General features: G+C 56.1%; 52 protein-coding genes. 28 read left to right on the top strand and 24 right to left on the bottom strand.

Going from position 1 to position 56,997, the window contains the following annotated elements; all coding sequences use genetic code 11:
* Positions 1-216: 216 nt before the first annotated feature.
* Positions 217-1,473: an enterobactin transporter EntS gene (gene entS / locus ABU190_RS24830; RefSeq protein WP_354692642.1), complete on the bottom strand. Its 1,257-nt coding sequence runs from the start codon at positions 1,471-1,473 to the stop codon at positions 217-219.
* A gap of 110 nt (positions 1,474-1,583) precedes the next feature.
* On the opposite strand from entS, the gene fepD reads away from it, so the two are divergent.
* Genes fepD through fepC form a run of 3 tightly spaced genes read left to right on the top strand, consistent with a single transcriptional unit; the run spans position 1,584 to position 4,374 of the window.
* On the top strand, positions 1,584-2,588 hold the full coding sequence (gene fepD / locus ABU190_RS24825) for a Fe(3+)-siderophore ABC transporter permease (protein ID WP_354692641.1): 1,005 nt from the start codon (positions 1,584-1,586) through the stop codon (positions 2,586-2,588).
* 38 nt (positions 2,589-2,626) lie between these two features.
* Positions 2,627-3,577 carry an iron-enterobactin ABC transporter permease gene (gene fepG / locus ABU190_RS24820; protein ID WP_232034437.1) on the top strand — a complete coding sequence of 317 codons (951 nt, stop codon included), beginning with the start codon at positions 2,627-2,629 and terminating at the stop codon, positions 3,575-3,577.
* The gene (gene fepC, locus ABU190_RS24815) at positions 3,574-4,374 is read left to right on the top strand and encodes an iron-enterobactin ABC transporter ATP-binding protein (protein ID WP_354035367.1); all 801 of its coding nucleotides are present in this window, start codon (positions 3,574-3,576) and stop codon (positions 4,372-4,374) included. Before fepG ends, fepC begins: the two co-directional genes overlap by 4 nt.
* Positions 4,375-4,458: 84 nt before the next feature.
* Here the strand turns inward: fepC and entF are convergent, their stop codons facing one another.
* Genes entF through fes form a run of 3 tightly spaced genes read right to left on the bottom strand, consistent with a single transcriptional unit; the run spans position 4,459 to position 9,868 of the window.
* Positions 4,459-8,334, bottom strand: a complete 3,876-nt coding sequence (gene entF, locus ABU190_RS24810) for an enterobactin non-ribosomal peptide synthetase EntF (RefSeq protein WP_354692640.1) — start codon at positions 8,332-8,334, stop codon at positions 4,459-4,461.
* Between the two features lie 10 nt (positions 8,335-8,344).
* The gene (locus ABU190_RS24805) at positions 8,345-8,548 is read right to left on the bottom strand and encodes an MbtH family NRPS accessory protein (protein ID WP_354692639.1); all 204 of its coding nucleotides are present in this window, start codon (positions 8,546-8,548) and stop codon (positions 8,345-8,347) included.
* Between the two features lie 24 nt (positions 8,549-8,572).
* Positions 8,573-9,868, bottom strand: coding sequence for an enterochelin esterase (gene fes / locus ABU190_RS24800; RefSeq protein WP_354692638.1), 1,296 nt, complete (start codon positions 9,866-9,868; stop codon positions 8,573-8,575).
* Positions 9,869-10,044: 176 nt separating this feature from the next.
* Between fes and ABU190_RS24795 the strand changes: the two genes are divergently transcribed.
* The 6 genes from ABU190_RS24795 (at position 10,045) to ABU190_RS24770 (ending at position 17,310) form a co-directional block, all read left to right on the top strand.
* Positions 10,045-12,300: a TonB-dependent siderophore receptor gene (locus tag ABU190_RS24795; RefSeq protein ID WP_165159006.1), complete on the top strand. Its 2,256-nt coding sequence runs from the start codon at positions 10,045-10,047 to the stop codon at positions 12,298-12,300.
* A gap of 50 nt (positions 12,301-12,350) precedes the next feature.
* Positions 12,351-13,013: an enterobactin synthase subunit EntD gene (gene entD / locus ABU190_RS24790; protein ID WP_354692637.1), complete on the top strand. Its 663-nt coding sequence runs from the start codon at positions 12,351-12,353 to the stop codon at positions 13,011-13,013.
* Positions 13,014-13,130: 117 nt separating this feature from the next.
* Positions 13,131-14,072, top strand: a complete 942-nt coding sequence (locus ABU190_RS24785; RefSeq protein ID WP_110295786.1) for a D-ribose ABC transporter substrate-binding protein — start codon at positions 13,131-13,133, stop codon at positions 14,070-14,072.
* 13 nt (positions 14,073-14,085) lie between these two features.
* Complete coding sequence (locus tag ABU190_RS24780; protein ID WP_079497978.1) at positions 14,086-14,694, top strand: DUF2291 family protein; 609 nt, start codon at positions 14,086-14,088, stop codon at positions 14,692-14,694.
* Positions 14,694-16,220 (top strand): sugar ABC transporter ATP-binding protein, encoded by a 1,527-nt coding sequence (locus ABU190_RS24775; protein WP_354692636.1) that lies wholly within the window; start codon positions 14,694-14,696, stop codon positions 16,218-16,220. Before ABU190_RS24780 ends, ABU190_RS24775 begins: the two co-directional genes overlap by 1 nt.
* A 1-nt stretch (position 16,221) precedes the next feature.
* Positions 16,222-17,310 carry an ABC transporter permease gene (locus tag ABU190_RS24770; protein WP_193795440.1) on the top strand — a complete coding sequence of 363 codons (1,089 nt, stop codon included), beginning with the start codon at positions 16,222-16,224 and terminating at the stop codon, positions 17,308-17,310.
* Between the two features lie 105 nt (positions 17,311-17,415).
* Here ABU190_RS24770 and ABU190_RS24765 read toward each other — a convergent pair whose 3' ends face one another.
* A complete protein-coding gene (locus tag ABU190_RS24765; RefSeq protein ID WP_041852201.1) occupies positions 17,416-18,369 on the bottom strand; it encodes a sugar-binding transcriptional regulator in 954 nt (317 codons plus the stop codon).
* 316 nt (positions 18,370-18,685) lie between these two features.
* Between ABU190_RS24765 and ABU190_RS24760 the strand changes: the two genes are divergently transcribed.
* The 4 genes from ABU190_RS24760 to ABU190_RS24745 are packed head-to-tail and all read left to right on the top strand — an operon-like array spanning position 18,686 to position 23,450.
* Complete coding sequence (locus tag ABU190_RS24760; RefSeq protein WP_354692635.1) at positions 18,686-19,516, top strand: transketolase; 831 nt, start codon at positions 18,686-18,688, stop codon at positions 19,514-19,516.
* Positions 19,509-20,453, top strand: coding sequence for a transketolase C-terminal domain-containing protein (locus ABU190_RS24755; RefSeq protein ID WP_354692634.1), 945 nt, complete (start codon positions 19,509-19,511; stop codon positions 20,451-20,453). Before ABU190_RS24760 ends, ABU190_RS24755 begins: the two co-directional genes overlap by 8 nt.
* Before the next feature lie 34 nt (positions 20,454-20,487).
* Positions 20,488-21,906 (top strand): L-fucose/L-arabinose isomerase family protein, encoded by a 1,419-nt coding sequence (locus ABU190_RS24750; protein ID WP_354692633.1) that lies wholly within the window; start codon positions 20,488-20,490, stop codon positions 21,904-21,906.
* Positions 21,907-21,938: 32 nt separating this feature from the next.
* A complete protein-coding gene (locus ABU190_RS24745) occupies positions 21,939-23,450 on the top strand; it encodes an FGGY-family carbohydrate kinase (protein ID WP_354692632.1) in 1,512 nt (503 codons plus the stop codon).
* Positions 23,451-23,521: 71 nt separating this feature from the next.
* On the opposite strand, the gene ABU190_RS24740 is transcribed toward ABU190_RS24745, so the two are convergent.
* Entirely contained in the window at positions 23,522-23,674 is a 153-nt protein-coding gene (locus ABU190_RS24740; RefSeq protein ID WP_071193916.1) for a Hok/Gef family protein, read from the bottom strand.
* Between the two features lie 407 nt (positions 23,675-24,081).
* Here ABU190_RS24740 and ABU190_RS24735 point away from each other — a divergent pair, with 407 nt between their 5' ends.
* The 5 genes from ABU190_RS24735 (at position 24,082) to ABU190_RS24715 (ending at position 29,104) form a co-directional block, all read left to right on the top strand.
* A complete protein-coding gene (locus ABU190_RS24735; protein WP_354692631.1) occupies positions 24,082-25,650 on the top strand; it encodes an ABC transporter substrate-binding protein in 1,569 nt (522 codons plus the stop codon).
* Between the two features lie 78 nt (positions 25,651-25,728).
* The gene (locus tag ABU190_RS24730; RefSeq protein WP_354692630.1) at positions 25,729-26,751 is read left to right on the top strand and encodes an ABC transporter permease; all 1,023 of its coding nucleotides are present in this window, start codon (positions 25,729-25,731) and stop codon (positions 26,749-26,751) included.
* Entirely contained in the window at positions 26,751-27,584 is an 834-nt protein-coding gene (locus tag ABU190_RS24725; RefSeq protein ID WP_354692629.1) for an ABC transporter permease, read from the top strand. The genes ABU190_RS24730 and ABU190_RS24725 overlap by 1 nt, the downstream gene beginning before the upstream one ends.
* Positions 27,577-28,413 (top strand): ABC transporter ATP-binding protein, encoded by an 837-nt coding sequence (locus ABU190_RS24720; RefSeq protein ID WP_079497970.1) that lies wholly within the window; start codon positions 27,577-27,579, stop codon positions 28,411-28,413. The genes ABU190_RS24725 and ABU190_RS24720 overlap by 8 nt, the downstream gene beginning before the upstream one ends.
* Positions 28,400-29,104, top strand: coding sequence for an ABC transporter ATP-binding protein (locus ABU190_RS24715; protein ID WP_354692628.1), 705 nt, complete (start codon positions 28,400-28,402; stop codon positions 29,102-29,104). The genes ABU190_RS24720 and ABU190_RS24715 overlap by 14 nt, the downstream gene beginning before the upstream one ends.
* Positions 29,105-29,675: 571 nt before the next feature.
* Here the strand turns inward: ABU190_RS24715 and ABU190_RS24710 are convergent.
* On the bottom strand, positions 29,676-31,013 hold the full coding sequence (locus tag ABU190_RS24710) for an aspartate aminotransferase family protein (RefSeq protein ID WP_354692627.1): 1,338 nt from the start codon (positions 31,011-31,013) through the stop codon (positions 29,676-29,678).
* Between the two features lie 183 nt (positions 31,014-31,196).
* Between ABU190_RS24710 and ABU190_RS24705 the strand changes: the two genes are divergently transcribed.
* Positions 31,197-31,964, top strand: coding sequence for an SDR family NAD(P)-dependent oxidoreductase (locus tag ABU190_RS24705; protein ID WP_041852213.1), 768 nt, complete (start codon positions 31,197-31,199; stop codon positions 31,962-31,964).
* Positions 31,965-32,058: 94 nt separating this feature from the next.
* Here the strand turns inward: ABU190_RS24705 and ABU190_RS24700 are convergent, their stop codons facing one another.
* From ABU190_RS24700 to ABU190_RS24685, 4 genes are read right to left on the bottom strand one after another with little or no spacing between them, the layout of a single operon-like run.
* On the bottom strand, positions 32,059-32,820 hold the full coding sequence (locus ABU190_RS24700) for an amino acid ABC transporter ATP-binding protein (protein ID WP_071193918.1): 762 nt from the start codon (positions 32,818-32,820) through the stop codon (positions 32,059-32,061).
* On the bottom strand, positions 32,813-33,478 hold the full coding sequence (locus ABU190_RS24695) for an ABC transporter permease subunit (protein ID WP_354692626.1): 666 nt from the start codon (positions 33,476-33,478) through the stop codon (positions 32,813-32,815). The genes ABU190_RS24700 and ABU190_RS24695 overlap by 8 nt, the downstream gene beginning before the upstream one ends.
* 14 nt (positions 33,479-33,492) lie before the next feature.
* Positions 33,493-34,134: an amino acid ABC transporter permease gene (locus tag ABU190_RS24690; RefSeq protein ID WP_041852216.1), complete on the bottom strand. Its 642-nt coding sequence runs from the start codon at positions 34,132-34,134 to the stop codon at positions 33,493-33,495.
* A 45-nt stretch (positions 34,135-34,179) separates the two neighbouring features.
* The gene (locus ABU190_RS24685) at positions 34,180-35,028 is read right to left on the bottom strand and encodes a transporter substrate-binding domain-containing protein (protein WP_041852217.1); all 849 of its coding nucleotides are present in this window, start codon (positions 35,026-35,028) and stop codon (positions 34,180-34,182) included.
* 233 nt (positions 35,029-35,261) lie between these two features.
* Here ABU190_RS24685 and ABU190_RS24680 point away from each other — a divergent pair, with 233 nt between their 5' ends.
* From ABU190_RS24680 to ABU190_RS24670, 3 genes are all read left to right on the top strand, one after another.
* Positions 35,262-36,725 (top strand): PLP-dependent aminotransferase family protein, encoded by a 1,464-nt coding sequence (locus tag ABU190_RS24680; RefSeq protein WP_125125137.1) that lies wholly within the window; start codon positions 35,262-35,264, stop codon positions 36,723-36,725.
* A 71-nt stretch (positions 36,726-36,796) separates the two neighbouring features.
* Entirely contained in the window at positions 36,797-37,915 is a 1,119-nt protein-coding gene (locus tag ABU190_RS24675; RefSeq protein WP_132439448.1) for a YbdK family carboxylate-amine ligase, read from the top strand.
* A 71-nt stretch (positions 37,916-37,986) separates the two neighbouring features.
* On the top strand, positions 37,987-38,232 hold the full coding sequence (locus ABU190_RS24670; RefSeq protein ID WP_041852220.1) for a DUF1158 domain-containing protein: 246 nt from the start codon (positions 37,987-37,989) through the stop codon (positions 38,230-38,232).
* Positions 38,233-38,372: 140 nt separating this feature from the next.
* Here the strand turns inward: ABU190_RS24670 and ABU190_RS24665 are convergent, their stop codons facing one another.
* Both ABU190_RS24665 and ABU190_RS24660 read right to left on the bottom strand, forming a co-directional pair.
* Positions 38,373-38,714, bottom strand: a complete 342-nt coding sequence (locus ABU190_RS24665; protein ID WP_041852221.1) for a RamA family antibiotic efflux transcriptional regulator — start codon at positions 38,712-38,714, stop codon at positions 38,373-38,375.
* Between the two features lie 36 nt (positions 38,715-38,750).
* Positions 38,751-39,851: an MBL fold metallo-hydrolase gene (locus tag ABU190_RS24660; RefSeq protein WP_354692625.1), complete on the bottom strand. Its 1,101-nt coding sequence runs from the start codon at positions 39,849-39,851 to the stop codon at positions 38,751-38,753.
* A gap of 194 nt (positions 39,852-40,045) precedes the next feature.
* Between ABU190_RS24660 and ABU190_RS24655 the strand changes: the two genes are divergently transcribed.
* The 3 genes from ABU190_RS24655 to ABU190_RS24645 all read left to right on the top strand — a co-directional run bounded on the left by ABU190_RS24655 (position 40,046) and on the right by ABU190_RS24645 (position 41,853).
* Positions 40,046-40,636, top strand: coding sequence for a TetR/AcrR family transcriptional regulator (locus ABU190_RS24655; RefSeq protein WP_041852223.1), 591 nt, complete (start codon positions 40,046-40,048; stop codon positions 40,634-40,636).
* Positions 40,626-40,994 (top strand): MmcQ/YjbR family DNA-binding protein, encoded by a 369-nt coding sequence (locus ABU190_RS24650; RefSeq protein ID WP_354692624.1) that lies wholly within the window; start codon positions 40,626-40,628, stop codon positions 40,992-40,994. The genes ABU190_RS24655 and ABU190_RS24650 overlap by 11 nt, the downstream gene beginning before the upstream one ends.
* Positions 40,995-41,055: 61 nt before the next feature.
* Positions 41,056-41,853 carry a PhzF family phenazine biosynthesis protein gene (locus tag ABU190_RS24645; protein WP_071193924.1) on the top strand — a complete coding sequence of 266 codons (798 nt, stop codon included), beginning with the start codon at positions 41,056-41,058 and terminating at the stop codon, positions 41,851-41,853.
* Between the two features lie 7 nt (positions 41,854-41,860).
* Here ABU190_RS24645 and ABU190_RS24640 read toward each other — a convergent pair whose 3' ends face one another.
* Complete coding sequence (locus ABU190_RS24640) at positions 41,861-42,733, bottom strand: helix-turn-helix transcriptional regulator (RefSeq protein WP_041852226.1); 873 nt, start codon at positions 42,731-42,733, stop codon at positions 41,861-41,863.
* A gap of 107 nt (positions 42,734-42,840) precedes the next feature.
* On the opposite strand from ABU190_RS24640, the gene ABU190_RS24635 reads away from it, so the two are divergent.
* Complete coding sequence (locus ABU190_RS24635) at positions 42,841-44,262, top strand: MFS transporter (protein WP_354692623.1); 1,422 nt, start codon at positions 42,841-42,843, stop codon at positions 44,260-44,262.
* Positions 44,263-44,267: 5 nt separating this feature from the next.
* Here the strand turns inward: ABU190_RS24635 and ABU190_RS24630 are convergent, their stop codons facing one another.
* The 6 genes from ABU190_RS24630 to pheP form a co-directional block, all read right to left on the bottom strand.
* Positions 44,268-45,137 (bottom strand): DMT family transporter, encoded by an 870-nt coding sequence (locus tag ABU190_RS24630; RefSeq protein ID WP_354692622.1) that lies wholly within the window; start codon positions 45,135-45,137, stop codon positions 44,268-44,270.
* Between the two features lie 65 nt (positions 45,138-45,202).
* Positions 45,203-46,183: a LacI family DNA-binding transcriptional regulator gene (locus ABU190_RS24625; protein WP_354692621.1), complete on the bottom strand. Its 981-nt coding sequence runs from the start codon at positions 46,181-46,183 to the stop codon at positions 45,203-45,205.
* Positions 46,184-46,356: 173 nt separating this feature from the next.
* A complete protein-coding gene (locus ABU190_RS24620; protein WP_354692620.1) occupies positions 46,357-47,505 on the bottom strand; it encodes a Gfo/Idh/MocA family oxidoreductase in 1,149 nt (382 codons plus the stop codon).
* Positions 47,502-48,566 (bottom strand): sugar phosphate isomerase/epimerase, encoded by a 1,065-nt coding sequence (locus ABU190_RS24615; RefSeq protein WP_354692619.1) that lies wholly within the window; start codon positions 48,564-48,566, stop codon positions 47,502-47,504. Before ABU190_RS24615 ends, ABU190_RS24620 begins: the two co-directional genes overlap by 4 nt.
* 15 nt (positions 48,567-48,581) lie before the next feature.
* Entirely contained in the window at positions 48,582-49,820 is a 1,239-nt protein-coding gene (locus ABU190_RS24610; RefSeq protein WP_041852232.1) for an MFS transporter, read from the bottom strand.
* Positions 49,821-49,985: 165 nt separating this feature from the next.
* Positions 49,986-51,383, bottom strand: a complete 1,398-nt coding sequence (pheP, locus tag ABU190_RS24605) for a phenylalanine transporter (protein WP_041852233.1) — start codon at positions 51,381-51,383, stop codon at positions 49,986-49,988.
* Between the two features lie 372 nt (positions 51,384-51,755).
* On the opposite strand from pheP, the gene ABU190_RS24600 reads away from it, so the two are divergent.
* Entirely contained in the window at positions 51,756-52,223 is a 468-nt protein-coding gene (locus tag ABU190_RS24600; RefSeq protein WP_354692618.1) for a helix-turn-helix domain-containing protein, read from the top strand.
* 45 nt (positions 52,224-52,268) lie between these two features.
* Here the strand turns inward: ABU190_RS24600 and ABU190_RS24595 are convergent, their stop codons facing one another.
* The 4 genes from ABU190_RS24595 to ABU190_RS24580 all read right to left on the bottom strand — a co-directional run bounded on the left by ABU190_RS24595 (position 52,269) and on the right by ABU190_RS24580 (position 55,477).
* Positions 52,269-52,718, bottom strand: a complete 450-nt coding sequence (locus ABU190_RS24595; RefSeq protein ID WP_354692617.1) for a GNAT family N-acetyltransferase — start codon at positions 52,716-52,718, stop codon at positions 52,269-52,271.
* 68 nt (positions 52,719-52,786) lie between these two features.
* Positions 52,787-53,653: an ABC transporter permease subunit gene (locus ABU190_RS24590; protein WP_041852236.1), complete on the bottom strand. Its 867-nt coding sequence runs from the start codon at positions 53,651-53,653 to the stop codon at positions 52,787-52,789.
* On the bottom strand, positions 53,625-54,467 hold the full coding sequence (locus tag ABU190_RS24585; protein ID WP_041852276.1) for an ABC transporter ATP-binding protein: 843 nt from the start codon (positions 54,465-54,467) through the stop codon (positions 53,625-53,627). The genes ABU190_RS24590 and ABU190_RS24585 overlap by 29 nt, the downstream gene beginning before the upstream one ends.
* Positions 54,468-54,487: 20 nt before the next feature.
* Positions 54,488-55,477 carry an ABC transporter substrate-binding protein gene (locus ABU190_RS24580; RefSeq protein WP_172600714.1) on the bottom strand — a complete coding sequence of 330 codons (990 nt, stop codon included), beginning with the start codon at positions 55,475-55,477 and terminating at the stop codon, positions 54,488-54,490.
* A 257-nt stretch (positions 55,478-55,734) separates the two neighbouring features.
* On the opposite strand from ABU190_RS24580, the gene ABU190_RS24575 reads away from it, so the two are divergent.
* Positions 55,735-56,748 carry a malate/lactate/ureidoglycolate dehydrogenase gene (locus tag ABU190_RS24575; protein ID WP_354692616.1) on the top strand — a complete coding sequence of 338 codons (1,014 nt, stop codon included), beginning with the start codon at positions 55,735-55,737 and terminating at the stop codon, positions 56,746-56,748.
* Positions 56,749-56,997 lie beyond the last annotated feature (249 nt).

The following is a 56,997-nucleotide window of genomic DNA, read 5'->3' as shown; positions in this document are numbered from 1 at the left end:
TGGTGGTACAGCACGAAAGTGGGGATGATCGACCTGAAAAAGAGGTCGATCATCATGCGTAAAGGGTGTTAAAAAGTGTTCACCATGTCTCCGAACACCTGTCTGCCATGTCTCCGGACCGTACACCCCAAAGAGGAGAGGGGACCGATCGTGCTCGCATTTTTGTGGGGATTCCTCAGCCCAGGGGGAGAGGGAGAAAACCGGTCGTAGCCCGGATCAGGCGCCTGCGCCGTCATCCGGGGAAACCAGCGGAATCTGGCGAAACCGACGCAATTCGCGCAACGTCAGCACCAGCATCACGCCCACTATCGCCAGCACAAAACCGCTGCTACTCGCCGAGGCCGCTGGCGTCATCACAACCCCAAGCCCGCCCAGGACTGCCGCGCCAATCGCATCGCCCGTGACGTTTTGCGCCGTCCACAGACCGTTGATACGCCCCAGCATCGCTTCCGGCGTTTGCGTTTGAATCAACGTGTACTGCAACAGTGAACTGATCGCACTCAGCCAGCCAAACAGGGCCAGAAACGCCGCGCCCAGCATCCAGTAAGGCATCAGGCTGAATAACCCAATAGCGACAAACGCCCCCACGCTACTGCCCAACATCAACAGGCCCGGACGCGGATGTTGCGCCAGCCGCCCACTGGTTAACGCGCCTGTCGCCGCGCCAAGCGGGATTGCCGCATACAGCACGCCAATTTGCGCCGCCGGGATGCGCCACTCAACGGCCAGTGCGGGATACAGCACGCGCACGGCGCTGGCCATGGTCAACAAGCCCCCCAGCAGCGCGATGCCGCCAATCAGCGGGCTATTGAACAAAAAACGAATACCCGCCACCAGCGAAGACAGCGGGTGTTCACGCGGCTGTGGCGGAGGCGGCAACACAGGCAAACTCAGTAACGGCAACAGGGTGATAAAAGTCCCTGCCGCCGCCAGCCCGTAATTCCAGGCCACCCCGCCCATTGCCAGCAACAGGCCGCCGCACATCGGGGAAATCACCGAACCCAGGCGCACCGTCAGCATGGTGAGCGCCCCGGCCTGCATTAAATTCTCACGCCCGACCAGCGCCGGGGTTGCCGCCAGCAGTGCGGTCACGCCGAGGGATGCGAAAAAACCGTCCCATAAACCGAGCAAATAAATCGCCAGCAGGGACGGTTCCGGCAACTGCGCGTTAAGCCACAGGCCGATAAAACCCATGCCGCAGGTGCCTCGCGCCAGCAGAATCAATTTTTTGCGTTCATAACGGTCGGCCAGGACGCCGCCCGTCATCAATCCAACGAACATCGCGCCGCCGGTCAGGGTAACGGACAGGCCCACCTGCCAGCTTGAACCGGTCATCGCCTGAATCTGTACCGGGATAGCAACGCCCAGCAAACCCAACGATAAGATTGAGATAAAACGGGCAAGAAACACGGCACGAAAGGCCGGATGCGTCTTCAGAAGGCTTACATTCAGCAGCCGGGATTGTTGGTTCATTACAACGCCTTAAGGCAATCTTTTTTTATCCATTCCAGGGCGTGCATGGTAACATAAGCAAACAAGATCGATAACGATAATTACTATCATTATCAAGCCAGGAATGTTTTATGTCGCTTCCTCGTTCCTCGAGGCGTGTTCTCACGCTTTTCGGGCTATTGATACTGCTTATTGTGGCAATGGCGCTCAGTATGCTGGTCGGTGCTAAAACAGTGCCCGCCAGCGTGATTGTTGATGCGCTGACAGGCACCTGCCAGAGCGCAGACTGCACCATTATTCGCGACGCACGCTTGCCTCGCACCCTGGCCGGATTACTCGCGGGCGGCGCACTGGGTCTGGCGGGCGCGCTGATGCAAACCCTCACCCGCAACCCGCTGGCCGACCCGGGCCTGCTGGGCGTAAATGCCGGGGCCAGTTTCGCCATTGTCCTGGGTGCGGCCTTGTTTGGCACCGCCTCCCCCGTTGAACAACTGGCGCTGGCCTTTGGTGGCGCACTGGTGGCTTCGCTGATCGTGGCCTTTACCGGCAGCCAGGGCGGAGGGCAACTGAGCCCGGTACGTCTGACGCTGGCGGGTGTGGCGCTGGCGGCCGTGCTCGAAGGGCTTTCCAGCGGCATTTCGCTACTCAACGCCGATGTCTACGATCAATTACGCTTCTGGCAGGCCGGATCACTGGATATTCGTACCCTGCAAACAGTGAAAATTGTGCTTCTGCCGGTGCTATTGGCTGCAAGTATTGCGCTCATCTCCAGCCGGGCGCTGAACAGTCTCAATCTGGGCAGCGATACCGCGACTGCGCTCGGCAGCAAAGTGGCGCGCACGCAGCTTTCTGGTCTGCTGGCCATCACCGTACTTTGCGGTAGCGCGACCGCAGTAGTCGGCCCCATCGCCTTTATCGGGCTGATGATGCCGCACCTTTCGCGCTGGCTGGTGGGGGCCGATCACCGCTGGTCGCTGCCGGTGACCTTCATCGCCACCCCTGCCTTGTTGCTGTTTGCCGATATTATTGGCCGTCTGCTGGTGCCGGGTGAGCTGCGCGTGTCAATTGTTAGCGCTTTTATTGGCGCACCGGTTCTGATTATCCTGGTTCGCCGCGCGCGCGGAGGTGGCCTGTGACCGCCCCGTCCCGTCGTCTGATCATCAGTTGTCTGCTGATGCTGCTGGCAAGCCTGGCCTTTGCCCTCTGGGGTCTGCGCAGCGGTGCGGTGATGCTCGATAGCAGCCAGGTCATTAATGCGCTCACCGGGAGTGCGCCGCGCGCCATGCAGCTTGTGGTCATCGAATGGCGGCTGCCCCGCGTTCTGATGGCGCTGCTGATCGGTGCCGCGCTGGGTGTCAGCGGCGCTATCTTCCAGTCGCTGATGCGAAACCCGTTAGGCAGCCCGGATGTAATGGGCTTTAACACCGGGGCATGGAGTGGCGTGCTGGTGGCAATGGTCTTTTTTGGCCAGCATCTGACGGCGATTACGCTCGCCGCTATGGCGGGAGGCATTCTGACCTCGTTCATCGTCTGGTCGCTGGCGTGGCGCAACGGCATTGAAACCTTCCGCCTGATTATTGTCGGCATCGGCGTACGGGCGATGTTGATGGCTTTTAACACCTGGCTGATTTTACAGGCCTCGCTGGAAACCTCGCTTACTGCCGGGCTGTGGAATGCGGGGTCGCTTAATGGTTTGACCTGGGCCAAAACCTTCCCCTCCGCGCCGTTTATTCTGCTGATGTTTATTGGCGCAGCGTTGCTTTCCCGCCGTATGCGACTGCTGGAGATGGGGGATGACAGCGCCTGCGCCCTTGGCGTGAGCGTGGAGCGTTCGCGCCTGCTGCTGATGCTGGTGGCCGTTGTGCTGACCGCCTCCGCCACGGCACTTGCCGGGCCTATCTCATTTATCGCGCTCGTCGCGCCACATATTGCCCGGCGCATCAGTGCCACCACACGCTGGGGCCTTGCACAGTCGGCCCTCTGCGGTGCCCTTCTTCTGCTGGCCGCGGACATTTGCGCACAACGGCTGTTTATCCCTTATCAGTTGCCGGTGGGCGTCGTCACCGTCAGCATTGGCGGTATCTACCTTATCGCCTTGTTAATTCAGGAGTCCCGCAAGAAATGATCGATACTCAGGCCCGTTTGCATGGCGAACAGTTAACCCTGGGCTACGGTAAGAAAGTTGTCGCCAGAGACCTGAGCGTCTCGATTCCCGATGGCCACTTCACGGCGATTATTGGGCCGAACGGCTGCGGGAAATCGACGCTGCTGCGCACCCTGAGCCGCCTGATGACGCCAGAGAAAGGCCATGTTTATCTGGACGGCGAGCAGATCCAGCGTTTCGCCAGCAAAGAGGTGGCGCGACGTGTCGGGCTGCTGGCGCAAAATGCCACTACGCCTGGTGACATCACCGTTCAGGAGCTGGTCGCCCGTGGCCGCTATCCGCACCAGCCGCTGTTTACCCGCTGGCGTCAGGAGGATGAGCAGGCAGTCGTCCGCGCCATGCGCGCCACCGGGGTGGACACGCTGGCGTTGCAGAGTGTGGACACGCTCTCCGGCGGACAGCGGCAGCGCGCGTGGATAGCAATGGTGCTGGCGCAAGAGACCTCGATCATGCTGCTTGATGAGCCGACCACCTGGCTTGATATCAGCTATCAGATTGATCTGCTGGAGTTGCTCAGTGAGTTAAACCGCGAGCAGGGGTATACGCTGGCGGCGGTGCTGCATGATTTGAATCAGGCCTGTCGCTACGCTACCCATTTGATTGCCCTGCGAGACGGCAAGATTGTGGCGCAAGGCGCGCCGAAAGAGATTGTGACCGCGGAACTTATCGAAGCGGTATACGGTTTGCGCTGTATGATTATTGACGATCCGATCGCCGGTACGCCGCTGGTGGTACCGCTGGGACGACGTTCGCTCTGATGCTGTCCCGGATGGCGGCTTCGCCTTAGCCGGGCAACCACCGTAGCCCCGGTAAGCGACAGCGCCACCGGGGACATTTTCCCCCTACCCCAACAGCTCCCGCACAACCGGGCCAATCGCTTCAAACGCCTGCGGGGAAATGATATCCACATGGGCGCAATCCTGACGATAAACCTCCAGTTCACTCACCCACGGCGACCAGGCCTTTTGCGGATCCATCCCCGGCGTCAGCGTGCGTTCGGCGATAAAGAGCGTCGCTTTACCGTCAAATTTCGCGCTGTGGGCCGTGGTCAACAGACGTACCGCATCGCCATAGTTACCTTCAATCGCGGCAAACAGTTCCGTCGAGGCCTGTCCTTTTTGCGCCGCCAGAAACGCCTGTCGCTCGCGCTCGATTTCCGCCAGCACGGCAGGATCCAGCCCGTTGGCCTCTTTCTCCGCCCAGTTCTGCGTCTCCGGCGGCCAGGTATCCAGCAGCCCTAAAAATGCGACCGTTTCCCCGCGCGCCCGCAGCCGGGCGGCAATCCCCTGCGCCAGGGTACCGCCCAGCGAATAACCAAACAGGTGATAAGGCCCGTGTGGCTGCTGTGCAAGCAGTGTCGCAAGATGATGTTCGCACACCTCATCCAGTGTGGCGGCCTGCTGCATCGGCCCATCAGGACGCGGAGACTGGATACCCATAATCGCCCAGCGCGGCGAGAGATAGCGCGCCAGCACGCTGAACTGCCAGGCAAAACCAGAAGCCGGATGGAAACAGAACAGCACCGGCCCGTCGCCATCGCGCAAGGGCAGAAGGGTTTGCAGACCAAGCTGGCTATCGGCCTGCGTCTGCGTCAGCAAGACCGCCAGTTTCTCGACCGTTGAGGCCACCATAACCTGCCCCGGCGTCACCGGGCGCGCAAACGTCTGGCTCAGTTGTGCAGCCAGGCGCATCGCCAGCAAAGAGTGGCCGCCGAGGGCAAAGAAATCGGCCTGCGCGTGCTGAACCTCGCAGCCGAGCAGCGCGGAAAAAGCCTGTGCAATCTGCGTTTCCACGCCCGGATTCAGCGCCCGACCGACCTGCTCACGCGCGGGTTCAGGCAGAGGCAGCGCTTTTCTGTCGAGCTTGCCATTGGCGCTCAGCGGAAGCTCGCTGAGTTGCAGCAGCACCACCGGCACCATATGCGGCGGTAGCTGCGTACTCAGTTGCTCGCGCAGCGCGGTGAGATCCAGCGGCAGACCGCTCTCTGAGACCACATAGCCCACCAACTGGCGCGCATCACCATTGCCTGCCGCCGCCTGATTGAGCACGCAGGCATGGGCGACACCCTGCGCGACATCTGGCAGTGTCTGTAACGCCTTGTCTATTTCGCCAGGCTCAATACGCTGCCCGCGAATTTTTAGCTGATCGTCGCTGCGGCCCAGATATTCCACCGCGCCATTCTCCAGCCATTGCGCCACATCACCGGTGCGATACATACGCTCGCCGGGCGCAAAGGGGTCAGCGATAAAGCGGCTGGCGGTAAGATCCGGCCGCCCCAGATAGCCTTGCGCCAGTTGAATACCGGTCAGGTACAAATCCCCCGCCACACCCGGTGGTACCGGCTGCATCATGCTGTCCAGAATACGCAGCCCCGTATTCCACACCGGGTAGCCAATCGGTACGCTGTTGCCCTTCACCGCCGCCAGCGCATCGCCAAACGCCGGATACCAGCTCACATCAACGGCGGCCTCCGTAGGCCCATAAAGATTATGCAAGGGCACGCCGGTCAGTTGTTGCCACTCGCGGCACAGGGCCGCCGGAAGCGCTTCGCCGCTGCAAAAGACCTTGTTCAATGTGCGGCAGTTTGCCCGCGCCGTTTCTGGCGTCAGCGATGTAACAAACGCAGCCAGCATGGACGGCACGAAGTGCGTGGTGGTCACGCCAAAACGGGCGAAGAAGCGTTGCAACGCCTGCGGATCGCGGTGTGCCTCCGGTTCCGCCATCACCAGTTGCGCACCGGCAATAAACGGCCACCAGAACTCCCACACGGAGACATCAAAACTGCACGGCGTCTTTTGCGCCACGACGTCCTGCGCGTTCAGCGGATAGTGGTTTTGCATCCACAACAGACGGTTGACGATAGCGGTCTGCCCAACCATCACCCCTTTCGGTCGCCCGGTAGACCCCGAGGTAAAGATGATATAGGCGGTGTGTTCCGGGCGGGACAGCGCCAGGGGTTCGCCGCCTGTCACCGCCAGCGGTGCGCTGTAGCAAAGGTGATTCAGGCCAGGCAGACCACTAAACCGTGAAAGCTGGTCATCAGAGGTGATAAGCAGACGCGGCCTGGCATCTTCCAGCATCATGTGCAGTCGCTCATCCGGATAACCCGTATCGAGCGGCAGCCAGGCAGCCCCGGCTTCAACAATGCCGTGTAGCGCCAGCGTCAAAAACACAGAGCGCGGTAACGCGACGGCAACGCTGTCGCCGGGTTTAACGCCGCGCTCACGCAGAAGTTGCGCCAGCGCCACCACCTGCTCACGCATCTCCCGATAGGTTAATTGCCAGCACGCATCGGCCAGCGCCGGAGCATCCGGCGTTCTTGCCGCCTGCTCGGCCACCAGTTGGCTCAGCGTTGTGGCTGGCAACATCATGCCGGTATCGTTAATTTTTTCGATGCTCTGCCACTCATCAATGGAAATCAACTGCGCCTCACCGCAGCGCAGCGTCGGGTCCGCGGCAAACTGGCTCAACAGGCTGTGCAAGCGGGACACGTGGTTATTGAGCACGCGTTCATCGTAGCGGCTGCGGTTAGCCAGCACGTCCAGCATCAGGCCGCCCTCTTCGTCCGGAAAGAGCGCAATCTCCAGATCGTTGACCGGGCCTGTCGCCAGTGTATGGGTTTGCCCGGCAATCCCGTCAATATCCAGCAGGTAATCGAACATTTTGACGTTAAACACCGGGCCAAAGAGCGGCTCATCCCCGGCAGCGCGTCCGGCATCACGCTGGATTTGCTCGGCATCGTAACGCTGATGGCGGCGCATCTTTTTCAGTTGCCCGTCAAGGGCACTGGCCAGTTCCGCCAGGGTTTGCGTCTCCTCGATATGCACGCCCAGCGGCAGCACATTGAGCACCGGCCCGGTTGCGGTCAGCGCCGCTGAGCCCATCCGGCGCATAAAAATAAACCCGGCGGCATAATCCAGTCGCCCACAGAGTCGGCCTAACCACAACGCCACCAGCGCCAGTGCCAGATCGGCTGACTGACACTGGTTCGCCGCCTGGGTCAGGCGACGGAATGCGTCGGTATCCAGGCGACATGTCAAACGCAGAATATCGGTCGTCGCCGCACGGCCCGGCAGTGGCGCAGGTGACAGGGAAACCGGTGCGGGTAAGGTGCGTTTTTGTTCCGCCCAGAAGACTTTGTCACGCTGCCAGGCGTCACTTTCCCGGTAGCGTTGATATTCGTCCACCACCCCGGCAAAGGGGGTAAAGGGTGTCGGGGGAATGGCGTTACCCGCACGCAAGGCACGGTAAATGGCGGTAATCTGGCGGGTAATGGCGGGGAAACTAAAGCCATCTACCAGCAGATGGTGATAACGCTGATACCAGAACCAGCGATGGTTATCGACCTGAATAAGCACATGGCAGAACAGCGGTTTGCCGCTGTCCACGCGAAGCTCCTGCGCGAGATCGGTCTGCATTAATGCCAGCGCGGCCGCATGCGGGTCGGTATGATGGCGAACATCAATAATCTGCGGCAGGGCAAACACGCTATCATCGTCCAGTTGCTGCCAGACCTCGCCGTTGTCTTCTGTAAAGCGCATCCGCAAAGTATCAGCCTGGGCCAGGCCTTCTTTGATGGCCTTCGCCAGCAGCGGTGCGTCCAGTTCGCCGTCCAGCTCCACATAGTGGGCCACGCTCCAGGCATTGGGCAGCGTGGAGAGTTTTTCTGCCATCCAGATCCCAGGCTGCGCGGCCACGAGGGGTAAACGTGTGGTCATTCGCGTCTCCTTAGCAGGCGTGATGCGCCGGGGTTAAACTCTGCCAGTTGGCGTGGAGCCAGGCGTTACACACCTCCTGCGAGGCGGGCTGGCATACCACGCGCCATCCTTGCGGAAGCGCGCACTGCTGTGGCCACAGGCTGAACTGCTGCTGCGCGTTTTGCAGAATAAAAAATTGCCCCTGCTGATTATCAAAGTGGTTACTGAATGCCATACCAGGCTCCTGTCGTAATTGCACTTATTGCGCCGCGCGTGTCAGAGGTTGCCAGAGGGTTATCAGCCCTGCGGTCAGCCCGCCGCGCCAGCAAAGCGCATCATGTCCGCCGTCAACCTGACGCCAGAAAACCGTCTGTTGTGTGTGTTGTAATTGGGCATAAAGGGCCTGATTGGCCCGGAAAATAATCGGCTCGCGCACCCCGGCTTCCAGCACAATACGCAGCCCCTGCGCGGATACCTCGCCGCGTTTGAGTTGTTCGGTAAGCAGGCCATCCTGCTGGCCGTCGCGCGTTGGCCACCAACAGGAACCCGACTGACTCAGCACGCAGCCAAAACGCTGCGGCCAGTGCAAGGCGGCATAGAGCGCTGACAAACCGCCAAAACTCTGCCCGGCCACCACCGTGCGGCCAGCGTCATCGCTAAAGGGAGTTACCGCCTGCACTTGCGGTAATAATTCCTGCTGAATCGCCAGCCAGAAATCGGGATTACAGGGCAACTCCTGGCTGCGGTGGGTGGTATCAATTACATCGATGAGCAGATAGACGGCAGGCGGCAATAAACCCTGTTCGGTAAGGGCTGCCAGCGCGGGCCAGACAGGCATGCTTTCGGCCCAGAACTGACCGTCGAGCAGTATCGCCAGCGGGCGCTCAGCGCCTGGGTCATCACCGGTGGCGTAGACCCACACGCGGCGATGATTATTCAGGCGTTGGCTATGCCAGCTCATCATCGTCGCCGGGGTGTATGCGGCATCGGGCCGATCCCAGCCTGGCTGATGCGGGGCACCGGGCATCGCCAATGGCGATACGGGATGGCCTCGCCCGCCACGCCAGCTATGCGGGTTAAGCGGATCGGCAATCGCGCGTGGCAGCAGTTTGCGCCAGCCTTCGCGCAGTGCCATACGATCCGGCGGCAATTGGGCAAACACCTGCGGCGAGAAGTCGTCAGCGCGATCGGAGGGGATCAGGCAATAGCTTCCGCGCCACCCGGCTTCCAGTTGCGTTTGCCAGCACCAGACATCCGTTCCGGGAATGCGCGCCAGCGACTGCGGCGTCGCCTGCTGATGGTGGTCAGTGACGCCAGTGATATAGATCCAGACATGGGTAGTGCTGGAGGTGGTTTCGGTACCCGCCGGGTCACGCCACCAGAAGGTAACCTGATAATTTCCATCACTTTCCAGACACCATTCTGGCCCCGTTTTTGCCTTCCACCAGGCCTCGCTTCCCGCTATCAATGCCAACGTCATAACCTCACATTCACTGTGGAAATTTTTGCTTGCAGAGTAACAATTATTGATAATATTATTGATAACTATTTTCATTTGCAATAGCGTATTGTCGCGCTTTGGCGAGCGCGTCTTTCATAATCACAATGCCGTCTTTTGCGGATTTTCTCAGGATGAGCCCCCTTCGCAATTGAATGGCAATGGCGTGCCGTGTTTCTTACCCGTCTGGGGATGGATCGCGCGGGAATACGGCAAGAAAAGCAGGAAAAACAATGAAAAACAAAATGCGTTCCCTGACCTTGTTGGTCAATCTGGGAATTTACGGCGTGGCTTTACCCGCATTCGCGGCAGAGACGACGACCAACGACACAGCCAGTAATGATGACACCATTGTGGTTACCGCCGCGCAGCAAAATCTGCAGGCGCCAGGGGTATCAACCATCACCGCTGATGAGATCCGTAAAAACCCACCCGCACGTGACGTTTCCGAAATCATCCGCACCATGCCCGGCGTTAACCTGACGGGTAACTCTACCAGCGGTCAACGTGGTAACAACCGCCAGATTGATATCCGTGGGATGGGGCCGGAAAACACCCTGATCCTGGTCGACGGAAAACCGGTCACCAGCCGTAACTCTGTTCGTCAGGGTTGGCGCGGTGAGCGTGATACCCGTGGCGATACCAGTTGGGTACCGGCCGACATGATTGAACGTATTGAGGTTATTCGTGGCCCGGCCGCTGCGCGTTATGGCAACGGTGCTGCGGGGGGTGTGGTGAATATCATCACCAAAAAATCGACCGATCAGGCATGGCACGGTTCATGGAACAGTTATTTCAACGCACCGGAGCACAAAGATGAAGGCGCGACTAAACGTACCGACTTTAGTCTGAGCGGCCCGCTGGGCGGCGATTTCAGCTTCCGTCTGTACGGTAACCTGAATAAAACGCAGGCCGATGCCTGGGACATTAACCAGGATCACCAGTCTGAACGTACCGGTATCTACTCCAACACTATGGCCGCAGGGCGTGAAGGGGTGGAGAACAAAGATATTAACGGCGTCGTGCGTTGGGATTTCGCGCCGCGACAAGCGCTGGAGTTCCAGGCCGGTTACAGCCGCCAGGGGAACCTCTACGCGGGCGACACCCAGAACACCAACAACGACAGCAGCACCAACAACTACGTGAAGGAAAACTACGGCAAGGAGACCAACCGCCTCTATCGCCAGAACTATTCCATCAACTGGACGGGCGGCTGGGATAACGGTGTGACCACCAATAACTGGGCACAGTATGAGCACACCCGCAACTCACGTCTCGGCGAAGGGCTGGCGGGCGGGCTGGAAGGCCTGTTCAACAGCAACCATTTCTCAGATATCGATCTGGCAGACGTGATGCTGCACAGCGAAGTGAGCGTGCCGTTTGACCTGCTGATCAACCAGAACCTGACCGTCGGTACCGAATGGAACCAGCAGCGGATGAAGGATATGGCGTCCAACACCCAGGCGCTGCAGGGCGGCCCGATTTCCGGTTTCGCCAGCACGGGCCGTAGCCCTTACTCCAGCGCGGAAATCTTCTCTGTCTTCGCCGAAGATAATATGGAAGTGACCGACACCACCATGCTAACGCCTGGCCTGCGTTTCGATCACCATACAGTGGTCGGCAACAACTGGAGCCCGTCGCTGAACCTGTCTCAAGGTCTGGGTGATGATTTTACCCTGAAAATGGGGATCGCCCGTGCGTATAAAGCGCCGAGCCTGTACCAGACCAACCCGAACTACATTCTGTACAGTAAGGGTCAGGGCTGTTACGCCAGCGGCACCGGCGTGGGCTGCTACATGATGGGTAACGACGACCTGAAAGCGGAAACCAGCATCAACAAAGAGATTGGTCTGGAGTTCAAACATGAAGGCTGGCTGGCGGGCGTGACCTGGTTCCGTAACGACTACCGCAACAAGATTGAAGCAGGCTATTCGCCGTTAAGCCAGACCAAAGTCGGCAGCACCAAAACCGATATCTATCAGTGGGAAAACGTACCTAAGGCGGTCGTTGAAGGCCTGGAAGGGACGCTGAACATTCCGGTCACCGACGCGGTAACCCTGAGCAACAACGTCACTTACATGCTGCAAAGTAAGAACAAAACCACCGGTGAACGTCTGTCGATCATCCCTGAATATACCCTCAACTCAACGCTGAGCTGGCAGGTTGTGCAGGATGTTTCCGTGCAGTCCACCTTCACCTGGTACGGCAAACAACAGCCGAAGAAATATGACTACCAGGGTAACCCGGTGACCGGTTCTGCTAAGGACGAAGTCAGCCCGTATAGCATCGTTGGTCTGAGCGGTACCTGGGATGTGAACAAATACGTGAGCCTGACCGCCGGTGTCGACAACGTCTTTGATAAACGTCACTGGCGTATGGGTAACGCGCAGAGCACCGGCGGCACTACCGGCTGGATGTACGGCGCAGGTGCCAATACCTATAACGAGTCCGGTCGCACCTGGTATATGGGTATCAATACCCACTTTTAAGCACTAACCTTCCCTCTCCCTGCGGGGAGAGGGCGGGCGTAAGGCGAAATATGGATATCCTTCACTCCACGCTTACCCTTCATTCCCACCCGGTCCATTTCATCACTTTCGACCCCGCAACCTTTGCAGAGCGCGATCTTTTGTGGCTGCCCCACCATGACCGCCTGGCAAACGCCGGACGCAAGCGTAAAAGCGAACATCTGGCCGGGCGGATTGCCGCCGTGCATGCCCTGCGAAATTATGGTCATCAGGCCGTGCCGGGTATCGGTGCTGGCGGCGAACCGCTCTGGCCCGCCGGACTTTACGGTAGCATCAGCCATGCCGGGCAGACCGCTGTCGCCGTTGTCTCATCTGCCTGTGTCGGCGTGGATATTGAGAGCGTATTCTCTCCTCAACTGAGTAAAGAGATCGCCGAAAGCATCGTGAATGCCGAAGAATACGCGTTACTACAGCGTGCCTCGCTTCCCTTTGAACGGGGGTTATCGCTTGCTTTTTCCGCAAAAGAGAGTCTTTTCAAAGCCTTTTCCACCCTTGCTTTTCCCCTTCCCGGCTTCCATAGCGCGCAGCTCATTGCCCTGAATGACGGGTCACTCACCCTGCGCACCAATGCGCAATTCAGTCGCCATCATGCAGATATGTGCGTCGATATTGCATGGATTTCTCATGCAGAACAGATCCTGACTCTGGTGAACGGTATCCCCACAGGATCGTGATCGTTTTCTCCTTTTAAGAAATTTGCTGCACAAACCATAGACAGTTCAGCATTGCCGTTTTATCGTTAACTTGAATAATAAATCATTATTGAATAAATATTCAATGTGGAGAAAAAGATGAAAACGACCCTACTGAAATCTGCTGTACTGGCTTCCCTGATCGCCGCTTCCGGCTCGCTGTTTGCCGCGGATAACGGACTGATCGCCATTATCACCCCCTCACACGACAACCCATTCTTTAAAGCGGAAGCAGACGGCGCGGCGGCAAAAGCCAAAGAACTTGGCTACACCACCCTCGTGGCTTCCCATGATGATGACGTGAACAAACAAAACCAACTGATCGAAACGGCGATTGCCCGTAAAGCGAAAGCGATCATCCTTGATAACGCCGGCGCAGACGCCACCGTCGGCCCGCTGGAAAAAGCCAAAGCTGCTGGCGTACCGGCCTTCCTGATTGACCGTGAAATCAACAAAACCGGCGTTGCTGTCGCGCAAATCGTCTCTAACAACTATCAGGGCGCACAGTTGGGCGCACAAAAATTCGCCAAATTGCTGGACGGTAAAGGCAAGTATGTCGAACTGTTAGGGCGTCAGTCTGATACCAACGCCAGCGTCCGTTCGCAGGGCTACCACGATGTGCTGGATGATTTTCCGGATATGAAAATGGTGGCGCAACAGACCGCGAACTGGAGCCAGACCGAAGCCTTCACCCGTATGGAAGCTATCTTGCAAACCAACCCGGACATCGTGGGTGTTATCTCCGGTAACGACACCATGGCGCTCGGCGCAGAAGCCGCGCTGAAAGCCGCCGGGAAAACCAACGTCATTGTGGTTGGCTTTGACGGCAGCGATTACGTCCGTGACTCCATCATCAACAAAGGCAACATCAAAGCCACCGTTCTGCAACCAGGCTGGCAACAGGCGCAAATGGCAGTCGAACAGGCCGATTACTTCCTGAAAAACGGCAAAGCCCAGAAAGAAGAGAAACAGCTTATGGACTGCATGCTGATCGACGAAAGCAACGCCAGCAAACTGAAAATGTTCAACCTGAGCAAGTAAGAGCGGAGATGTTATGTCGTTAAAACAATGGGGGGCTGCATTCGTAGGGTGCACCACCCTGTTGCTGACGGCCTGCACAGTGGTGGATCTGGATGCAAACGGCAAGCCGATAATGCCTGCCGATCCGAATGCGAAAGCCAGCTTCGATAACATGACCCCACAGCAGATCGCGCAACAAACATGGCAAGAACGCGTCATCGACGCCGCCCACAAGCATGCGTTGGACGCCACCGCACTCACCACACAACTGAAGGCGACAAGCGACAAACCACAAAGCGTGTTTGTTCACCTGACAAGCAAGGTCGAACGCGTCGATGTCAGTAATGAACGTGAACAAAAGCTGATCATTACGTTCAACGGCCAGCCGCTGGAAGTGCAGACCGGGCCGGTTATCCAGGGCAACGCCATTCGCGATGCCACAGGCTTTAAATTTGAAGACTTTACCAACCAGGTTCAATTTGCGCAGTTATCACGGGCTTACAACCGCGAAACCATCAAGCACTTACCCAAAGTGGATGAGAGTTGGGTGGGTAAACAGGCGACTGTGCTGATGGCCATCACGATTAAGAGCGGTAAGGCAACAGATGCCGCGGCACTGGAGTTGAAACAGGAGACACAGTAATGAGCGATGTACCTGTGGATGACATTATTCTGCGCACGCGCGGCATCTCGATGCTCTTTCCCGGCACCATCGCGCTGGACAACGTGGACTACAACGTCTGGCGCGGCAAGGTGAATGTGATCATCGGCGAGAATGGCGCAGGGAAATCCACCCTGATGAAAATCCTCGCGGGTGTACAGCAACCGAGCCTGGGTGAAATCGAACTCAACGGCAAACCGGTGCAGATTTCCAGTACCCGTGCCGCTGCCGCACTGGGTATCGGCATGGTGCACCAGGAGCTGAACCTGTTTGAAAACCTCAACGTCGCCGAGAACATTTTCCTGGGACGCGAGTTGCAAAAAGGAATTGCGCCTATCAACGAAGCGGAACAGGAAAAACGGACCGCCGGGCTGTTAAAACGTCTCGACCAGCCTATTTCACCGAAAGAGCTGGTGGGCAACCTGAAAGTAGGCCAGCAGCAGTTAGTGGAAATCGCCAGGGCGCTGGCGGAAGACGCGGACATCCTGATCCTCGACGAACCCACGTCGGCGCTGAGTAAAACGGAAGTGGAGATCCTCTTTCGCGTGATCCGTGAACTGACCCGCCAGGGGGTGTCGATTATCTATATTTCGCACCGTCTGGAAGAGTTAATGGCCATTGGCGATGTCATCACCATTCTGCGCGACGGCAAGTTTCAGGCCGAAGCGAAAGTGTGCGACATCGACGTCCCGTGGATCGTTCGCGAAATGCTGGGCAGCGATCCGGTGAGCAACTTCCTGGCACCGGGCCGTACCTTTGGCGCGCCGGTGCTGGAAGCGGAGCACATCACCTGCGTTAACAGCGCGGGCAATGCGGTGGTGGACGATGTGACCTTTAAGGTTCACAGCGGGGAAATTGTCGGTATTTACGGCCTGATGGGCGCGGGGCGCACAGAGCTGTTTGAATGCATGCTCGGTACCGAACGCAACTACCTGGGCAAACTGTGGCTCGACAGCAAACCTGTGCCGCAGCGGCTGGCAACGGCGGATCGTATCCGCATGGGGATGAGCCTTGTACCGGAAGATCGCAAACGTACCGGTATCTTCCCGATATCGTCGGTGGCAACCAACCTGACCATCGCCAGCCTGTGGCGGCGGTTGCAGCGCGGGATCACCATTTCGCAAAAAGATGAGCAGGCGGTGGTGGCGAGCACGATTGGCAACCTGTCGATTAAGGTCTCAACGCCGGATGTGGAAATCCAGGCGCTGAGCGGCGGTAATCAGCAAAAAGTGGTCATTGGTCGCTCGCTGTTAACCAACCCGAAAGTCCTGTTTCTGGATGAACCGACACGCGGGATCGACGTGGGGGCGAAAGCCGACGTCTTCCGCATGATGGTGCAGCTCTCCGAACAGGGGATCGCAGTGGTCTTTTCCACCTCCGATCTGAAAGAAATCATGGCGGTATCTGACCGCATTCTGGTGATGTCCGGCGGCAAACTTACTGCCGATATCGTGCGCGATCGGGCCGAAGAATCGGCGCTGGTAACGGCAAGTGCTCAGGGGTTCTGATATGAAAACAACACAATCTGTGGCGGTGGCCCCGCGCGCAAGCGCATCGCTGTCACGCGAAAGCATTCTGCTTCTACTGTTAAAGCTGCGAACCTTTATCGCACTGTTCCTGATTGTTGGTTTCTTTACTGCCACAGTGCCCGGCTTCCTCTCGACGGGCAGCCTGGTGATCATGATTAAACATATCGCCATCAACGCCTTCCTGGCGCTGGGCATTACGTTTGTCATCATCACGGCCGGGATCGATTTGTCGATTGGCGCAACGTTGGGCCTGTGCGGGATGATAGCCGGCTGGATGATCACCAAAGGGATTGTGCTGCCGATGTTTGGTATCGCCATTTTCCCCAGCGTCTGGGTGATTGTGCCGCTGGTGTTGCTGATCGGCGGCTTAATTGGCGCGGTGAATGGCTGGATCATTACCCGCTATAACGTCGCGCCCTTTATCTGCACGCTCGGTACGATGTATGTCCTGCGTGGTGCCGCGATGCTCACCTCAGATGGGCAAACCTTTCCGGGGCTTTCCGGCAATCCGTTGCTGGGCAATACCGGCTTTGATGAGATTGGCGCCGGTACGCTGTTTGGCATTCCGTGGGCTATCTGGCTGATGATTGTACTGGCGGTGGTGATTGCCTATGTCGCCCGTCGCCTGCCCTTTGGCCGCCACGTTTATGCTATCGGCGATAACGAGCGTGCGGCAGAGCTTTCCGGCGTGAAGGTGAAACAGGTCAAAATCTGGGTTTACACCATCTCCGGGTTCTGTGCAGCGCTGGCCGGGATCGTGGTGTCGGCACAGTTACTGGCGAGCCATCCAGCGAACGGTACAGCCTTTGAAATGAACGCCATCGCTGCGGTGGTGCTTGGCGGAACCTCGCTGGCAGGCGGGCGCGGCACCGTGCTCGGGACGCTGATCGGCGCCTTCGTTATCGGCTTCCTCGCCGATGGGCTGGTGATGATGGGCGTGAGTGAATTCTGGCAGATGGTGATTAAAGGTATCGTGATTATCGTTGCAGTCATCATCGATCAGATGCAGAACCGTATGCAGCAAAAAGCGGCGGTGATTGCGCAAAAAGCAGTGATAGAAAGTAAGTAGTTTTATCGGTTTTGGCCTGGGTTTCTCAGGCCTCAGATAACCGATAAAACCACCGGAGTTGATGGAGCAACGCCCCCGGGACTCCCGGAGGCGACGTAACCCAGGTCAGCCGTGGCTTACCAGACTACGCGCGGTGGCGTAATCCGTGATCAGGACATCGATGTAATTCCCCTGCAACGCGCCGCGAATCGCATTGTGCTTTTCCGGCCCGCCCGCAAGCGCGATAACCTGCTGGCAGGCGCGAATTTGCTCCAGCTCCATGCCAATGACCGGATCCTCCTCCTGGGTAAGAACGGGTTTCCCCGACGCATCGTAGTAATGCAGGCAGATATCCCCTACCGCGCCACGTTCGGAGAGCAAATGCAGCATATCTTCGTTGTAGTAGTTGCCGGAGTTTTTCAACAATTGTGACGGCTCCAGCTCGCCAATCCCGACAATCGCCACATCGACCTCGGCAAATTTCGCCACCACCGCCGCCACATCCGGGCTATTAACCAGCCGTGCGCGCTCTTCAACCGAGTGCTCAATACTTTGCGAAGGCAGCAGCCAGGCCGGGCAGCCTAAATGTTCCGCCAGTTGTTGAGTCAGAATGGTCGCCTGCACGTTGCCGTTCGGCCCCACCCCGCCAAGAAGCTGAATAACACCCTGGGCGCGGATATTTTGCGGGTGCATTTCATCGACCATGCAGCGAATGGTACTGCTCCAGGCAGAGATCCCCACCAGGTCTTCCGGGCGGACGCGGGTTTCCACATAGTGCGCCGCCGCGCTGCCAATGGCATGTTTTATCTGCGCATTGCTGGCGTTTTCCCCCACATCCACCACAATTGCCTGACGGATGCCATACTGTTGCTCAATGGCCTTTTCCAGCGACACAAAAATATTGGTGGGCTGCACCACGGTAATTTTCACCAGCCCTTCTTTTTGACAGCGCGTCAGTGCGCGTGAGACAAATGACTGCGACAAGTTCAACAGCGAGGCAATCTCTGACTGCTTTTTGTTCTCGTTGTAATAAAGCGTGGCGATCTTCACCAGCAAACGCTGCTCATCCTGCTTTGACATTGGTTTCCCCTTCAATTCTCTCCTGTCATTTTTATTCATACCCGAATAGATAACAAGCTGCGCAATACCGGGCGGGAGGATCCAAATGTGATCCTATTCTCCTTTCTTCCAAATTTGCTTGCACAAGGCGTAGACAAACCTCCGGACAAGGCATATCTTTACTCATGAATAATAAATCAGTAGTGAATATATATTCAAAGCAATCACAACCTGACGTTTAACCTTGTGGGATCGACCGCAAAAGGGTGCGCAGTTGTTCTTTTTCATCCTGGTTGAATATTTATTCAATGTAGATTATAAATTCAAGAGGTGGACTATGAATCCGTTTTCGCTCTCTGTTGAGGAGCTTGAAAAAAAAGCACGCGCCGTACGCCGTCGCATCATCGTGCTGAATGCCGAAAGCCCGGCTGGTGGGCACACGGGCGCAGACCTATCCCAGGTTGAGCTGCTAACTGCGCTCTACTTCCGCATTCTGAACTGTTCGCCAGAACTGAAAGAGAGCGATGAACGCGACATTTACATCCAGTCAAAAGGTCACGCGGTGGGGGGGTATTACTGCATTCTGGCGGAAGCCGGATTTATCCCTGTGGACTGGCTGGCAACCTATCAGCATCCCGATTCGCATCTGCCGGGCCATCCGGTAAAACATAAAACGCCGGGTATCGAACTCAATACCGGCGCACTGGGCCACGGCCTGCCCGTTGCGGTCGGTATCGCGCTGGCGGCCAAACGCAGCAACAGCAAACGCCGGGTGTTTGTCGTTACCGGTGATGGTGAACTGGCGGAGGGCAGTAACTGGGAAGCCGCGCTGGTCGCCGCCCATTACCAGCTCGATAACCTGATCATTATTAACGATAAAAACAGCCTTCAACTGGCCGGTCCAACCAAAGAGATCATGAACACCGATCCGCTGGATGAAAAATGGCGCGCCTTTGGCATGCAGGTTACCGAGTGTCAAGGTAACGATATGGCTGACGTGGTGGCGACGCTGGAAGGATTGCAGCCTGCGGGGAAACCGCACGTCGTGATTGCTTACACCACCAAAGGCGCTGGCATCTCTTTTATTCAGGGACGCCCGGAATGGCACCACCGGGTGCCGAAAGGTGAAGAAGTTGAACTGGCGCTGGAGGAACTGAAAGATGAGTAATAGCGAACATCTCGCAACGGTGATGGTGAATGCGTTTATCGACGCGGTTGACCGCGGGATAGACCTGGTGCCGGTGGTGGCAGACTCCACCTCCACGGCCAAGATCTCACCGTTTATGAAGAAATTCCCGGGCCGCCTGGTGAATGTCGGTATCGCCGAGCAAACGCTGGTGGGAGCCGCTGCAGGGCTTGCCATTGGCGGCAAAGTTGCGGTGACCTGTAATGCCGCGCCATTTTTGATCTCGCGTGCTAACGAACAGATCAAAGTAGATATTTGCTACAACAACACCAACGTGAAGCTGTTTGGCCTGAATGCCGGTGCCAGCTATGGCCCGCTGGCCAGTACGCACCATAGCATCGACGATATTTCCGTATTGCGTGGTTTTGGCAACATCGAAATTTACGCCCCTTCCTGCCCTGTTGAATGCCGTCAAATAATTGACTATGCGCTGGACCACGTCGGCCCGGTCTATATCCGCCTTGACGGTAAAGCGTTGCCGGAGCTGCACGATGAAGGTTATCAGTTCAAACCGGGTGACATTGATGTGCTGCGCGAAGGGAAAGACATTGCGCTGGTGGCGATGGGATCGACAGTCCATGAAATTGTCGCCGCCGCCACACAACTGGCAGAAGGCGGTATTGAGGCCTGTGTTATCAGTGTACCGTCTATTCGTCCGTGTAATACCTCGCAATTACTGGCCGCACTGAACACCTGTAAAGCGGTCGTCAGCGTTGAAGAGCACAACATCAACGGCGGCGTGGGCAGCCTGGTCGCCGAAGTACTGGCAGAAGCCGGATACGGCATCCCGCTGCGCCGCCTCGGTATCCCTGATGGTCAATATGCGATCGCCGCCGATCGGGCCTCCACCCGCGCACGCCATGAGATTGATGCCGCAGGTGTGGTGAAAAACGCCCGAGAACTGCTGACACGGCAATAACAATAATAAAGAACAACTTACTGGAGAGAGAGCAATGTCCCGAATTCCTCAACAACTGACCATGGCGGTGATTATTGGTAACCGCGGATTTTTCCCAAGCTACCTGGTGGCAGAAGCCCGTGAACAGGCGGTCGCCCTGTTTGGCCGCCTGGGCATTAAAACCATTATGCTCGATGAGACCCAGACCGAGCTCGGCGGTGTTGAAACCCGCCAGGATGCCAAAACCTGTGCCGAACTGTTCCGCGCCCACCGTGATGAAATTCACGGCGTGGTTGTGCTTCTGCCAAACTTCGGCGATGAAAAAGCGGTGGCGGAAACCCTGCGCCTGTCCGGCTTGAACGTCCCGGTGCTGGTCCAGGCGGAAGAGGACAATCTGGATAAGATGGGGCTGGCGACGCGCCGCGATAGCTTCTGCGGCAAGATCTCCCTGTGCAACAACCTGCGCCAGTACGGCATCCCGTTCACCCTGACAACACAGCACGTTTGCGCCCTGAGCGGCGAGATTTTCGAGCAGGATCTGAAACGTTTTGAACAAATTTGTCGCGTGGTGAGCAGCATGCGTGGCGTTCGCGTGGGGGCCATCGGCGCACGTCCGGCCGGTTTCAACACCGTACGTTACAGCGAAAAACTGCTCGAACGCCTGGGCATTGCAGTGGAAACCCTGGATCTGTCCGAAGTCTTCACCCGTATCAAATTGCTGCGTGATGACGATATCCGCGTTGATGAGAAACGCCGTCTGCTCATTGACAACGCCGACGCCAGCGGTATCGCCGCGGACAAACTGGTCACCATGGCGAAGCTGTTTGTGGTAATCAGCGAATGGGTTATCGCCAACGATATCGACACCACGGCCATTCAGTGCTGGACCTCGTTGCAGGAAAACCTGGGCATTAACGTCTGCTCCATCATGAGCGTGATGTCCGGTCAACTGATGCCGTCAGCCTGTGAAGTCGACGTGATGGGCGCGCTTTCTATGTACGCACTGGCAAGCGCCAATATGAGCCCGGCCTCGATTGCTGACTGGAACAACAACTTTGGCGACGATCGCGATAAATGCGTGCTGTTTCACTGCGGTAACTTCGCGGCCGCCAGCCTGGAAACCCCGCATATGGGCACCGCGGACATCATCGGTACGACCGTGGGTAAAGAGAACACCTGTGGCGCGGTGCATGGCCGCCTGAAATCCGGCCCCCTCACCTATTTCCGTCTGAGCACTGACGATTTGACCGGTGAAATCAAAGCCTACGTGGGCGAAGGCAAATCCGTCGACGATCCGCTGGATACTGTCGGTTGTCGCGCAGTCATTCAGGTTCCGCATCTGGAAGCGTTGCTCACCTATATTTGCCGTAACGGTTTTGAGCACCACGTGGCGATGAACCACGCGGCCAGTGGCACCATCCTGCATGAAGCCTTCACTCGCTATCTCGGCGTTGATACTTACCTGCACCAGTAATGCAGTGCGCATGGGCCTGATGGAGAAATACCATGTCGAAAGATATTGTCATCGCGCTTGATGAAGGGACAACGAACGCCAAAGCCGTCGCGCTGGATGCTCAGGGCAATGTGGTGGCGAAAAGCGCGCGCCCGTTGACCATCCAGACACCCCGCGAGGGCTGGGTAGAGCAGTCTGGCGAAGCGCTATTGCAGGCGTCACTGGCGGTAATAAGCGAGGTGATTGCGCAGGTTGGCCCCGAGCGCGTAGCGGCGCTGGCGATCAGCAATCAGCGGGAAACGGCCATTGGTTGGTATCGCGCAAGCGGGTTGCCGTTAGGTCCGGCCATAACCTGGCAATGTTCACGTACGGCAGATTTTTGCCATGCTCTGCGCGAGCAAGGTCAGGACGCTAAAATTAAAGCGGTGACGGGGCTGCCCGTCGCCCCGCTGTTTTCCGCATCCAAAATGCGCTGGCTGTTAAATTCGCTGCCCAATGGTCGGGGGCTGGCGGAACAAGGTGAAATTTGTCTTGGCACAATAGATAGCTGGCTGCTCTGGCACCTGACGGCGGGCGAGTCATTTTGCTGCGACTACTCGAATGCCTCGCGCACACAGTTACTGAATCTTAATACCGCCGACTGGGACGCGGAGATGCTCACACTCTTCCAGATCCCCCGTCAGGCGCTACCGGAAATTCGCCCCTCCAGTGGATTGTTTGGCTACACCAAAGGGCTGAACGCCATCCCGGAGGGTATCCCGGTGCTGGCGATGATCGGCGATTCGCACGCCGCGTTGTTCGCCCACGGACTTGGCGCCGCCGGGTGTGTGAAAGCGACCTACGGCACGGGGTCATCGGTAATGGCTCCGGTGGTCTCCGCTCAGTGTGACGTGAAATCACTGGCGACCACCGTAGCGTGGCATGATGGTGAACGGCTGGTGTACGGGCTGGAAGGCAACATTCCTCATACTGGCGATGCAGTGGCATGGATGGCGGAAAGTACAGGCTTAAGCGAGCTGCCGGAAGCGGAACTGGCGCAAGCGCTGAATACGCTACCGGCCTCAGTGGAATCAACACTCGGCGTCTATTTTGTTCCGGCACTGACGGGCCTCGGCGCCCCCTGGTGGGACGAAGATGCGCGTGGTCTGATTCATGGCCTGAGCCGTGGCGTCAAGCGCGCGCATCTGGTTCGCGCTGCGCTGGAGTCGATCACCTACCAGATTGCCGACGTGGTGGTTGCCATGCGCCAGCACGGCGATTTCGCCTTAAAAGCGCTGATGGTCGATGGCGGCCCTACCAGGAACGACTGGCTGATGCAATATCAGGCCGACCTGCTCGGTTGCCCGGTGATGCGCAGCGACGTCCCGGAGCTATCAGCTATGGGAGCGGCACTGCTGGCACGAAAGGCACTGTTGCAGATCGATACAGAACAGCTTCGCCAGTATCTTCCCGAACATGCGACGTTCACACCGGATGAACAGCGTCACGACAGATTGCAAAAACGCTGGCATGACTGGCAAAGCGCAGTACAGCTTGCCCGCACACAAAAAACGCAGGCAGGCTAAAGAGTTTGGGTGCGTGAGGATCCCACCTGACAAGATGATTTGCGGGGATTGCTCCCCGCAATTCAGGTTAGCTACTTCTTCGGTTCGTAAGCGAGAACAGCTTTAAACTCAATACCACGTTGCCTGTAGCTCATCTCGCAAAGCGAGTCGCGTACTAACAGCGTGAAACCCAGTGCAGTCATACACAGCACCACGATCGCCACCAGGGCGTACTTCGTTAGCATGTCGTTGCCTCCGTGCAAAAAAGAGACTAACATCCAACTTGTCGAGGGTTGGATGATAAGCCTCAGGTTGATAACACTATCTCCTGGGGCTTTCACCTTTCTGAACCCTGCAAATGCCTGACTCAGAAAGCCTCAGGCACCCGCGAGCATCCTAACCTCTTCATTCCCTTCGCACGAAAGAAAAACTGTATTTATATCCAGTTAAACGCAATTTTTCAGAAAACATAAAAACGCTAAAAATCCCACCGCTTTTTCATCTTTGTTTGGCTCCATTTTCATAGCCAAATAATCTGGCTTATGCCTTAAGCGCATAAATAAAGACGAATTTAAACTTTAAGAAAAATCGGAAGCAGCCTACTTTAGCGATACAAAATAATGACACTAAATTAACTTTACAGGGATCTCATATGACCAAAAAACTGCTGCCTCTCGTCATCATGACGCTGCTCTCTGCCACCAGCTATGCGGCAACGCCGCCAGATACCCTGGTTGTTGCACAAGGTCTGGACGATATTGTCAGCCTGGATCCGGCAGAGGCCAATGAGCTTTCCAGTATCCAGACCGTTCCAAGCCTGTACGAGCGCCTGGTCCAGCCGGATCGTGAGAACCCTGAAAAGATTAACCCGGTGTTGGCAGAAAGCTGGCAGCCCGATGCGGCCGCCAAAACCCTGACCATCAAACTGAAAAGTGACGCGAAGTTTGCTTCCGGTAACCCGCTGCGCCCTGAGGATGTGATTTTCTCCTATACCCGCGCGGTCACCATGAACAAATCCCCGGCCTTTATTCTTAACGTCCTGGGCTGGGAACCGGACAATATCGCCAGCCAGTTAAAGAAAATCGACGATCATACGATCCAGTTGCACTGGACGGCGGATGTCAGCCCGGCAGTGGCACTGAATATTCTCTCCACGCCTATCGCCTCAATCGTAGATGAGAAGCTGGTCAGCGCGAACGTCAAAGACAATGATTTTGGTAACGCCTGGCTAAAACTGCACTCTGCGGGCAGCGGCGCGTACAAAATGCGCGTTTATCAACCGCATCAGGCTATCGTACTGGACGCCAACCCCACTTCGCCTGGCGGCGCGCCCAAACTGAAAAATATCATTATTAAAAACGTGCCGGACCCGGCTTCCCGCCGTCTGTTAATTCAACAGGGCGATGCCGATGTGGCGCGCGATCTCGGTGCAGATCAGATTAGCGCGCTGACAGATAAGAAAGGCATTAAGGTGCTGAGTATTCCGTCTGCTGAGCAGAACTATTTGGTCTTTAACGCCGGTAACAGCGCGAACCCGTTGCTGAACAATCCCGCATTCTGGGAGGCGGCACGCTGGCTGGTCGATTACGAGGGCATCACCAAAGATCTGCTGAAAGGGCAATATTTTGTCCACCAGAGTTTCCTGCCAGTCGGCCTGCCAGGCGCGCTGGAAGATAACCCGTTTAAATTCGACCCGGCGAAAGCAAAAGAGATCCTCGCCAAAGCGGGCATTAAAGATGCGCACTTCACCCTGGACGTCGAAAACAAACCACCGTTCATTACCATCGCCCAGTCTATGCAAGCCAGTTTTGCTCAGGGCGGCGTGAAGGTAGATCTGTTACCCGCTGCGGGTAGCCAGGTCTATGCCCGCGTGCGTGCCAAACAGCATCAGGCGGCGATTCGTCTGTGGATCCCCGATTATTTTGACGCCCACTCCAACGCCAGCGCCTTCGCCTATAATGACGGGAAATCCAGTACGGTTGCCGGATTGAATGGCTGGCAGATCCCTGAATTAAGCAAAGCCACGCTCGCGGCCGTTGCCGAACCGGATGCCGCCAAACGTCTGGAGCTCTACAAAAAAATGCAGCAAGAGTTGCAGCATAAATCCCCTTATATCTTTGTTGATCAAGGGAAAACGCAAATCGTGGTACGTGATAATGTGAAAGGCTACCAGCAAGGTTTAAATGCCGATATGGTGTGGTATGACCGCGTAACCAAGTAAGTTAGCGATTGCGCCGTTGCCCCTCTCTCACTGCGAGAGAGGGGCATCATTAAAGAACGATGCCATTAAGAGTTAGTCATGTCCCACATCTCACCCAGGCTGTTACGGGTTATCCAGACCCTGATAACCCTCGCCCTGACGTTATTTGGTCTGTTACTGGTTACCTTTTCACTCTCGGCACTCTCTCCCGTTGACCGTGTGCTGCAAATCGTCGGTGACCATGCCAGCCAGTCGACCTACGAACAGGTCCGCCACCAACTCGGGCTGGATCAACCGCTGCCCGTGCAGTTCTGGCACTATTTACTCAACCTGTCTCACGGTGATTTAGGCACCGCCAGCGCCACCGGACAGCCCGTCTTGCAGGATCTGCTCTCCGCCTTTCCTGCCACGCTGGAGCTGGCTACCCTGGCATTGGTTATCGGTACCGCGTTGGGTATTCTCGCGGGCGTATTATGTGCCCGTTTTGCCGGTTCCCCGCTGGATCTGGCCGTGCGCACTTTTACCCTGCTTGGTAACTCTGTCCCTATCTTCTGGCTCGGTCTGTTAATGCTGGCGCTGTTCTACGCGAACCTGCAATGGAGCGCTGGCCCCGGCAGGCTGGATGATATTTATCAGTACACTGTCACCCCGCAGACCGGCTTTGTGCTTATCGATACCTGGCTTTCCGGTGACAGTCAGGCATTCAGAAATGCCCTTAGCCATATGGTACTTCCGGTCACCCTGCTTGCTTACTATTCTCTGGCCAGCATTACGCGACTAACCCGCTCGGCCTGCCTTGGCGAAATGAATAAAGAGTATATCTTGCTGGCACGCGCAAAGGGGGCTGGCGAGATGACAATCATGCTGCGCCATGTCCTGCCAAATATTCGCGGCACGCTCCTGACCGTGGTCGCGCTGTCCTATACCAGCATGCTGGAAGGCGCGGTGCTGACAGAGACCGTCTTTTCCTGGCCGGGTATTGGCCGCTATCTCACGACCGCGCTGTTTGCCGGTGACACCACGGCGATTATGGGCGGCACACTGGTTATCGGTGTGTGCTTTGTCCTGATAAATAACCTCGCCGATATGCTGGTACGGCTCACTGACCCGAGGATTCGCTAATGCTGACGACTCTCTTTTTACGCCGTCTGCGCCATTCGCCTGCGGGTTTTAGCGGATTGATTATTGTGGTGTTACTCCTGCTGGTTGCCATTCTGGCACCGTGGCTGGCACCGCAAGACCCCAACTGGCAGGATGCCGCATCGCGCTTACAGGCGCCCTCGGCTGCACACTGGCTGGGAACCGACAGCTATGGCCGTGATTTGCTGTCACGACTCATTTATGGCACGCGTCCGGCGCTGGGGCTGGTGGCCCTGGTCACCCTCATTACGCTGCCTGCCGGTCTGCTGGTCGGTATTTTGTCTGGCTATTACGGTGGCTGGCTGGAACGCGTTCTGATGCGTTTTACCGATGTGGTCATGTCCATGCCGCGTCTCATCCTCGCGTTCGCGTTTGTCGCCATGCTTGGCCCGGGCCTCGTTAATGGCGCACTCGCCCTCGCGCTGACCACCTGGCCTGCCTATGCGCGTCAGGCACGTAGCGAGATCCAGCGACTTCGTCACAGCGATTACCTGGCAGCGGCTGAGATGATGGGAATTCGCGGCTGGCGGCTGTTACTGGGGCATATTCTGCCACTCTGCCTGCCATCCGCGATTGTGCGTCTGGCTCTGGACCTGGCGGGCATTATCCTTGCCGCCGCCGGGCTGGGTTTTCTGGGGCTCGGGGCTCGTCCACCGATGGCGGAATGGGGCGCCATGATCGCCGATGGTATGCAAGTTATCTTCGATCAATGGTGGATTGCCGCAGCCCCTGGCGCGGTCATTTTACTGGCGAGTCTTGCGTTTAACCTGCTGGGCGATGGCCTGCGCGATGTACTGGAGCCACAACATGACTGAAAAACGCATTATCGTATCGGGTCTTAATGTTGATTATCCCGGCGCCCGCGTGGTCAATAACCTGAGTTTCACGTTGGGCAATGAACGCCTCGCGCTGGTGGGCGAATCTGGCTCCGGTAAATCAATGACCGCCCGTGCCCTGATGGGGCTGGTACGTAAACCCGGCAAGGTTAGCGCCAGTGAGCTGAGCGTATCCGGGCATGATTTACTGACCATGGAGAATAAAGCGTGGCGCGCCCTGCGTGGCAATGGCATTGCGATGGTACTACAAGACCCGCGCTATGCGCTTAATCCAGTCCAAACTGTGCAGGCACAACTGGACGAAGCCCTGACGCTTCATCAGCGCCTGAACCGCAAACAGCGGCTGGAAAAAATAAACGAGGCATTGCGCGCCGTGGAGCTGGAACCTGCGGTGTTGCAACGCTACCCTGGAGAGCTTTCCGGTGGTATGGGCCAGCGTGTGATGATCGCCATCGCGCTGGTTAACGACCCACAGGTGCTGATAGCGGATGAACCGACCTCAGCGCTCGACGCGCGCCTGCGCAATCAAATCCTTGAACTGCTGGTGGCGCAGTGTGAGCAGCGGCAAATGGCCATGCTGCTTATCAGTCACGATTTACCGCTGGTCGCGCAGCACTGTCATCGCGTGCTGGTGATGTACCAGGGGCAAAAGGTGGATGAAATGACCGCCAGCGAACTTCCCAATGCCACGCATCCTTACACGCGCACGCTGTGGACCTGTCGACCACAGGCGCAGACCTATGGACAAATGCTCCCGACACTTGATCGCAGCCAAATCTTTACGGAGTCAGACCATGGTCATCGCTGAAATTCGCCATCTGGAAGTAAGCTTCGGGGAAAAAACCGTCGTCCGTGATGCCAGTTTTAGCCTCGAAGAGGGCGAGACATTTAGCCTGATTGGCGCATCAGGCTGCGGTAAATCCACCCTGATGCGCGTACTGGCAGGGCTGCAGCGTGACTGGCGTGGTGAAATGTCACTCTTCGGCTCAGAGATAAAAGCGGGCACGCGTTATCAAGGGGCATTGCGACGCAACGTACAAATGGTTTTTCAGGATCCGTACGCTTCACTGCATCCCAACCATACGCTGTATCGTACTCTCGCAGAACCGCTACAGATTCACCGTGAGAAAGCGGTAGACCAGCGCGTCAGCACGGCACTGGAAGAGGTGGGGCTGCCTGCGGATGCTGCCAGACGCTACCCACATCAACTCTCAGGTGGTCAGCGTCAGCGTGTGGCGATCGCCCGGGCATTGCTGTTGCGACCACAGATTCTTCTGCTTGATGAGCCAACCTCAGCGCTGGATATGTCGATCCAGGCAGAAATACTCAACTTACTGAACCGTCTGAAAGACCAGCACAATATGAGTTATCTGTTGGTTAGCCACGATGCCGATGTCATCGCGCATATGTCAGACCGGGCTGCTTTTATGGCGAACGGCAAAGTCGAGCGCTTTTTTGACCGGGATGCGCTGGTTCGTGGCGAACACCGCATGAGCTAAGTGAAAAGGGTTTGGGTGCGTGAGGATCCCACCTGACAAGATGATTTGCGGGGATTGCTCCCCGCAATTCAGGTTAGCTACTTCTTCGATTGTTCGCGAGACTCGCCTTAAATCAAAACATCAGGCTATCTTCTTTGCCAGTTTTGACCAGGGCAGTGCTCACAATCCTCACGTACTTCGTGTACGCTCCGGTTGTTGCGCGCTGTCCGTGTCAAAACTGGCTGCAGCGAAAACGCCTGATGTTCCGATTTCGAACTTTCAAAAAATGGTCAGAGTCCCTCTACAAGAGGCACCGCACCACGATCGCCACCAGGGCGTACTTCGTTAGCATGTCGTTGCCTCCGTGCAAAAAAGAGACTAACATCCAACTTGTTGAGGGTTGGGATGTAAGCCTCAGGTTGATAACACTATCTCCTGGGGCTTTCACCTTTCTGAACCCTGCAAATGCCTGGCTCAGAAAGCCTCAGGCACCCGCGAGCATCCTAACCTCTTCATTCCCTTCGCACGAAAGAAAAACTGTATTTATATCCAGTTAAATTCACTTTTCAGAATATGTTCAGGCGTGACGCTATCACTTCGCCAGGCTGCCAAACTGCCCAAGCACGGCATCAAAAATCGCTAACCCTTTTTGCACTTCGGCGGCACTCATAGTGCAAGGCGGCACCACGTGAATACGGTTTTCAGCGACAAAAGGCAAAATCCCGGCGTTGAGCAACGCGCCTTTGATCGCCGCCATATCGGCTGCGGCTACTGGCGTTTTCGCTACGCGGTCGGTGACCAGCTCCAGCGCCTGGAACATACCACGACCACGCACATCACCGATCAACGCATGTTTTTGCGCCAGCGACGTCAGGCCAGCGCGCAACACGCCGTCCCCCACCGTTGCCGCGTTTTCTACCACTTTTTCATCTTTCATCGCATCGAGCGTGGCGACAATGGCCGACATCGCCAGCGGATGGCCGGAATAGGTCAGGCCGCCTGCAAAGAAGTGGTCGTCAAAGTAATGTGAGATTTTTTCGGAAATAATGACGCCGCCCGCCGGTACGTAACCCGCATTAACACCTTTTGCGAAGGTGATGAGATCGGGAACAATGCCATCCTGCTCGAACGCAAACCAGCTACCTGTGCGACCGAAACCGGCCATCACTTCATCGACAATCAGCACAATGCCGAACTCATCTGCCAGTGCGCGCACGCCCTGCATATAGCCTTTTGGCGGCACCAGAATCCCGGCTGTACCCGGTACGGACTCCAGCAGAATAGCGGCAACAGAATTCGGCCCTTCACACTCAATCATCCGGCGCAGATGCGCCAGCGCGCGCTGACACTCTTCTTCTTCGGTCGTGGCGTTAAACTCACTGCGATACAGGTACGGGTTAAAGAAGTGAACGTGTCCACGGGCATATTCATTCGGAATGCGGCGGGGATCGCCCGTGGCCACTATGGCGCTACCGGTATTCCCGTGGTAAGAACGGTAGGCAGAAAAAATCTTGTCACGCCCGGTATACATACGCGCCATACGCATGGCGTTTTCGTTGGCGTCGGCCCCGGCGTTCGTAAAGAACACTTTGCTAAAGCCTTCGGGTGCCAGATCAACAATCCGTTTTGCCGCTTCGCCGCGTGCGAGGTTTGCCGTCGCCGGCGCGATAGTGGCCAATGATTCCAGTTGTGCCTTCATCGCCGCCAGAACACGCGGATGCTGATAACCGATATTGACGTTTACCAGTTGGCTACTGAAATCCAGATACGTATTGCCATCGTAATCCCACAATTCGCACCCTTGTGCACCGGCGATCACCAGCGGATTGAGGTTGCCTTGCATCGACCATGAATGGAACACATACGAACGGTCTAGCTGACGTACATCATCGTTGGTTATCGCCATCTCGCTCTGAAGTGCCAGTTTCATACCCTGCTCCTTTCATACCGTTGTTGTTGATTCCATCATGCGGCGCACCTGGCGCAGTCAGGTAGAGCCAGTCTTGTTAGCGGCATGTGACACACGTGTCACATATTTACTCACCAACTGGCTCTGTCTCTCCTGCGCGCGCGTTTTTTATAGTGGCGGAAGAAACCAGCACAGGAGAGAGAGATGACAACAGCAAAGAAAGTGGTCTTTATTACCGGCGCGACATCCGGGTTCGGCGAAGCCGCCGCGCGGGTCTTTGCCAAAGCAGGTTGGTCGCTGGTACTGAGTGGACGCCGTCTGGCACGCCTTGAGGCGTTGCAGGATTCGCTGGCGGCAGAAGTACCCGTTCACATTATTGAGCTGGATGTACGCGATAAAGATGCCGTGAAGCAGGCCGTTGCCGCGCTCCCACCCGCGTTCGCCGATATCACCACGCTTATCAATAACGCCGGGCTGGCGCTTTCACCGCAACCCGCACAAAACGTTGAGCTGGAAGACTGGCAGACCATGATTGATACCAACGTCACCGGGCTGGTCAATGTGACTCACGCGCTGCTGCCCACGTTGATTCAGCATGGCGCAGGGGCGAGTATCATCAATATTGGTTCGATTGCCGGACAATGGCCCTATCCGGGTAGCCACGTTTATGGCGCAACCAAAGCGTTTGTGAAACAGTTTAGCTATAACCTGCGCTGCGATTTGCTGGGTACAGGTGTGCGGGTGACCGATCTGGCGCCGGGTATTGCGGAAACCGAATTCACGCTGGTTCGCACCAAAGGCGATCAGGCGGCATCCGATAACTTATACCGTGGCACCACGCCGCTTAGCGCACAGGATATCGCCGAACAGATGTTCTACATCGCCACACTACCAGACCATATGAATATTAACCGGGTGGAAGTCATGCCGGTGCGTCAGGCCTGGCAGCCGTTTGCCATTGACCGGGATTAAGATGTCTGTGGTAGCCTGGATAAGGCGCTTGCGCCGCATCCAGGCTATTCCCCGGTAACGCGATGATTACCGGGTCTATCCTTGAGAAGGGACATTAGCGGCTGGACTGCAAAAACTTACGTACCCGGTCCGAATCCGGATTGGTAAAGAACTTCTCTGGCGATGCCTTCTCGATCAGCAACCCTTTTTCCAAAAATACCACCTCATCCGACACCTGGCGGGCAAAATCCATCTCGTGCGTCACCACCACCATCGTGTATCCTTCGGCGGCGAGGTTTTTCATCACCCCCAACACTTCATTGACCAGTTCAGGATCCAGCGCCGATGTCGGTTCATCGAACAAGATCACCTCTGGCGACATCGCCAACGAACGGGCAATCGCCACACGCTGTTTCTGTCCGCCGGAAAGGGTAATCGGATACACATCCGTTTTATGGCTCATCCCGACCTTATCTAACTGACGACGACCAATCTCGTCAGCCGCGTCCCGCTTCATGCCCTTCACGTGGATCAGCGCTTCGGTGACGTTTTGTAACACCGTCAGATGCGGCCACAAATTAAAGCTCTGGAATACCATTCCCACGCGTTCGCGGATTTTGGACAACTCTTTATGTGACATGGCCTTGCCTGAGGCGTCATCAATACCCAGCCGCTGACCGCTAATGCGCACTTCGCCGCGATCCGGCTGCTCCAGCCAGTTCATACAGCGCAACAAGGTCGATTTCCCGGAACCGGAAGAACCGAGGATACTCACCACCGTGCCCTTCTCCACCGTCAGGTTGATATCACGCAATACTTCAACGTTATCAAACTGCTTGGACAGATTCTTAACGCTAACCGCACTTTGTTCAGGCATGGGTCATTCCTCGCTTGTTTCCATATTGGCTTAGTCGTTTAATCAGCAATTCAAGTAAAATGCTGATGCCCCAGTACAGCGCAATGGCGACGATAAAGGCGTTAAACGGAATAAAATACGTCGACTGCACGCTATTCGCGGCAGCGGTGATCTCCTGTACGGTAATAATGCACAGGAAGGCCGTGTCTTTCAGACAGATAATTAATTGGTTACCCATCAGCGGCAGTGCAGAAGAGAAAATGTTAGGCAGGACGATACGCTGAAAGATTTTATAGCGAGAAAACCCCTGCGACACAGCGGCTTCAATATAACCCGCGGAAAATATACGACGCTGGCTGCGTAATATCTCGAAGAAATAGGCACCATGATAAATCACCAGCGCTAACAGACCGGCAGTCCAGGCTTCCATACTAATACCCAACTGCGGCAGACCGTAATAAAGTAAATAGGCCAGAATCAAAAAGGGAACAGCACGCATCAGGCTGACGAAAGCAATAATGACTCTGTCAATAACGCGATTTTGATATTCCATAATGTAGCACAGCAAAATCCCGATAAATAAACCGACAATGGCTGCAATAATAAACAGCTCAAGCGTTGAAAGCAGGCCATTAAAAAAACTCTCGCGTGCTGACCAGACAATACTCCACTGACTCATATATCCTCCTGCTTTTATCGCGCCAGGCGCTTCGCTTTACGTTCCGCCATGCCCTGCAATTTCAGCAACAAGCCGATAATGATGACGTAGAGCAATCCCGCCGCCAGAATGGGCGACAGAGGTTCATAGGTCACCGAAGAGATGCGATTGGTGACGCGGGTCAGGTCTACCACGCCGATTATCGCTATCGCCGGGCTGCCTTTAATCAGGAAAGACATCTCATTGACCAGCGCAGGCAGGCTTTCAATCCACATCTGCGGCAGCATGATGTAACGGAAATAGGTCCAGCGCCGCATACCGACAGATTCGGCAGCTTCCCGCTGTTCTCGAGGGAAGTTACGAAATGCGTTACGCCAGATTTCGGCATTAAAGGCGGAGGTATTCAACGTCAGCGCCACAATCGCCGCCGCCGTTTTATCCAGGTTTATTCCAAGCGTCGGCAGCGATAAGAACAGGAACAGAACCAGCGTCACCAGCGGTGTGGCGCGCGCCAGACTGATATAGACCACCAGCACCTGGTCGACGACCGGGATTTTCATCATTCGAATAAAGGCGATCACCAGACCGATGACCACCCCGAACGCGATAGCCACGCCCGAAATCCAGAGGGTCGTCCATGCGCCTTCAATTAATAACTGCCATGCCATTGAATCCATGGTGCCCCCTTTTCTAACTGGCGGCGGTTACCCGCCGCATTGAACTTATAAACCCGCTAACTTATGGAACTGATCGGCGCTGGTGATCGGCTCTTTCGGCAGATCGTAGGTTTCGCCAAACCATTTTTTCTGCAACTCAGCCAGCTTGCCGGTTTCGGTCATGTGATTCATAAATTTGGTCATGAACGCCAGTAATTCCGGGGAGCTTTTGGAGATTGGCCATGCCATGTAGCCTGGGCCAGAGACCGGCAGCCCTTTGGCAAACACTTTCGGCTTCGCTTTCACCAGGTCGTTGACGGAGATAACCACGTTAATCACGTAATCGACGCGTTTGTTGGCAAGATCGGCATAGGCTTCCGGGTAAGATTGATATTCCACAACCGGGCCCAGTTTACCGCCCACTTTCTCCAGCATCGCTTTCAGTTCCGGCAGACGCGCTAATAATGCGCTACCCGCCTGGACGCCCACTTTTTTACCGCTCAAATCGGCGATGGTATTTAATGTTTTATCATCTGCGCGTTTCACAAAATAATGCTGGGCAGATGCCCATGGCGGGGTGAAATTAAATACATTGAGACGTTCATCGGTAATCACCGCACCGGTTAACGCCATATCGTATTGTCCGGTAGAGACGGCGGCGAGCAGCCCCGTCCAGGGTAAAATACTTTGGTTGATATTGAATTTTGCGTATTTACGCAACTCGTCGAGCATATCCTTGTTAAACCCTTCCGATTTACCATCCTTCATAAAGTTAAAGGGCGCATAGTCATCTTCGGTCGCCACTTTCAACGTGCCAGATTTTTCGATTTCGGGTAAATCTGCTGCGACTGCGTGTAAAGAAAAAGCCAAAGTGAACATGGCTGCAAGACAATATTTGCCGAATACTTTTTTCATTTCTCTACCCTTAATTAAATATGCCAGAAAGGTTCATCCCAGACATGCTGGAACTATTGCAATAAATATGCCGACTGCGTTTCTTGACCGCGCTTTTGTGACTGCGTTTTTACAATAGGGAGCCTTTTTGCTTTCTGAATAGAGCCAGTTTCGGCAAATGAATGTGTCAGATAACGGGAAGCTGGTATGGAATTTGCTCAAATATATCCATGTCTTTTCCAGCGGAGTGCGTCATGATTCGTCACCTTTTGCATGTCAATTTTGATGGTCAGCGTGGGTTACAGGAACAGGTGCGTGAATCACTGATAAACGCCATCCTGAGCGGCATTTTTCCGGCCGATACGCCCCTTCCCTCATGTCGCCAACTGGCTGGTCAGCTTAATGTTTCTCGCAATACCACGGCGCTGGTGTTTGAAAGCCTGGTCAACGAAGGGTATCTGGTCAGCCGCCCACGCAGCGGGTATTACCTGCACCCGGATTACTACCACGCCGGCCAAAACGTGTCGCAAACTGCACCTGAATGCGAAAGCGCTGCACCACGATGGGGCAACCGCCTGCAAATCACGCCCAGCCAGCAGGAATCTATCCTTAAACCGGCTGGCTGGATGCACTATCGCTACCCGTTTATTTACGGCCAGCCGGACACACAACAGTTCCCCCTCGCCTTCTGGCGCGCCGCGGCAAACTGGCTGCACGGCGGCGTGCGAGACCCTTCCTGGGTTATCGACCATATCGATCAGGATGTGCCCATGCTGGTTGAGCAGATCCGCACCCGGGTGCTGCCAAAGCGCGGTATCGTGGCCGCTCCGGACGAAATCCTCATCACGCTGGGGTCACAGAACGCCCTCTATTTGTTGACCCGCCTGTTGATGTCCCGGCAGACGCGTGTGGCGGTCGAAAATCCGGGATTTCGTGAAGCGATCAACACCTTTCTGCTTAACGATACCCATATCGTTCCGCATCCGGTTGATGAAGAAGGCATTGTGCTGGGCGAAACGCCCTGTGATTACTACTACGTGACGCCGGGCCATCAGGTGCCGACGGGCGTCACCATGAGTAAAGCGCGCCGGGTCCAGTTGCTCGAATACGCTACCCGGCATGACGCGGTGATCATTGAAGATGACTACGACTCGGAAAGTAACTTTACGCAAAATCCGTTACCGGCGCTGAAAGCCAGTGACCGCAGCGGCCGCGTTATCTATGTCAGCAGTCTGTCAAAAGCCCTTTCGCCAGGTCTGCGACTCGGTTTTATGGTGGCTGCCCCGGAAATCATCGACGAAGCCCGTGCGTTGCGCCGCCTGGTTTATCGCCATCCACCAACCAACATTCAGTATCAGATGGCCCATTTTCTGGCTCAGGGCCATTACGAGACGCACCTGCGCCGCTACCACGAAGACTCCGCGCGCCGTTGGGATACCTTACATAACGCGCTGCAAACTTTTTTGCCCGAATGCAAAACCTTCGGTGGCAGCGAACATGCCAACGCCTTCTGGCTGAGTACACCAAAGCATATCAGTACCCAACAACTCACCTGGCGCGCAGCCCATGCAGGGGTATTAATTGAACCGGGGGCGAGGCATTTTCTTGACGACGCCCCCCCGGATAACTATTTCCGAATGGGGTTTCACGCCATCAATCCGGATGCCATCGTGCCTGGCGTGGAAGTGCTGCGTGGACAACTGGAGCAAATCGGATAGTTCGCATAAAGGCGGGTTTAGAGGGCATGCCTATACTTAATCCCAACCTCACAAGGAAAGGATAAGAAAATATGCCTCTACCCGACTTTCACGTTTCCACTCCTTTTACCCTGGGCATTGAACTTGAGTTGCAGGTCGTTAACCCACCGGGATACGACCTTAGTCAGGACTCCTCGCGGCTGATCGATGCGGTAAAAGCACAGGTCAAAGCCGGTGAGGTCAAGCACGACATCACGGAAAGTATGTTGGAAATTGCGACAGGGGTCTGTCGCGACATCAATCAGGCGGCACATCAGTTTTCTGCTATGCAGCAGATTATTTTGCAGGCGGCAAACGAGCATCACGTACAGATTTGCGGCGGCGGCACGCACCCGTTTCAAAAATGGCAGCGTCAGGAGATCAGCAACGATGAACGCTATCACCGGACGCTGGAAATGTTTGGCTACCTGATGCAGCAGGCGACCGTTTTCGGCCAACATGTGCATGTGGGTTGTCCGAGTGGCGATGACGCCATTTATCTTCTTCATGGCTTATCGCGCTTTGTGCCGCATTTTATCGCGCTTGGCGCCGCTTCCCCATACGTGCAGCGTACCGATACCCGTTTCGCCTCATCGCGTCTGAATATTTTTTCCTCTTTTCCGGATAATGGCCCCATGCCCTGGGTCAGTAACTGGCAAGAGTTTGAAGGGCTATTTCGTCGCCTGAGCTACACCAGCATGATTGAAAGCATTAAAGATTTGCACTGGGATATTCGCCCGAGCCCCCATTTTGGCACCGTCGAAGTGCGGGTAATGGATACGCCATTGACCCTGGCGCATGCCATTAATGTCACTGGATTTATTCAGGCTATCGCCCACTGGCTGCTTGCAGAGCGCCCGTTCAAACATCAGGAGCGCGATTACCTGCTCTACAAATTCAACCGTTTTCAGGCCTGCCGTTTTGGTCTGGAGGGGATCATTACCGATGTCCACACCGGCGAGCAGCGTAAAATAGCCGACGATATCGAACGAATGCTGGAAAAAGTTGCGCCATGGGCAGATAAACTCAACGCAGGCAGCGCTATCTCCGAGCTGATGAATTTCGTCAAACGAGGGAAGAGCGAATCGCAAATGATGCGCGATTTTGTCGCCGACGGCGGCTCGCTGATCGGCCTGGTGCAAAAACACACCGAGATTTGGGCAGCGGGCTAGAACGGTGCAGGGAGATTGCACCCTTACGCACTTTCCCGGACAATGTCGTTTTTAACAAGCGATTAACTGTCATGAAGCACCCACTGGAAACATTAACCACCGCGGCAGGTATTCTGCTGATGGCTTTCATCTCGGTATTGCTGCTACCCGCCCCTTCTCTGGGGCTGGTACTGGCGCAAAAACTGCTGGATACCTTCCATTTTCAGGACCTGAATCAGCTCTATACCGTGTTGTTTTGCCTGTGGTTTCTACTACTGGGTGCGATCGAGTTCTACGTGGTGCGCTTTATCTGGCGCCGCTGGTTTTCGCTGGCTTAAGGGGTCGTAGCCCGAGTCAGACGCTTGCGCCGCCATCCGGGATGTTTTTCCCCTTGCCACAAAGAGAGAAGCAGCACACCGGGCGGTGTCATCCAGGCCAAAAAAAAACCCGGTTGACCTTAGGCCACCGGGCTTATGCGTCAATGCGCGCGCGGATGATTCTCTTTGCGCCAGGCGCCCGGCGGCTGATTGAACGTGCGGGTAAAGATCCGCGTAAAGGTCTGCTGCGAATCAAAGCCATATTTCAGGCAAATATCGTAGACCTTATCATTGGTATTGAGTAAATCCCGCGCCGCCAGTGACAGTTTGCGTTCGCGAATGTAGCGCCCCAAACTCTCACCTTTGTAATGCAAAAACAGCCGTTGCAGATGCCACTTTGAATATCCGGCGTGGCGCGCAATATCATCAATACGCAATGGTTGGTGTAAATTGTCGTCGATCCACTCGACGATAGTGTCGATAACCTGAGCGGAAATAGTCATACAGCGCTCCCCCTCTCTGCTCTTCGAAATAAACCGTTATTCCCACCAGGCGCGGAATTGCTGGGCGTTGTCCGCCGCATGCACCGCTTCGCCGAGGGTGGGCGTTAACAATCGATACCCTTTGCCGAGGCTTGCCGCCGCCAGACGTTTATAAGGATCGTCCCAGGTATGTTTTGCCAGCACGAATCGTCCGGCGTGGCCCGGCAGTACCGCCCGCGCATTTAACTCCTCCGCTGCTTGCGCCGTTTCCTCCGGCATCATGTGGATGTACTTCCAGTCCTGGTCGTACTGACCGTTTTCAAGAATCGCCAGATCCACCGAACCAAACTGTTCGCCGATGGCTTTAAAGTGCGGCCCGTAACCGGTATCGCCGCTGTAATAGAGCTTGCGATCCGGGGTGACGAACATAAAGCTCGCCCACAACGTCTGATTACGTTTCAGACCGCGCCCTGAAAAGTGCCGTGCAGGCAGCACATGCACCTCCAGATCATTGCTAAACGTGATTTTTTGTTGCCAGTCCGCTTCCTGGATGATGTCCGGATTCATGCCCCAGTAACGCAGGTGCGATCCCACACCCAGCGGGACTATCACCCGTTTGATTTTTGGCATCAGCGCCCTGATAGTGGCGTAATCCAGGTGGTCGTAATGGTCATGGGATATGATCAGCAGGTCGATCTCCGGCATGGCCTCCGCCGTCCACGGATAGTCACCGTCGAAGGCTTTATTCAGAAACGAGAACGGCGCGGCGTAATTGCTCAGCACCGGATCGATAAGAATGCGTTTCCCGGCCAGTTGCAGATACCAGGATGAATGGCCCAGCCATACGACCGTATCCTGCTCCAGCGGCAGGCTTGCCAGATCGGTCTTCACCATCGGCAATGGCCGCTGCGGGCGCGCATTTTCCTGACGGGTGGTTAAAAACTCCCACATTGCCGCCACCATGCTTTTTTGCCCTGTGTAGCTGGGCGTAGACAACTGGTTATGAAATTCACCGTCCCGGTAGTGCGGGGACTGCTCTACTCTGATCAGTTGCTCACCCTGCGGGCGCTGACCAAATCCGGCGTTCAAAACAAAAGGCAAACTGGCGGCAGATACAACGAGCATAATAAGAACCACGCTAAGTAAGAGACGATGCATACCCTGATCCGAGAAAATGTCCCTTCCGTTGGCACATTGAAATAGACTGGACTTGATTATGAGTGAGTAAGCACTCATTATAGAAATGAATAGAAAGTCGTCAAGATGATTTTCAATCTTTGATGTTCAGCGTTGCAGCGTCACAGTGGGCATGGTTCAATCGTGGTTTTTCAAAATGTATGAGGAAAAGTGTAGTGGCTCGTCCGAAGAGTGAAGATAAGAAATTAGCATTACTGGATGCGGCGGCTGTCGCTATCGCGCAAACCGGTATTGCCGCCTCGACCGCGGTGATTGCCCGTAACGCGGGCGTGGCTGAAGGCACCCTGTTTCGTTATTTTGCCACCAAAGACGATCTGCTCAATGCGCTTTACCTGCATTTAAAATCTGACCTTTGCCAGACCATGATCGACAGCCTCGACAGGTCGCACAGCAATTCCAAAATACATACCCAATCCATCTGGAACAGCTATATCGACTGGGGCATCCGTCACCCGTCGGCACATAACGCGATTCGCCAGATTTCGGTGAGCGAAAAAATCACCCCGGAAACGCGCCAGCAGGTTATCGATATGTTCCCTGAGCTACATGAAATCTGCCACCGCTCGGTGAGGCCTGAATTTCTTTCCGAAGCGCTCTCACCCTTTGGCGACGCCATTTTTCTGACGCTGGCAGAAACCACGATGGATTTCGCCAATCGCGACCCGCAAAAAGCAAAAGAGACCAAACGGCTGGGCTTTGAAGCCATGTGGCGCGCGCTCACCGTGGATAACTGCGATGGACAGTAAAACCCTGCAAGAGACCGCACGTCACATTGCGCTGGAACTACCGTTCACTGAACCGTGCTGGCCGTTTGGCCCGGAACACGACATTTTCAAAGTCGGCGGTAAGATTTTCATGATGATCACCACCGCTCATGGTCGGCCTATGGTGACCATGAAATCAGATCCGCAAAAATCCCTGCTCAATCAACAGATTTATCGCAGCATTGAGCCGGGATATCACATGAATAAAAAGCACTGGATCTCCATCTTTGCTGGCGAGGATATCACCGACGCTCTGCTTGTCGATCTGATCAACGACTCGCGGGATCTGGTGGTCGACACGCTGGCGAAAAAAGCTCAGCAACGTCTGCGTCCGCGCTGACTGTTCGGAAAAACGAAAACGCGTTACCGTAGCGTTTTGTTTTCCGACAGGAGCACGCGCAGTGGAACTTGAGATTTACCAGGTTGATGCTTTCAGCACACGCCCTTTTTCCGGCAATCCGGCGGGCGTGTGTATCACGCCCCAGGCGCTTGAAACCGCCACCATGCAGCAGATCGCCGCAGAGATGGCCGTCTCTGAGACCGCGTTTCTGGCACGCGATGATTACCGCTTGCGCTGGTTTACTCCTCAGGCTGAGGTCGATTTATGCGGTCACGGCACGCTCGCCACGGCCCATATTTTGCGCCAGACCGGGCAGCTTGCTGTTGGAGAAAGCGTTGTCTTCACCACCCTTTCCGGCCCGCTTAAAGCCACCGCCCGCCCTGACACTATCGAACTGGATTTCCCGCTCTTAGTACCAGATATGCATTATGCGCCGGATAACGCTTTACTGGACGCCCTGGGTCTCAACGCCAGTGACGTCTCTGCCAGTGGGACATTTGGCCCGAAAGCGATGATTGTGGTGGAAGACGCGCAGGTCATTGAGCAGCTCAAACCCAACTTCCAGGCGCTTGGCGCACTGCCCGGACGCGGCGTGGCCATTACGGCACCCGGTAATGGCAAATACGATTTTATCTCTCGCTACTTCGCGCCGTGGGTGGGGGTAAATGAAGATCCGGTGACCGGTTCCGCGCACTGCGCGCTGGCGGCCTACTGGGGTTCGCGTCTGGATAAGCGCACCCTCAGTGCCTGGCAGGCCTCACCGCGCGGCGGCGAATTGCAGATTGCGCTCACCGCAGAAGGCCGGGTAGCGCTGGCTGGCCAGTCGCATACGGTCCTGGCCGGAAAACTCTATCTTTGAGAAGCGGCTAAGCGTGCTCTGCCAGCCAAGCCAGCGCCTGCTCGCCCCGCTCATCTATCGGTAAATAGACCAGCAGCCGCGAGCCGTTACGCGGCGCTGAAAACCAGTACATTTGCTGCAAAGAAAATTCGCCTAATTCAGGGTGGGTAAAGGTTTTCAGTTGATTTTCAACGCCTCGCACGTCGTAGCGCTTATGCCACAGCGAGGCAAACTCTTCCGATACTGCGCAAAAGCGCGCCAGCTTCGCTTCCCACTGCGGGTCGCCCCGATGTTCCGCCATCGCCGCCCGGAAATAAGCAACAAAAGTCGGTAGCACACTCTCCTTACGCCCGATACGGCTACGCCAGGTCGGGTTGGTCAGATAGAGATAAATACAATTGCGCTCATCTTCCGGTATTTGGTGAAAATCAACACCCATCATCCGCGAAAAAGCGTCATTCCACGCCACAATATCAAAATTGGACTTTTGGATGCTGGCCGGTTGGGGTAACAGGCTATCAAGCATTTTACGCGTCCCGATGCTGATGCCTTCACACTGCGGCACCACAGGCGTTTCCGCAGGCGTCAGCCCCGCCAGCAAAAACAGGTGGCGGGTTTCAGTTGCCGAACACTCCAGCGCATTGGCGATTGCCTGCATCACGCTGGCTGACGGGTTCACATCCCTGCCCTGCTCAAGCCAGGTATACCAGGTCACGCCAACGTCTGCGAGCAAGGCCACCTCTTCGCGCCTTAAGCCTGGCGTACGACGCCGCCCACTGCGCGGCAGGCCGAGACGCTGCGGGTCAAGGCTTTCCCGGCGGGAGCGTAAAAATGCGCCGAGCTGTTTGCGGTTCTCATCCTGGACGCTCAACAGAGGGGATCGTTCCGACATCAGGCTCATAAAACCTCCAGCATGGTATTGCCAGTACCAGTATAAGCAAGAACTGGTACCCGTTTTTCGTATCAGCGATGCTACGTCTATCCGATGAATGACGCAATGGAGTTACCATGAATACGTCTGCTGTTTCACCCGGTCGTGCGGGCTTGTTATTACTGTTGACCGGACAAATGCTGCCGCTGATCGATACCTCGATCACCAACGTCGCCCTTGATTCCATTACGCTGTCGCTGCACACCAATACCACGCAACTCTCTCTGATTGTTGCGCTGTACGGCGTCGCGTTTGCCGTCTGTCTGGCGATGGGGAGTAAACTGGGTGATAACTTTGGTCGCCGCAAAATGTTCTTATGGGGCGTGGCGCTGTTCGGAATCGCCTCGCTGCTGTGCGGTATCGCCAACTCCATCACCGCCCTGCTCGCGGCGCGCACCCTGCAAGGGATGAGCGCCGCGCTGATCATGCCGCAAATTCTCGCAACGCTGCACGTGACCCTCAAAGGTACGGCCCATGCCCGCGCTATCAGCCTGTATGGGGGGATTGGCGGCGTGGCGTTTATCATCGGGCAGATGGGTGGCGGCTGGCTGGTGTCGGCAGATATCGCCGGGCTCGGCTGGCGAAACGCCTTTTTTATTAACGTGCCGATAAGCCTGTTGGTGCTGGCATTGAGCCATCGCTATATCCCGGAAACCCGCAATGAAACCCCAACGCGCATTGACTGGCAGGGCACCTTCGCGCTGGCGCTGATCTTATGCTGCCTGCTCTTCCCGCTCTCCCTCAGCCCGGATTTAGGCTGGCCATGGCAAAGCCAGGCGGCATTACTGGCGATAATTCCGCTAACACTGTGGATGCGTGCCGGCGCGCTGCGTCAGGAACAGCACGGGCTGCATCCGCTGATGCCGCCACGCTTACTCAAATTGCCCAGCATCCGTTTCGGCCTGTTAATTGCGTTGCTGTTTTTCAGCGCCTGGTCCGGCTTTATGTTCTGTATGGCGCTGACATTACAGGCAGGCGTAGGCATGGCGCCGTGGCAATCCGGTAACAGTTTTGTTGTGCTTGGGGTGACCTATTTCGCCTCGGCATGGTATGCGCCGAAACTGATTGCCCGCCACAACGTACGTACCATTCTGCTGAGTGGCATTGCGATTCAAGTAAGCGGCCTGCTGGCGCTGTTCGCCACGCTCTGGTTGACCCATGGGCGCCTCAACGCCCTAAACCTTGCGCCTTCTACCGCGCTGATTGGCTACGGCCAGGCGCTGATCGTGAACAGTTTTTACCGTATCGGGATGCGTGACATTGCCACTCAGGACGCAGGGTCGGGCAGCGCCATTCTCAGTACGCTGCAACAGGCCACGCTGGGCCTGGGCCCGGCAGTACTCGGCGGGTTGTTTTTGCATCTGCTCAATCTCACCCAGGGCAACTACAACGAAGCGCTGGGCGGATTTTTAGTAGCAGAGATCGTGATGATGCTGATGCTTGCCGTCGCCGCGATTGGCGCGCGCCAGCAGCTCGCCCCCCGCTGCCCGGCAAACTGAGGGGATTAGATTTTAGACGGCAGGCGTGCCACCAGCCGCCAGCGAAACCAGATTTGTGCAACCAGAATCAGCACGCCGCCGATAATTTTTTGCAGCGGCAGACGTTCGCTGTACCAGAGGGCGGCAACGATCACCGTCAGCAGCGGTTCGAGCACCATGATGATGGCAGCGCTGGCGACAGCGGCATATTTCTGCCCCTGCAATTGCAGGCCAAAACGCAGGCTGGTGGCAATCAGAATACTGGCGACCAGCCACAGTGCAGTGGTGCCCGTAAACGGCTGCGTCCAGTGTTCAAATAAAAGTGAGATCAACACGCCCGCAACCCCCGTCACCGCCAGTTGCACCGTGGTGAGCGGGAGTAGCGGGACATCACGGGCAATGCGGCTGGTGTAGCAAAACGAAATGGATTGCACGAAAGCGGTCAACAAGAACCAGCCCTGGCTGGGATGAAAGACAATCGGCGTGTGCAGGCTTAACAGCGCCAGGCCAATAAAGGCGAGCGGCAGGCACTCCCAGTAGGCGCGGGCCGGACGCACGCCCATCATGGCCCAGGCCACCAGCGGCACAAACAGCATAGAGAGGCTCATGATAAATGCCCCCTCGCCCAGCGACGGCGTGGTCGACACCGACCAAATCCACAGGCACAGGTTGAGCGCCATCCACAGGCCGCTGATAAAAACTTGCCGCAGTTTCGCCAGCGCAATACGCTGCCCGCGACAAAATGGCAGCAATACCAGTGCCGCGCCTAAAAAGCGCAGCCCCAGAAAGGCAAAAACGGGCATCCCGGAGATGGCCTCGCGGGAAAAAATCCAGCCGCAGGCGGCAATGATGGTGGTGATGACCAGAAACAGTTCTGCTTGTCGTTGCCGGTTCATGGGCAAAGCTCCCAACGTATAAAAAAGCCAGCGAAAAGGCTGGCAAAAAAATCACATCAATATTATCAGGCGCTGGCGCGGGAAATATACTGCCAGTCCATCATGATCCTCTCCGCCGGAGCCTCGGGGTTATCGATTTTATTGAGCAGCAGCCCCACGGCTTTGCGACCAATCTCTTTTGACGGTTGATAAACGGTCGTCAGCGGCGGCGTCACCATTTCCGCCAGTTCTGTGCCATCAAACCCGACCACCGCAATATCCTGCGGCATTTTCAGGCCAGCTTCGTGAATGGCCAGCACAGCCCCCGCCGCAAGGGTATCCGACACCGCAAAGACCGCATCAGGACGTTCAGTGTGGCGCAGCAGCGCCTGCATGGCCGCTTTCCCGGCGCTAAAACTCAGGTCGCTGGCATACTCAACAAACGCATACTCACTCTGATGCGCCTTAAGTCCGCTGTGGTAGCCCTCTTCCCGCGAGCGGGCATATTTATAGCTGAGATCGTGGTTAATCAGCGCGATACGCTGACAGCCGCGCGCCAGTAATCGATCAATCACGCATTGCGCGGCGCCAACATCATTGATGCCCACGCAGGAAACATCGCCGTCATCGGCATATTCCGCGCACTGCACCCAGGGGGCGTTACCGATAAGCGTCGCCAGTTCCGGCAAGCGCGAGGAGGCGTCCATGGTGATAATGCCGTCGACAATTTTCCCGGAAAGCAGGTTCAGCGCCGAGCGGGAGCGCGCCATGTCCGAACCGGTATTGCACAGCAGGATACGAAAGCCGTTTTTTTCCGCTTCCTCTTCAATTCCTTTTACCACCTCGGCGCAAAACGGGTTGGCGATATTGGAAACCAGCACCAGAATCATTGAGCTGCGGGCGGTACGAAGCTGGCGCGCCAGCAGGTTCGGCTGATAGTTGCTTTCGGCAATGGCTTTGAGCACGCGCTCGCGGTTTTTTTCTTTAACAGATTCGCTGTTATTGAGCACGCGCGAAACGGTCGCGACGGAAACGCCAGCCAGCCTGGCGATTTTCTGAATGGACATAACGTCGATATTTCCTGCGGTTAGCGTCTGGCTAGCAGGCTACCACAACGTCGGATGGCATGCACGATGCACACCTGGTGCCGCGCGGGTAGCATGGCAGGCATAAGCGCCGCCAGGGTTGTCCCGGATGCGGTTACGCCTTATCCGGGACAACCCGCCCGGGGCGACCTACCTCAACTGGCCACTGTCACCCACTTTTGCTGCTGGTGACTTTGCAGGATGGCATCGATAATAAACATCACGCTGGCCCCATCATAGAACGAGGCAAACCGCGCCTCATCGCGGGCAGGCATTTTCCCGTCCTGCACCGCGCGATAGAAATTCAGCATCATATTCTTAAACGCATCCGGCCAGCCTTCGATATGCCCGCCGGGGAAATGGGCGCTGGCGGCGACATCCGGCGACATCAGCCCTGGGTCATCGGTCAGTATCTGGTTCGGCTGCTGGCGGTGGCCAATCCAAAGCTGTTGTGGCACTTCCTGGTCCCAACCCAGTGAGCACTCACTACCGTTTACTTCAAAACTGAGGCGATTTTTCCGCCCGGCACTCACCTGCGACACACTAAAACAGCCCTTACTGCCATCATCAAAACGTACCAGCACCGACCCGGCATCCTCGGTAGTCACGGTTTTGTCCTCCACCTCTGCGGCCTGCTGCGTAGAAGTGAAGGTTGCGGCCCCGCGACTGGCTTTACGTGTCGGCCAGACAATAGAGAGATCCGCCATCACCTGGGTTATGCGCCGTCCGGTGACAAACTGCAATGTATCGCACCAGTGTGAACCGATATCGGCCACCGCCCGCGATGGCCCGCCGGTTGCCGCGTCGACACGCCAGTTATAGTCCGTTTCCAGCAGCATCCAGTCTTGCAGATAACTGCCGTAGACCGAAAACAGCCTGCCCAGCCGTCCGGAGCGGCGCAAACTCGCCGCCTGTTGAACCATCGCAAACTGGCGATAGACAAAACTGACGCCATGCACAACGTTTGCCTGTTCAGCAAGCGCCACCAGTTCACGCGCCTCTTCGGCGGTCATGCACAGCGGTTTTTCCGAAAACAGATGCTTTCCGGCCCGCAGGGTCTGGCGGTTAATTTCCGCATGCAGATGATTCGGCGTACAGTTATGAACCACCTGTAACCCCGGATGCGCCAGCAGTGCCTCCACGCTGGCATACGCATGCGGCACGCCAAGCTGCCGCGCCTTTTGCTGCGCGTCCGCCAGATTCGCATCGCACAGCGCCACCACCTCAACAAAGCCCAGACGCCGAATAGCTTCAATATGCGCCGGGCCAATAAACCCGGTGCCAATAATCCCGACCTGAATCATTCCACACTCCCCAGTCCTAACATGTTACGCACACTACCCCGGTCTTCTTGCCCGGCGGCAAAATCATCAAACGCGTATGCCGACACGGGGATGATGTGACGGCGAATAAACTCGCTCCCTTCCTGCGCGCCGGTCTCTCCCGCTTTCAGGCAACATTCCCACTCCAGCACCGCCCAGCCGTCATAGCCGTACTGGGTGAGCTTGCTGAACACCGCGCCAAAATCGATTTGCCCGTCGCCCGGCGAACGAAAACGACCGGGCCTGTCGACCCAGTTCTGATAGCCGCCATACACGCCACTGCGGCCCTCCTTCCGGTACTCCGCGTCCTTCACATGAAAAGCTTTGATGCGTTCATGATAGATATCGATAAACGCCAGATAATCAAGCTGTTGCAGGTGAAGATGGCTCGGGTCGTACAGGATATTGCAGCGCGGGTGGTTGTCTACGCCGTCAAGAAAACGCTCAAAAGTGGCGCCGTCATGCAGGTCTTCACCAGGGTGAATTTCATAGCACAGGTCCACACCCTGTTCATCAAAGCGGTCCAGCACCGGTCGCCAGCGGCGGGCTAATTCAGCAAACGCCTCTTTAAACAACAGGGCGTTATGGGGCGGCCACGGGTAGAGATAAGGCCAGGCCAGCGCACCGGAGAAGGTCGCGTGGGCGCGTAACCCAAGGTTGTTTGAGGCTCGCGCCGCCTGAAACAGTTTTTCTATAGCCCAGGCCTGACGCGCCGCCGGGTTTCCCCGCAGCGCCGCGGGTGCAAAGCCGTCAAACGCCGCGTCATAAGCCGGGTGTACCGCAATCAGTTGCCCTTCAAGGTGGGTGGAAAGCTCGCTAATCACCAGACCGCGCTCCGCCAGCACGCCGCGCACATCATCACAATAACTCTGGCTTTGCGCCGCCTGTTCGACATCAAAAATCGCCGGATGGTTACAGGGGATTTGCAGCGCCTTGTACCCTAACCCTGCCGCCCAACCGGCCAGCCCTTCAAGCGTATTAAACGGCGGTTTCTCCCCAATGAATTGCGCCAGAAAAATCCCCGGCCCCTGAATGGTTTTCATAGCACCTCCTACAGCTTATGCGTGCTCTTGGTCGTTGTATTTAAAAGAAAGAAGGAAAATCAGCGCGATAACGGCCGCGGCAATCGCCGGGATCCACCAAAAGGTCACCCACGCCTGTGGCAGTGTCTGCCCGGCGACAAGGCGGTTGTAGAGCGCGCCGGAAATTTGTGAGCCCAGTAGCATGCCAATGCCATAGGTAAACATCACAATCATGCTTTGCGCCTGGCCTTTTACCTTTTCGCCCGCCACGCGGTCGGTGTAGATAAAGCCGACGACGAAGAAAAAGTCGTAACAGACACCGTGCAGCAAAATGCCGAGATAGAGCAGGAAGCGCCCTTCCTCACTGACGCCGAGGGCAAAAAAGGCGTAACGCACAAACCAGGCGCACATGCCGATAAGCAGCATGTACTTCACGCCAAGACGGCGAAACAGCAGCGGGATCACCAGCATAAAGAAGATTTCAGACATCTGACCGAATGACATGGCGGTACTCACATCCGCCACACCGGCATCCGCCAGATACGAGGCGGTATAGGCGTAATAGGTGCCGAGTGGGACGGAAATCAGCGTCGCGCAGAGCGAGAAAACAAAGAAGTGGCGGGTTTTGAGTAAAGCAAATGCATCGGCACAGAACAGATCGCGCATAGCGACAGGCAGCCCTTTAGCGGGTGCCGGCGTATGCGGCAACGTCAGGCTATAAAGCGCCAGCGCTACGGAGCAGATTGCCGCCACCTGGAAAATGGTCACGCTGGAGGAAATGCCCGTTACGCCGATAAAGATCCCCGCCACAATCCAGCCAATGGTGCCGAACACGCGTACCACCGGGAAAGTTTTATCGATATTGCTCAGGCTGTGGAAGGCAATATTGTTGGTCAGCGCAAGTGTAGGCATGTAGCACAGCGTATAGCCAAACAGCAGCGCAATCAGCATGGCGCCGTTTTCCGCCACCAGGGCCTGCGGCACAAACATCAAAATCGCGGCCCCCGCCAGGTGCATCACCGCCATCACTTTCTGCGAGGCGAAGAACCGGTCCACCAACATGCCGAGCACGAACGGCGACAGAATAGACGCAATAGGCCCGGCGGAAAATGCGTCGCCAATCAGCAGCGACATGTTGTGCTGCGTCATCACCAGACCGAGCGTGACAGACCAGCTCCCCCAGATAAAAAACTGTAAAAACATCATCAGCGACAGCCGCGGTACCAGCAGTCGATGCTGGACCAGATTTCCACTACTTTCGGTTGTTGACACCATTTTTTTGCCTCACCTTTAAAAAGTAATCGATTACAAAATGCATCAACAAGAAAAGTAATCGATTACAATTTATTTATCCTGCATGCTGACGCAATTGTGGGAGATCAATCACGATAAATTTACCAGGGAGAAAATGCCCCGCCGGATCCGGCGAGGCAGCGATCATTACGCGCGTTTTGCAGAACGGCGTGACAGGCGGAAAGCAGCAAACAGGAAGAGGATCCACACCGGCAGCAGAATAGCAGACAGGCGCATGCCGTCCATGGTGCACATCAGGATGAGGATCATCAGCATAAAGGCGATGCACAGATAATTGCCGAAGGGATAGAGCAGCGCCTTAAACTGGGGATCGCGCCCTTTGCGGCGCATCGCGGCGCGGAATTTCAGGTGCGCCAGCGAAATCATGATCCAGTTCAACAGCAGCGTCGCCACCACCAGCGCCATCAACAGTCCAAACGCCTCTTTTGGCAGGATGTAGTTAACCAGCACCACCAGCGACGTGATCGCCCCGGAGAGGAACAGTGAGTTCACCGGCACGCCGCGACGGCTGACGCGGGTCAGGAACGCCGGCGCATTTCCCTGTACCGACAAACCAAACAGCATACGGCTGTTAGAATACACACCGCTGTTATAGACCGACAGTGAGGCCACCAGGATGACAAAATTCAGTGCCGATGCCACGAGGTTGCTGTTCAGGTTATGGAAAATCATCACAAACGGGCTGCTATCCGCTTTGATATCAACCCACGGATAAAGCGCCAGCAGGACTACCAGGGAACCGATATAAAAGAGCAGAATGCGATAGACCACCTGGTTGACCGCTTTCGGGATAGTGGTGTGCGGCTCGCTGGCTTCTGCCGCCGTGATCCCAATCAGTTCCAGGCCGCCAAACGAAAACATAATTACCGCAAGGGAGAGGATCAGGCCGTTCCAGCCGGTAGCGAAGAAGCCGCCGTGAGACCAGAGATTGTCAAAGCTGGCTTTTTCTCCGCCGTGGCCGCCGAACAGCATCCACAGGCCAAAGCCGATCATGCCAATGATCGCCAGCACTTTGATAAGAGCAAACCAGAACTCGGTTTCGCCATACAGACGCACGTTAACCAGGTTGACCGCATTAATAATGATGAAAAAGGCGGCAGCCCAGATCCAGGTGGGGACATCGGGAAACCAGTACTGCATATAGATACCGGCGGCGGTCAGTTCCGCCATGCCCACCAGCACAAACATCGCCCAGTAGTTCCAGCCGGATAAGAAGCCAGCAAAAGGTCCCCAGTATTTAAAGGCAAAATGGGCAAATGAACCTGACACCGGCTCCTCAACCACCATCTCACCAAGCTGGCGCATTATTAAGAAAGCAATGATGCCCGCGACGCCATAGCCCAGCAGCACGGCGGGCCCCGCCATCTGAATTGCCGGACCGATACCCAGAAACAGCCCGGTACCGATAGCGCCCCCCAGGGCGATTAATTGAATATGGCGGTTTTTTAGTCCTCGTTGCAGCGTCGGCCCCGATTCCGACGCGGTATCCGCTGAATGCTCAGATACCCTTGACGCGTTTTTCACGTCTTTCCCCTTTTCGTGTTTTCGTAAAGCCGCACCTTTTAACATTTACGGCACGGTGTAGCAAGAAAGTCAGGGCCGCCAAAAAAGCGTCGTGAGCAGGCACGCAATATCACCTGCCATGGAGACGCGCGGGATAATAACCCGGTCTGCGTAAATGACTTGAGAAGCCCCCGGCAAAAACCGTGTATTTGCGGCAGAAGAAAACCGAGAAAAACGTATCACGCGTTATGCTTGAATATCGGGACATCAGAGAGCAAAGTGGGTCGGCAAGCGCCGTGTCATGCCGCTGTCAGGTTACTGTCGGGTGCATGTCGTGTCGCTATTTTCGCTTTTGGGCGACGCTGTCATCCTGCTTACCACGGAGACATTCTGATGAGTACCAATCGAGTGAAAGAGTTTCGCCTCGCCCGCGCCTGGTCACAGGAACAACTGGCGGAAATGGCTGCATTAAGCGTGCGCACCATACAGCGCATTGAAAACCAGGAGCAACCAAGCCTGGAAACACTCAGCGCCCTGGCTGCCGTTTTTGAAGTGAGCGTTAGCGAACTGTCCGGCAGCACACAAAGCGAAGGCGATGAAGCGCTGGATCAGCGCATTACGGAAGCCAGAAAGCAACTGGAAGAAGAGGGCCGCCTGTACCGCTCGATATTAACCGCGGTGGTGGTCTGCGTTTTACTCTATATCCTCAATCGCACCACGTCGCCAGAGAGCGTCTGGTCGCTCTGGGTGGCTGCCATCTGGGGTGCATTACTGGTGGTGCGTGGGCTGCGTGTTTTTGTCTTTGGCAATCTGATTAGCGGGTGGCAGAAAAAAAGGCTGCAAAAGCTGCTGCGCAAGTAATGAGATAAGCGCGCTACTGCCAGTGCGTAGCGCCTTGCCCGGACCTTACAGGCGCTTGATAAAACAGACCGCCTCAGCCCTGCCAATATAGACACCGTAATTGTCGGTAACGGTATAGCCATGCTTTTCATAAAACGCCACGGCCTTGTGGTTGACGTGCCGCGTTTCGAGGGTAACTTCGCGATAGCCAAGCGCCCTTGCCGCCTCTTCCAGGAAGCGCAGTATTGCGCTGCCCACCCCCGCTTCGCTCCCCGTGGAATACATCCTTTTCAGTTCCGCCGTTTCCTGGGTTAACGGGCGAATAGCGCCACAGCCTATCGCAACACCCTGCGCGTTTCGGGCCAGCGCCCATACTGAACGCGCAGATTGCAGGTCATCAATGTTAAAAGATCGCTTGCCGCTGCTGCCGGTGATGCGCGCAAGCACGGCAGAGAGTTTTTCAATAAGCGCCTGCGAGTCTGCCGATAGCGGATCGACTCTTTCTACCTGGATCATTCTTCCCTCTTACGGCTGACACAGAGCGCGCGATCGGCCCCTCGCCCTACAGGGAAGAGGAGAAAACGCTAACGCTGCATTCCCCAGCGCTTAATCGTTACCTTCTCCAGAGTGGCAAACACCACCCCCTCCACCAGCAGGCCAATCGCAATCACCGTCACCAGCCCGGCGAATACCCTGTCAGTAAACAATTCATTGCGGTTCTGGAAGATATACCACCCCAGCCCGCCCTGGCCGCTCGAGGCGCCAAACACAAGCTCGGCGGCGATCAGTGTACGCCAGGCAAACGCCCAGCCGATCTTTAACCCGGCGAGGATCGACGGTAGTGACGCCGGGATCAAAATGGTTAAAACATAACGTGGCCCACTCAGCCCATAATTACGCCCGGCCATGCGCAGCGTTTCCGGCACGCCACTGAACCCTGACCAGGTATTAAGCGCAATCGGCCACATCACCGAATGTACCAGCACAAACACCAGGCTGACATTCCCCAGCCCGAACCACAACAGCGCCAGCGGCAGCAGCGCAATGGCGGGTAATGGGTTAAGCATCGCCGTTAGCGTGCTCAGCAGGTCACGGCCAAACTGCGTGGTCACTGCCAGCGCGCTCGCCAACAGGGCCAGCACGCTGCCAATCAAATAGCCCTTTAATAATGTGCTAAACGAGTTGACGATCTTCTCCGGCAACTCGCCGTTACGCATATCCTCTGCCAGAGCATGCATTGTCTGCACCACACCTGGCAACATCAAATCGTTTTGCGCCACCCGCGCGGCCAGCTCCCATAACGCCAGTACCAAAAGCAGAATCAACGATTTGCGCAGCCATGTCTGATTCCATAAGCGCTGGCCCAGCGGTAGCGGCGTCTCAACCGGGAGATCGCGCAGCGGCGCCAGCTCGCGCTCAAACTCAGGACGAATGTAAGGTGGCTGCGACATAGGCACGCTCCTGTTTCTGTTCGGGCCGCGGGTCGTTCGCCGTGGTCGGGAATAACAAATCGTGAATATGACGGGCGGCATGTTGAAACGCTTCGCTACCGTAGTCATTCAGGGAATATTGATGGCAATTGAGTTCAGCACGTACCCGGCCAGGGTGCGGCGACAGCACCAGAATTCGGCTTCCCACCACCAGCGCCTCCTCAATAGAGTGCGTCACAAATAGCAGTGTAAAGCGTTCTTCCTCCCACAGGGCGAGCAACTCCTCTTGCATCGTGCGACGCGTCAGGGCATCCAGGGCGGCAAAGGGCTCATCCATCAGCAGAATACGCGGCTTCATTGCCAGCGCCCGGGCAATCGCCACCCGCTGCTTCATGCCCCCCGAGAGCATATGCGGCATCACATCGGCAAAGTCCGCCAGCCCCACCTTGCTCAGGAAATGCAGCGCCGTGTCTCGGGCTTCCGGACGAGTAGCCTTGCGACTTGCCAGCAACGGGAACATCACGTTCTCCAGCACCGTCTTCCAGGGCGGCAACTGGTCAAACTCCTGGAAAACCATCATCCGCTCCGGACCAGGGGCGCGAATGCGTTGCCCTTCCAGCAACATTTCCCCGCCGCGCGGCGCAAGAAAACCACCAGCCGCTTTTAGCAGGCTGGATTTTCCGCACCCGGATGGTCCGAGCAAAATAAAGCGATCGCCTGGCCAGACATCAAAGCTGACATCATGGGTAGCCCGCACCTGGCGTTCACGGGTGCGGTATTCAATATCCACATTTCTGACCTGCAGCAGTGGTCCGTCGGACGTTGTCTGTGCCATCGTTGCCTCCGCCATGCGGCTTAACTGCCTGGGTTTTCCCACGCTTCGTTGAAGAAATAGTCTTTCCAGGAGTCGGCTTTGTTTTTCAACACGCCCAGCTCATGAAGTTTTTCGGCGTATACACCCGTACGTTCAGGCGAGACGGTAAAGCTGATTTCCGGGTCATTAACAATTTTTTGTACCAGCGCCAGCGGCAGGCGAGATTTCTCTACCCGAATATAGGTTTCTGCGGCTGCATTTTTATCAGCATTAATAATTTTTGCCGCTTCGACCAGCGCACGATAAAACGCTTTATAGGTTTTTGGATTCTCATCATGAAATTTTTGCGTGGTGTACAACACGTTAAATGTCGCCTGTCCGCCAAGCACATCATAAGAGCTAAGAATTTTATGTACGTTGCTGTGTTCCAGCGCCTGATACTGGAATGGCGGACTGGAGAAATGAGTTGTAATTTCCGAGCCACCGGCAATTAATGCGGCACTGGCATCCGGGTGTGGCAAGCTGACGCTTATATTATCGAAGCGTTTGAAATCGGCGTTGCCATATAATTTGGCGGTTTCAATCTGCAAGGTTCGCGACTGGAATCCCACCCCTGCTGCGGGTACTGCGATACGATCTTTATCGCTGAGATCTTTTATCGTTTTCACCGCCGGATTATTGCTGAGCAGGTAGTTAGGCATCGATCCTAATGAGGCAATCGCCTTCACATTTTGTTTGTCTTTGGTGCGATCCCACAGGGTCAGAAGCGGTGGAACCCCGGCAGATGCCACATCCAGCGCGCCGGAAAGTAGCGCTTCATTCATGCCTGTCGCCCCGGAAATGGTGCGCCAGTCAACCTCAATATCGAGCCCCTCTTTTTTCCCCTCTTTTTCGATAAGCTGCTGGTCACGCACTACATCAAGAATCAAATAACCAATACCAAACTGCTGTGCAATGCTGATTTTCCCTTCTGCCAGCGCCGATGCGCTAATACCGCTCAGCGCGACGGTCAACATTGCGCTGGCGATCATTTTCATTTTATTCATGTCCTTTCCCCGGAGGTTTCATAAGTCATATCCGGAAAATGATTGGCTGGCGGGGCATTAAAAAGGAAATGATTTTATTCGCAATGCTTAGCTAAAAATTCATAATAGAGATTTGAGGTATTTTATGGGAGATGAATAGTTAAAAAGTGGCAAAGCTAAGTTACTTTTGATGGTTATGTAAAAAAAGCATCCTCGCTATAGTCAAAATACACACAATAACCCTGCTTGCGGTAAGATTAATTATGCCCGTATTAACCCACCAGCAATTGCGCACACTGCTGGAACAGCATCTCGTGCGTGTAAATACCCCACAAGACATTGCCCGCCAGGTCGCTGACAACCTCGTCGACGCCTCGCTAAAAGGTCACGATTCACACGGCGTTACCCTGCTTCCACGCTATGTCAGCGCCATTCTGGCGGGTGATTTGCAACCGTCGGCGCAGTTGCGGCTGATTCGCGATGCTGGCCCCCTGCTCTCTTTTCATGGCGGATACGGTTTTGGCCAGGTTCTCGGCAGGCAGGCGATGGCGGCGGGTATTGAACGCGCACAGCAATATGGCGTCGCGCTGGTAAGCCTTGCGGATTCACACCATCTGGGGCGTATCGGCGCCTGGGCCGAACAGGTCGCCGCGGAGGGGCTGGTGTCGATCCACTTTGCTAATGTCGCCGCGCCGTCTGCGGTATTACCGTTTGAGGGACGCAACCCGCGCCTTGGCACCAATCCCTTCTGCGTGGGCGTGCCGGTCAGCGGACGAGCGCCAGTGATTCTGGACTTCGCCACCAGCGCCATCGCCGGGAATAAAGCGCGCATTGCCTGGAATGAGGGGCGCGCCATTCCGCCAGGCTGTGCGGTGGATGCAGACGGTAATCCCACCACCGATCCGCGCTGGCTAATGGAAGAGCCATATGGCGCGCTGCTGGCCTTCGGCGGGCATAAGGGCGCAGGGCTGTCGCTGATTTGCAGCCTGTTGGGGGCCGCGTTAACCGGCGGCGAGACCGAGAGCCACCAGATTCCGCCACGCAAGGGCATCATCAATAATATGCTTTCTATTATTTTCGATCCTGCCCGGCTGGGCGCAGGCGAGAATTATGTTAAGGAGGTGATGGCTCAACTGGACTGGATGAAGCACGACCAGCAGGGGCACGATGTTCTGCTTCCCGGCGAACCGGAAGCCCGCGCCAGGCAACAGCGGCTGGAGAACGGAATCTACGTTGACGAGGTGAGCTGGAAACAGTTTGAGGCGCTGGGGCTGTAGATTTTCCCGCAAAGTGACCTTTTCCCCTCACCCTAACCCTCTCCCCAGGTGCGAGGAAACCGCTTTTACCCCTCTCCCTTGAGGGCTGAGAGATCCCCAGTAATTTTACGTCTTACAGCGATAACGCCGCTTAATAAGAATAAAACAGTGACAGCGATGACAGGGTCCGGCTGAAAATCGATGAGGCGTTGGCGGCTGACCGGGGCCGCCCGCAGGGAAGCGGGCGGAGGGGATAGCCTGCAAGGACGC

Source organism: Phytobacter sp. RSE-02, from assembly GCF_040578655.1.
Classification (GTDB): domain Bacteria; phylum Pseudomonadota; class Gammaproteobacteria; order Enterobacterales; family Enterobacteriaceae; genus Phytobacter; species Phytobacter diazotrophicus.
Note: the sequence above shows the minus strand (reverse complement) of the source record. Positions and strands in the feature narration are given on the sequence as shown.

What these genes read in the sequence shown, in the direction of transcription:
- entS (WP_354692642.1), bottom strand. Translation starts at nt 1,473, where the DNA reads ATGAACCAACAATCCCGGCTGCTGAATGTAAGCCTTCTGAAGACGCAT.
- fepD (WP_354692641.1), top strand. Translation starts at nt 1,584, where the DNA reads ATGTCGCTTCCTCGTTCCTCGAGGCGTGTTCTCACGCTTTTCGGGCTA.
- fepG (WP_232034437.1), top strand. Translation starts at nt 2,627, where the DNA reads ATGCTGCTGGCAAGCCTGGCCTTTGCCCTCTGGGGTCTGCGCAGCGGT.
- fepC (WP_354035367.1), top strand. Translation starts at nt 3,574, where the DNA reads ATGATCGATACTCAGGCCCGTTTGCATGGCGAACAGTTAACCCTGGGC.
- entF (WP_354692640.1), bottom strand. Translation starts at nt 8,334, where the DNA reads ATGACCACACGTTTACCCCTCGTGGCCGCGCAGCCTGGGATCTGGATG.
- ABU190_RS24805 (WP_354692639.1), bottom strand. Translation starts at nt 8,548, where the DNA reads ATGGCATTCAGTAACCACTTTGATAATCAGCAGGGGCAATTTTTTATT.
- fes (WP_354692638.1), bottom strand. Translation starts at nt 9,868, where the DNA reads ATGAAAATAGTTATCAATAATATTATCAATAATTGTTACTCTGCAAGC.
- ABU190_RS24795 (WP_165159006.1), top strand. Translation starts at nt 10,045, where the DNA reads ATGAAAAACAAAATGCGTTCCCTGACCTTGTTGGTCAATCTGGGAATT.
- entD (WP_354692637.1), top strand. Translation starts at nt 12,351, where the DNA reads ATGGATATCCTTCACTCCACGCTTACCCTTCATTCCCACCCGGTCCAT.
- ABU190_RS24785 (WP_110295786.1), top strand. Translation starts at nt 13,131, where the DNA reads ATGAAAACGACCCTACTGAAATCTGCTGTACTGGCTTCCCTGATCGCC.
- ABU190_RS24780 (WP_079497978.1), top strand. Translation starts at nt 14,086, where the DNA reads ATGTCGTTAAAACAATGGGGGGCTGCATTCGTAGGGTGCACCACCCTG.
- ABU190_RS24775 (WP_354692636.1), top strand. Translation starts at nt 14,694, where the DNA reads ATGAGCGATGTACCTGTGGATGACATTATTCTGCGCACGCGCGGCATC.
- ABU190_RS24770 (WP_193795440.1), top strand. Translation starts at nt 16,222, where the DNA reads ATGAAAACAACACAATCTGTGGCGGTGGCCCCGCGCGCAAGCGCATCG.
- ABU190_RS24765 (WP_041852201.1), bottom strand. Translation starts at nt 18,369, where the DNA reads ATGTCAAAGCAGGATGAGCAGCGTTTGCTGGTGAAGATCGCCACGCTT.
- ABU190_RS24760 (WP_354692635.1), top strand. Translation starts at nt 18,686, where the DNA reads ATGAATCCGTTTTCGCTCTCTGTTGAGGAGCTTGAAAAAAAAGCACGC.
- ABU190_RS24755 (WP_354692634.1), top strand. Translation starts at nt 19,509, where the DNA reads ATGAGTAATAGCGAACATCTCGCAACGGTGATGGTGAATGCGTTTATC.
- ABU190_RS24750 (WP_354692633.1), top strand. Translation starts at nt 20,488, where the DNA reads ATGTCCCGAATTCCTCAACAACTGACCATGGCGGTGATTATTGGTAAC.
- ABU190_RS24745 (WP_354692632.1), top strand. Translation starts at nt 21,939, where the DNA reads ATGTCGAAAGATATTGTCATCGCGCTTGATGAAGGGACAACGAACGCC.
- ABU190_RS24740 (WP_071193916.1), bottom strand. Translation starts at nt 23,674, where the DNA reads ATGCTAACGAAGTACGCCCTGGTGGCGATCGTGGTGCTGTGTATGACT.
- ABU190_RS24735 (WP_354692631.1), top strand. Translation starts at nt 24,082, where the DNA reads ATGACCAAAAAACTGCTGCCTCTCGTCATCATGACGCTGCTCTCTGCC.
- ABU190_RS24730 (WP_354692630.1), top strand. Translation starts at nt 25,729, where the DNA reads ATGTCCCACATCTCACCCAGGCTGTTACGGGTTATCCAGACCCTGATA.
- ABU190_RS24725 (WP_354692629.1), top strand. Translation starts at nt 26,751, where the DNA reads ATGCTGACGACTCTCTTTTTACGCCGTCTGCGCCATTCGCCTGCGGGT.
- ABU190_RS24720 (WP_079497970.1), top strand. Translation starts at nt 27,577, where the DNA reads ATGACTGAAAAACGCATTATCGTATCGGGTCTTAATGTTGATTATCCC.
- ABU190_RS24715 (WP_354692628.1), top strand. Translation starts at nt 28,400, where the DNA reads ATGGTCATCGCTGAAATTCGCCATCTGGAAGTAAGCTTCGGGGAAAAA.
- ABU190_RS24710 (WP_354692627.1), bottom strand. Translation starts at nt 31,013, where the DNA reads ATGAAACTGGCACTTCAGAGCGAGATGGCGATAACCAACGATGATGTA.
- ABU190_RS24705 (WP_041852213.1), top strand. Translation starts at nt 31,197, where the DNA reads ATGACAACAGCAAAGAAAGTGGTCTTTATTACCGGCGCGACATCCGGG.
- ABU190_RS24700 (WP_071193918.1), bottom strand. Translation starts at nt 32,820, where the DNA reads ATGCCTGAACAAAGTGCGGTTAGCGTTAAGAATCTGTCCAAGCAGTTT.
- ABU190_RS24695 (WP_354692626.1), bottom strand. Translation starts at nt 33,478, where the DNA reads ATGAGTCAGTGGAGTATTGTCTGGTCAGCACGCGAGAGTTTTTTTAAT.
- ABU190_RS24690 (WP_041852216.1), bottom strand. Translation starts at nt 34,134, where the DNA reads ATGGATTCAATGGCATGGCAGTTATTAATTGAAGGCGCATGGACGACC.
- ABU190_RS24685 (WP_041852217.1), bottom strand. Translation starts at nt 35,028, where the DNA reads ATGAAAAAAGTATTCGGCAAATATTGTCTTGCAGCCATGTTCACTTTG.
- ABU190_RS24680 (WP_125125137.1), top strand. Translation starts at nt 35,262, where the DNA reads ATGATTCGTCACCTTTTGCATGTCAATTTTGATGGTCAGCGTGGGTTA.
- ABU190_RS24675 (WP_132439448.1), top strand. Translation starts at nt 36,797, where the DNA reads ATGCCTCTACCCGACTTTCACGTTTCCACTCCTTTTACCCTGGGCATT.
- ABU190_RS24670 (WP_041852220.1), top strand. Translation starts at nt 37,987, where the DNA reads ATGAAGCACCCACTGGAAACATTAACCACCGCGGCAGGTATTCTGCTG.
- ABU190_RS24665 (WP_041852221.1), bottom strand. Translation starts at nt 38,714, where the DNA reads ATGACTATTTCCGCTCAGGTTATCGACACTATCGTCGAGTGGATCGAC.
- ABU190_RS24660 (WP_354692625.1), bottom strand. Translation starts at nt 39,851, where the DNA reads ATGCATCGTCTCTTACTTAGCGTGGTTCTTATTATGCTCGTTGTATCT.
- ABU190_RS24650 (WP_354692624.1), top strand. Translation starts at nt 40,626, where the DNA reads ATGGACAGTAAAACCCTGCAAGAGACCGCACGTCACATTGCGCTGGAA.
- ABU190_RS24640 (WP_041852226.1), bottom strand. Translation starts at nt 42,733, where the DNA reads ATGAGCCTGATGTCGGAACGATCCCCTCTGTTGAGCGTCCAGGATGAG.
- ABU190_RS24635 (WP_354692623.1), top strand. Translation starts at nt 42,841, where the DNA reads ATGAATACGTCTGCTGTTTCACCCGGTCGTGCGGGCTTGTTATTACTG.
- ABU190_RS24630 (WP_354692622.1), bottom strand. Translation starts at nt 45,137, where the DNA reads ATGAACCGGCAACGACAAGCAGAACTGTTTCTGGTCATCACCACCATC.
- ABU190_RS24625 (WP_354692621.1), bottom strand. Translation starts at nt 46,183, where the DNA reads ATGTCCATTCAGAAAATCGCCAGGCTGGCTGGCGTTTCCGTCGCGACC.
- ABU190_RS24620 (WP_354692620.1), bottom strand. Translation starts at nt 47,505, where the DNA reads ATGATTCAGGTCGGGATTATTGGCACCGGGTTTATTGGCCCGGCGCAT.
- ABU190_RS24615 (WP_354692619.1), bottom strand. Translation starts at nt 48,566, where the DNA reads ATGAAAACCATTCAGGGGCCGGGGATTTTTCTGGCGCAATTCATTGGG.
- ABU190_RS24610 (WP_041852232.1), bottom strand. Translation starts at nt 49,820, where the DNA reads ATGGTGTCAACAACCGAAAGTAGTGGAAATCTGGTCCAGCATCGACTG.
- ABU190_RS24600 (WP_354692618.1), top strand. Translation starts at nt 51,756, where the DNA reads ATGAGTACCAATCGAGTGAAAGAGTTTCGCCTCGCCCGCGCCTGGTCA.
- ABU190_RS24595 (WP_354692617.1), bottom strand. Translation starts at nt 52,718, where the DNA reads ATGATCCAGGTAGAAAGAGTCGATCCGCTATCGGCAGACTCGCAGGCG.
- ABU190_RS24590 (WP_041852236.1), bottom strand. Translation starts at nt 53,653, where the DNA reads ATGTCGCAGCCACCTTACATTCGTCCTGAGTTTGAGCGCGAGCTGGCG.
- ABU190_RS24585 (WP_041852276.1), bottom strand. Translation starts at nt 54,467, where the DNA reads ATGGCACAGACAACGTCCGACGGACCACTGCTGCAGGTCAGAAATGTG.
- ABU190_RS24580 (WP_172600714.1), bottom strand. Translation starts at nt 55,477, where the DNA reads ATGATCGCCAGCGCAATGTTGACCGTCGCGCTGAGCGGTATTAGCGCA.
- ABU190_RS24575 (WP_354692616.1), top strand. Translation starts at nt 55,735, where the DNA reads ATGCCCGTATTAACCCACCAGCAATTGCGCACACTGCTGGAACAGCAT.